At 36.1% G+C, this 55,714-nt stretch carries 47 protein-coding genes and 1 pseudogene; 24 read left to right on the top strand and 24 right to left on the bottom strand.

The features are described 5' to 3' along the window. The 3 genes and pseudogenes from A3EE_RS0110495 to purB form a co-directional block, all read right to left on the bottom strand. A pseudogene (locus A3EE_RS0110495) lies at window positions 1-227 on the bottom strand (transposase); the annotation flags it as partial. Between the two features lie 165 nt (window positions 228-392). Further along, a complete protein-coding gene (locus A3EE_RS0110490) occupies window positions 393-1,163 on the bottom strand; it encodes a class I SAM-dependent methyltransferase (RefSeq protein ID WP_018343400.1) in 771 nt (256 codons plus the stop codon). 13 nt (window positions 1,164-1,176) lie between these two features. After that, the gene (gene purB, locus A3EE_RS0110485; RefSeq protein WP_026209726.1) at window positions 1,177-2,526 is read right to left on the bottom strand and encodes an adenylosuccinate lyase; all 1,350 of its coding nucleotides are present in this window, start codon (window positions 2,524-2,526) and stop codon (window positions 1,177-1,179) included. A gap of 140 nt (window positions 2,527-2,666) precedes the next feature. On the opposite strand from purB, the gene A3EE_RS0110480 reads away from it, so the two are divergent. Both A3EE_RS0110480 and A3EE_RS0110475 read left to right on the top strand, forming a co-directional pair. Then, entirely contained in the window at window positions 2,667-3,713 is a 1,047-nt protein-coding gene (locus A3EE_RS0110480) for a ferredoxin--NADP reductase (protein WP_026209725.1), read from the top strand. A gap of 12 nt (window positions 3,714-3,725) precedes the next feature. Further along, window positions 3,726-5,426, top strand: a complete 1,701-nt coding sequence (locus tag A3EE_RS0110475) for a M3 family oligoendopeptidase (RefSeq protein WP_018343397.1) — start codon at window positions 3,726-3,728, stop codon at window positions 5,424-5,426. Here the strand turns inward: A3EE_RS0110475 and A3EE_RS0110470 are convergent. Then, complete coding sequence (locus A3EE_RS0110470) at window positions 5,423-6,004, bottom strand: hypothetical protein (RefSeq protein ID WP_018343396.1); 582 nt, start codon at window positions 6,002-6,004, stop codon at window positions 5,423-5,425. The two genes, A3EE_RS0110475 and A3EE_RS0110470, sit on opposite strands and share 4 nt — an antisense overlap. A gap of 113 nt (window positions 6,005-6,117) precedes the next feature. Here A3EE_RS0110470 and A3EE_RS0110465 point away from each other — a divergent pair, with 113 nt between their 5' ends. The 3 genes from A3EE_RS0110465 to A3EE_RS0110455 all read left to right on the top strand — a co-directional run bounded on the left by A3EE_RS0110465 (window position 6,118) and on the right by A3EE_RS0110455 (window position 12,761). Continuing rightward, on the top strand, window positions 6,118-7,218 hold the full coding sequence (locus tag A3EE_RS0110465) for a putative type IX sorting system protein PorV2 (protein ID WP_018343395.1): 1,101 nt from the start codon (window positions 6,118-6,120) through the stop codon (window positions 7,216-7,218). A gap of 3 nt (window positions 7,219-7,221) precedes the next feature. After that, on the top strand, window positions 7,222-12,270 hold the full coding sequence (gene porU2 / locus A3EE_RS0110460) for a putative type IX secretion system sortase PorU2 (protein WP_018343394.1): 5,049 nt from the start codon (window positions 7,222-7,224) through the stop codon (window positions 12,268-12,270). Window positions 12,271-12,374: 104 nt separating this feature from the next. Beyond that, window positions 12,375-12,761 carry a hypothetical protein gene (locus A3EE_RS0110455; protein ID WP_018343393.1) on the top strand — a complete coding sequence of 129 codons (387 nt, stop codon included), beginning with the start codon at window positions 12,375-12,377 and terminating at the stop codon, window positions 12,759-12,761. Between the two features lie 76 nt (window positions 12,762-12,837). Here A3EE_RS0110455 and A3EE_RS0110450 read toward each other — a convergent pair whose 3' ends face one another. The 3 genes from A3EE_RS0110450 to A3EE_RS0110440 all read right to left on the bottom strand — a co-directional run bounded on the left by A3EE_RS0110450 (window position 12,838) and on the right by A3EE_RS0110440 (window position 15,555). Continuing rightward, a complete protein-coding gene (locus tag A3EE_RS0110450; RefSeq protein WP_018343392.1) occupies window positions 12,838-13,323 on the bottom strand; it encodes a dihydrofolate reductase in 486 nt (161 codons plus the stop codon). Then, on the bottom strand, window positions 13,320-14,228 hold the full coding sequence (gene fmt, locus A3EE_RS0110445; RefSeq protein WP_026209724.1) for a methionyl-tRNA formyltransferase: 909 nt from the start codon (window positions 14,226-14,228) through the stop codon (window positions 13,320-13,322). Before fmt ends, A3EE_RS0110450 begins: the two co-directional genes overlap by 4 nt. An 82-nt stretch (window positions 14,229-14,310) precedes the next feature. Continuing rightward, the gene (locus A3EE_RS0110440) at window positions 14,311-15,555 is read right to left on the bottom strand and encodes an exo-beta-N-acetylmuramidase NamZ family protein (protein WP_245553829.1); all 1,245 of its coding nucleotides are present in this window, start codon (window positions 15,553-15,555) and stop codon (window positions 14,311-14,313) included. 130 nt (window positions 15,556-15,685) lie between these two features. On the opposite strand from A3EE_RS0110440, the gene A3EE_RS0110435 reads away from it, so the two are divergent. Further along, window positions 15,686-16,822 carry an ABC transporter permease gene (locus tag A3EE_RS0110435; protein WP_018343389.1) on the top strand — a complete coding sequence of 379 codons (1,137 nt, stop codon included), beginning with the start codon at window positions 15,686-15,688 and terminating at the stop codon, window positions 16,820-16,822. 199 nt (window positions 16,823-17,021) lie between these two features. Here the strand turns inward: A3EE_RS0110435 and A3EE_RS0110430 are convergent, their stop codons facing one another. The 3 genes from A3EE_RS0110430 to hemG all read right to left on the bottom strand — a co-directional run bounded on the left by A3EE_RS0110430 (window position 17,022) and on the right by hemG (window position 19,646). Continuing rightward, a complete protein-coding gene (locus A3EE_RS0110430; protein ID WP_018343388.1) occupies window positions 17,022-17,507 on the bottom strand; it encodes a GyrI-like domain-containing protein in 486 nt (161 codons plus the stop codon). A 12-nt stretch (window positions 17,508-17,519) separates the two neighbouring features. Beyond that, window positions 17,520-18,254 (bottom strand): polyprenol monophosphomannose synthase, encoded by a 735-nt coding sequence (locus A3EE_RS0110425; protein ID WP_018343387.1) that lies wholly within the window; start codon window positions 18,252-18,254, stop codon window positions 17,520-17,522. Between the two features lie 81 nt (window positions 18,255-18,335). Continuing rightward, window positions 18,336-19,646 (bottom strand): protoporphyrinogen oxidase, encoded by a 1,311-nt coding sequence (hemG, locus tag A3EE_RS0110420; protein WP_018343386.1) that lies wholly within the window; start codon window positions 19,644-19,646, stop codon window positions 18,336-18,338. A gap of 63 nt (window positions 19,647-19,709) precedes the next feature. On the opposite strand from hemG, the gene A3EE_RS0110415 reads away from it, so the two are divergent. Beyond that, window positions 19,710-20,231 carry a D-glycero-alpha-D-manno-heptose-1,7-bisphosphate 7-phosphatase gene (locus A3EE_RS0110415; protein WP_018343385.1) on the top strand — a complete coding sequence of 174 codons (522 nt, stop codon included), beginning with the start codon at window positions 19,710-19,712 and terminating at the stop codon, window positions 20,229-20,231. A gap of 120 nt (window positions 20,232-20,351) precedes the next feature. Here A3EE_RS0110415 and A3EE_RS0110410 read toward each other — a convergent pair whose 3' ends face one another. Continuing rightward, complete coding sequence (locus A3EE_RS0110410) at window positions 20,352-21,740, bottom strand: type III PLP-dependent enzyme domain-containing protein (RefSeq protein ID WP_018343384.1); 1,389 nt, start codon at window positions 21,738-21,740, stop codon at window positions 20,352-20,354. Between the two features lie 234 nt (window positions 21,741-21,974). Here A3EE_RS0110410 and argS point away from each other — a divergent pair, with 234 nt between their 5' ends. The 5 genes from argS to A3EE_RS0110385 all read left to right on the top strand — a co-directional run bounded on the left by argS (window position 21,975) and on the right by A3EE_RS0110385 (window position 27,861). Further along, the gene (argS, locus tag A3EE_RS0110405; RefSeq protein WP_018343383.1) at window positions 21,975-23,771 is read left to right on the top strand and encodes an arginine--tRNA ligase; all 1,797 of its coding nucleotides are present in this window, start codon (window positions 21,975-21,977) and stop codon (window positions 23,769-23,771) included. Window positions 23,772-23,808: 37 nt separating this feature from the next. Next, window positions 23,809-24,384: a glutathione peroxidase gene (locus A3EE_RS0110400; protein ID WP_033417833.1), complete on the top strand. Its 576-nt coding sequence runs from the start codon at window positions 23,809-23,811 to the stop codon at window positions 24,382-24,384. Window positions 24,385-24,497: 113 nt separating this feature from the next. Next, window positions 24,498-25,181, top strand: a complete 684-nt coding sequence (locus A3EE_RS0110395) for a metallophosphoesterase family protein (protein WP_018343381.1) — start codon at window positions 24,498-24,500, stop codon at window positions 25,179-25,181. Window positions 25,182-25,194: 13 nt separating this feature from the next. Then, the gene (locus tag A3EE_RS0110390; RefSeq protein WP_018343380.1) at window positions 25,195-27,003 is read left to right on the top strand and encodes a glycosyltransferase; all 1,809 of its coding nucleotides are present in this window, start codon (window positions 25,195-25,197) and stop codon (window positions 27,001-27,003) included. Window positions 27,004-27,210: 207 nt separating this feature from the next. Continuing rightward, window positions 27,211-27,861: a hypothetical protein gene (locus tag A3EE_RS0110385; protein WP_018343379.1), complete on the top strand. Its 651-nt coding sequence runs from the start codon at window positions 27,211-27,213 to the stop codon at window positions 27,859-27,861. A 111-nt stretch (window positions 27,862-27,972) separates the two neighbouring features. Here the strand turns inward: A3EE_RS0110385 and A3EE_RS0110380 are convergent, their stop codons facing one another. From A3EE_RS0110380 to fabF, 5 genes are all read right to left on the bottom strand, one after another. Continuing rightward, window positions 27,973-28,323: a DsrE family protein gene (locus A3EE_RS0110380; protein ID WP_018343378.1), complete on the bottom strand. Its 351-nt coding sequence runs from the start codon at window positions 28,321-28,323 to the stop codon at window positions 27,973-27,975. A gap of 9 nt (window positions 28,324-28,332) precedes the next feature. Beyond that, on the bottom strand, window positions 28,333-28,533 hold the full coding sequence (locus A3EE_RS0110375) for a tautomerase family protein (protein WP_018343377.1): 201 nt from the start codon (window positions 28,531-28,533) through the stop codon (window positions 28,333-28,335). Window positions 28,534-28,576: 43 nt separating this feature from the next. Continuing rightward, window positions 28,577-28,912 carry a hypothetical protein gene (locus A3EE_RS0110370; protein ID WP_018343376.1) on the bottom strand — a complete coding sequence of 112 codons (336 nt, stop codon included), beginning with the start codon at window positions 28,910-28,912 and terminating at the stop codon, window positions 28,577-28,579. 29 nt (window positions 28,913-28,941) lie between these two features. Beyond that, complete coding sequence (locus tag A3EE_RS0110365) at window positions 28,942-30,495, bottom strand: OmpA family protein (RefSeq protein ID WP_018343375.1); 1,554 nt, start codon at window positions 30,493-30,495, stop codon at window positions 28,942-28,944. A 76-nt stretch (window positions 30,496-30,571) separates the two neighbouring features. After that, the gene (fabF, locus tag A3EE_RS0110360; RefSeq protein WP_018343374.1) at window positions 30,572-31,813 is read right to left on the bottom strand and encodes a beta-ketoacyl-ACP synthase II; all 1,242 of its coding nucleotides are present in this window, start codon (window positions 31,811-31,813) and stop codon (window positions 30,572-30,574) included. Window positions 31,814-31,974: 161 nt separating this feature from the next. On the opposite strand from fabF, the gene hslV reads away from it, so the two are divergent. From hslV to A3EE_RS0110335, 5 genes are all read left to right on the top strand, one after another. Then, window positions 31,975-32,517: an ATP-dependent protease subunit HslV gene (hslV, locus tag A3EE_RS0110355; RefSeq protein WP_018343373.1), complete on the top strand. Its 543-nt coding sequence runs from the start codon at window positions 31,975-31,977 to the stop codon at window positions 32,515-32,517. Continuing rightward, a complete protein-coding gene (arsC, locus tag A3EE_RS0110350; protein WP_018343372.1) occupies window positions 32,514-32,855 on the top strand; it encodes an arsenate reductase (glutaredoxin) in 342 nt (113 codons plus the stop codon). Before hslV ends, arsC begins: the two co-directional genes overlap by 4 nt. 15 nt (window positions 32,856-32,870) lie before the next feature. Then, a complete protein-coding gene (locus A3EE_RS0110345; protein ID WP_018343371.1) occupies window positions 32,871-33,404 on the top strand; it encodes a hypothetical protein in 534 nt (177 codons plus the stop codon). Continuing rightward, window positions 33,405-33,983, top strand: coding sequence for an acyl carrier protein phosphodiesterase (locus A3EE_RS0110340; RefSeq protein WP_018343370.1), 579 nt, complete (start codon window positions 33,405-33,407; stop codon window positions 33,981-33,983). 183 nt (window positions 33,984-34,166) lie between these two features. Then, the gene (locus tag A3EE_RS0110335; RefSeq protein ID WP_018343369.1) at window positions 34,167-34,667 is read left to right on the top strand and encodes a hypothetical protein; all 501 of its coding nucleotides are present in this window, start codon (window positions 34,167-34,169) and stop codon (window positions 34,665-34,667) included. A 1,011-nt stretch (window positions 34,668-35,678) separates the two neighbouring features. Here A3EE_RS0110335 and smc read toward each other — a convergent pair. After that, window positions 35,679-39,215, bottom strand: a complete 3,537-nt coding sequence (smc, locus tag A3EE_RS0110325) for a chromosome segregation protein SMC (protein WP_018343367.1) — start codon at window positions 39,213-39,215, stop codon at window positions 35,679-35,681. Between the two features lie 158 nt (window positions 39,216-39,373). Between smc and A3EE_RS0110320 the strand changes: the two genes are divergently transcribed. Continuing rightward, window positions 39,374-39,895, top strand: a complete 522-nt coding sequence (locus A3EE_RS0110320) for a hypothetical protein (protein WP_018343366.1) — start codon at window positions 39,374-39,376, stop codon at window positions 39,893-39,895. A gap of 268 nt (window positions 39,896-40,163) precedes the next feature. On the opposite strand, the gene A3EE_RS0110315 is transcribed toward A3EE_RS0110320, so the two are convergent. From A3EE_RS0110315 to A3EE_RS0110285, 7 genes are all read right to left on the bottom strand, one after another. Next, window positions 40,164-40,925 (bottom strand): acyl-CoA desaturase, encoded by a 762-nt coding sequence (locus tag A3EE_RS0110315; RefSeq protein ID WP_018343365.1) that lies wholly within the window; start codon window positions 40,923-40,925, stop codon window positions 40,164-40,166. A 98-nt stretch (window positions 40,926-41,023) separates the two neighbouring features. Continuing rightward, window positions 41,024-41,680, bottom strand: coding sequence for a DUF4159 domain-containing protein (locus A3EE_RS0110310; RefSeq protein ID WP_018343364.1), 657 nt, complete (start codon window positions 41,678-41,680; stop codon window positions 41,024-41,026). Continuing rightward, a complete protein-coding gene (locus A3EE_RS0110305; RefSeq protein ID WP_018343363.1) occupies window positions 41,677-42,384 on the bottom strand; it encodes a 16S rRNA (uracil(1498)-N(3))-methyltransferase in 708 nt (235 codons plus the stop codon). The genes A3EE_RS0110310 and A3EE_RS0110305 overlap by 4 nt, the downstream gene beginning before the upstream one ends. Before the next feature lie 3 nt (window positions 42,385-42,387). Next, window positions 42,388-44,151, bottom strand: coding sequence for a DEAD/DEAH box helicase (locus tag A3EE_RS0110300; RefSeq protein ID WP_018343362.1), 1,764 nt, complete (start codon window positions 44,149-44,151; stop codon window positions 42,388-42,390). A 300-nt stretch (window positions 44,152-44,451) separates the two neighbouring features. Continuing rightward, on the bottom strand, window positions 44,452-46,056 hold the full coding sequence (locus A3EE_RS20360) for a POT family MFS transporter (protein WP_026209721.1): 1,605 nt from the start codon (window positions 46,054-46,056) through the stop codon (window positions 44,452-44,454). Window positions 46,057-46,086: 30 nt separating this feature from the next. Then, on the bottom strand, window positions 46,087-47,022 hold the full coding sequence (locus A3EE_RS0110290; protein WP_018343360.1) for a 1-phosphofructokinase family hexose kinase: 936 nt from the start codon (window positions 47,020-47,022) through the stop codon (window positions 46,087-46,089). A 5-nt stretch (window positions 47,023-47,027) separates the two neighbouring features. Then, window positions 47,028-47,645 carry a beta/alpha barrel domain-containing protein gene (locus A3EE_RS0110285; RefSeq protein ID WP_018343359.1) on the bottom strand — a complete coding sequence of 206 codons (618 nt, stop codon included), beginning with the start codon at window positions 47,643-47,645 and terminating at the stop codon, window positions 47,028-47,030. Between the two features lie 125 nt (window positions 47,646-47,770). On the opposite strand from A3EE_RS0110285, the gene mnmA reads away from it, so the two are divergent. From mnmA to A3EE_RS0110255, 6 genes are all read left to right on the top strand, one after another. Next, window positions 47,771-48,880, top strand: coding sequence for a tRNA 2-thiouridine(34) synthase MnmA (mnmA, locus tag A3EE_RS0110280; protein ID WP_018343358.1), 1,110 nt, complete (start codon window positions 47,771-47,773; stop codon window positions 48,878-48,880). Continuing rightward, the gene (locus A3EE_RS0110275; RefSeq protein WP_018343357.1) at window positions 48,877-49,560 is read left to right on the top strand and encodes a hypothetical protein; all 684 of its coding nucleotides are present in this window, start codon (window positions 48,877-48,879) and stop codon (window positions 49,558-49,560) included. Before mnmA ends, A3EE_RS0110275 begins: the two co-directional genes overlap by 4 nt. After that, window positions 49,547-51,145, top strand: a complete 1,599-nt coding sequence (locus A3EE_RS0110270; RefSeq protein WP_018343356.1) for a S8 family peptidase — start codon at window positions 49,547-49,549, stop codon at window positions 51,143-51,145. The genes A3EE_RS0110275 and A3EE_RS0110270 overlap by 14 nt, the downstream gene beginning before the upstream one ends. A gap of 26 nt (window positions 51,146-51,171) precedes the next feature. Next, complete coding sequence (rpe, locus tag A3EE_RS0110265; RefSeq protein ID WP_018343355.1) at window positions 51,172-51,825, top strand: ribulose-phosphate 3-epimerase; 654 nt, start codon at window positions 51,172-51,174, stop codon at window positions 51,823-51,825. 26 nt (window positions 51,826-51,851) lie between these two features. Continuing rightward, on the top strand, window positions 51,852-54,263 hold the full coding sequence (locus A3EE_RS0110260; RefSeq protein ID WP_018343354.1) for a TonB-dependent receptor: 2,412 nt from the start codon (window positions 51,852-51,854) through the stop codon (window positions 54,261-54,263). A gap of 78 nt (window positions 54,264-54,341) precedes the next feature. Further along, entirely contained in the window at window positions 54,342-55,301 is a 960-nt protein-coding gene (locus A3EE_RS0110255; RefSeq protein ID WP_018343353.1) for a hypothetical protein, read from the top strand. Window positions 55,302-55,714: the final 413 nt, after the last annotated feature.

Below are 55,714 nucleotides of genomic sequence, written 5' to 3'. Positions count from 1 at the left end.
TCATTAGATTTAGGCATAACTGAGTCGCTTTTATTGGACATGTCAAAGTTACCATATTTTTTCAACCATGTTGCAACCGTGTGGCTACCTTGAATTCCATACTTGTCGTGGGCTTCTTTTACACTTATTAAACCCTGCTCAATTTCCTGAATTACAGCTAATTTAAAGCTATAGCTGTAGTCTTTTGAACTTCTTCTAACATACTGTTTCTCTGATTCTTCTTTCATAACGTTACTTTTTATGTATCGCTATTTCAGGACGAGACATAGAACATAAAAAAAAGAAGCCTCTTAATATTAAAAGGCTTCTTTTTTTTATGTTCTATATGAATTAGTATACTCTACACTCAGTACTTTCTTTCGTCTCGAAACTGGTAGCTAGAAACTAGCAACTTACTTTGCTTTTTCGCAATAGTAAATAATTTCTTCTCCCGGTAAACAATATCTTTTTACTATATCAACAGGAAGTTCTTTTACATATAGACTTTCTGTTACGATGAAGCCAGATGTTCTGATTCTGTCTCCGTAATCCAGTCCATATGTCCGCATATGATCATCTTGTCCATGTACACGTTCTCTTTCAGCCGGATCTGTAATGCTCGGATCTTCAAAAGTTACTGTGCGTGTAGGATCAATAGGGCTTTGTAATATGGCCCAACCTCCGGGTTTTAATACACGAAGCATTTCCTGCATGGCTTTAATGTCGTTGTCGACATGCTCCAATACGTGGTTGCAGAAAACAACATCAAATGTATTAGCTTCGAATGGAATAGCATGTACATCCATTTTAACTTTTGCCAACGGCGATTCAATATCTGCTGTAATGTAATCCAGGTTTGGTAATGCTTCAAATCTGTCGATGAAACAGTGTTCGGGAGCAATGTGAAGTAACTTAATGTCGGCTGTAAAGAAATTTGTTTTGTTTTTTAAAAACAACCACATCAGTCTGTGTCGTTCTAAAGACAAGCATTCCGGACATAATGCATTTTCTCTGCTAACAATTCTTCCATAGGGAAGCATTTTAGAGAATGTGCTTTTACAAACCGGACATTCAACTGCGTTGCCTTTGTATAGCAACTTCATTACTTTCATTGCAGCCGGACTTACGATCTGCAGATATTTGCGTGGTACTTTTCGTATTGCAAAACGAATCAATTCTTTCATGAGACGCTACGGATTAAAATTTTATACCTGTGTATGATTGAGGAGAAAGCTTACGCAATTCAACTTTGATTTCTTCAGAAACTGTGAGTCCGTTGATGAAAACCTGAAGCGTATCTTTCGTGATCTTACCTCCGTTTCTTGTTAAGTCTTTTAATGCTTCGTATGGATTCGGGTAATTTTCTCTGCGGAGAATAGTTTGGATTGCTTCAGCAATAACTGCCCAGTTATCTTCCAGGTCAGCATTGATAGCAGACTCATTCAATTCAAGTTTAGATAAACCTTTTTGTAATGATTTTAATGCAATCAGGAAGTGGCCTAATGGTACACCAATGTTGCGAAGCACAGTTGAATCCGTTAAATCTCTTTGTAATCTTGAGATCGGCAACTTTGTAGAGAAGTGTTCGAACAAAGCAATAGCAACCCCTAAATTTCCTTCGCTGTTTTCAAAATCGATCGGATTAACTTTGTGCGGCATTGCAGAAGAGCCAACTTCATCTTTCTTAACTTTTTGCTTGAAGTAATTCATCGATACATATTGCCATACATCACGATCAAAATCAATAAGAATTGTTGAGATACGTTTTAATGCATCAAACAATGCAGCAAGGTTATCGTAGTGTTCAATCTGAGTTGTGTATTGATTGCGTGACAAGCCCAATGTTGAGTTCACAAAATCATTTCCAAATTCGATCCAGTTTATTTCCGGATAGGCAACATGGTGTGCGTTGAAATTACCTGTTGCTCCGCCAAACTTAGCGCTATAAGGGATTTGGTGCAGCAGATTGATCTGATTGATCAAACGTTCAACAAATACCATAAACTCTTTTCCCAAACGGGTAGGAGATGCCGGCTGTCCGTGCGTTTTAGCAAGCATCGGAATTGCTTCCCAGCTTTTTGCCAATATTTCAATTTGTTTGATGGATGCTGAAAGTTCCGGATAGATACATGTGTTCAATACATCTTTCAATAACAATGGAATAGACGTATTGTTTATATCCTGAGAAGTTAAACCAAAGTGAATAAACTCTAAATAATCACCAAGCTCATACTTCTTTAATTTTTCTTTAATGAAATACTCAACCGCTTTAACATCGTGATTGGTTACTTTTTCAATATCTTTTATGCGTTGTGCATCTTCCAAGCTGAATTCCAGATAGATTGCACGTAATGCATTGTAGTATTTTTTGTCAAAGTTCTTAAGTTGAGGAACAGGTTTTTCGCATAAAGCAATGAAATATTCGATTTCAATACGTACACGATAGTGGATCAATCCGAATTCCGATAAAAAAGGAGCTAAAGAAGCTACCTGATTTCTATATCTTCCATCAATAGGACTGATTGCTGTTAATGCTTGTAATTCCATTTTACATACTTTTGAGAACATCAAAGATACCAAAATAAGTGTAATTTCTGGCTAAAAAATCGTGTTCTAAGCCCCAAACTTTATACACATTAGTGTCTGAAAAAAATGAAAGTGGTATATTCGTGAAATTATTACCCGTTATGAGCTCGAATAATCAAGTACGCATAGAAGAAAAAATCAAAGAAACAGCAGATGCTACGACATTTGTATTGGCACAAAATGATTTGATAAAACAGTATAAATCAGGACAGTTTATTACGCTTTTGCTAACAATCGGCGGAGAAAAAATCAGACGTTCCTATTCGTTTTCATCGTCACCGACATTAGATTCTAAGCCTAGTATTACTGTAAAGAAAATTCAGGATGGTAAGGTTTCTAGCTATCTGATTGATACAGTAAAGCCCGGCGAGTCCCTTGAATTTATTCAGCCTGCTGGAATTTTTACGTTAGATAAGGCATCAACTGATAGCCTAGTATTTATCGGAGCGGGCAGCGGTATAACGCCATTGATGAGTATGATCAAAACTGCTTTATCAGATAAATCCTATAAAAAAGTATGTCTGATCTATTCAAACAGAAATGAAGATTCCGTTATATTTAAAAAACAATTAGATCAGCTTCAAGCAACTAATTCTAATTTTTCGGTTGTTTATACCTATAGCCAGCCACATGATCATGCCTTGCCTACAGGCCGTTTAAATCAAAGTAAATTCATAAAGATCATAGAAAGCCTTTCGGATTTGGCTGTAGCAAAATCGGATTATTTCTTATGCGGTCCGGATGGGATGCTTGAAGAAGTGAAACATGGTTTAGAAATTCTTAAGGTTGCTGCTTCAAACATTCATAAAGAAAGTTTTGTTACGGCGAATGAAAATGACTCCGTGTTTGTAAGTGTTCCGGAACATTCAGGAGATGCGAACGAAGTTACGGTAATGTATCAGGGCAGTGAATATAAGTTCTCTGTTAAGCCTGGTAAAACAATTTTGCAGAGTGCTTTGGATGAAGGTATCGATCTGCCATACTCATGTATGAGCGGCTTGTGTACAGCTTGCATGGGTAAATGTTTATCCGGTAAAGTTGAGATGGGTGATCAGGATGGGTTATCTGAAAAAGAAGTTAAAAATGGTTATGTATTAACCTGTGTAGGTCGTCCGGCTGCTGCTGGAACAGTAATTGAAATTGACTAAGAAAAAGAATCTATGAAAAGAACATATTTGCCAGGTGATTTTACTGTAACAACGTGGGATACGCTTAAACCTTATTACGAAGAATTACTTTCAAGAAAGATTTCTTCTTCTTTAGAATTATATACATGGTACTTGGATCGAAGTGAATTCGAATCGGCGATTTCAGAAGACTTAGGTTGGAGATATATCAAAATGACCTGCGATACAACCAACGAAGAAATTAAAAATAATTTCAACTATTTCGTATCTGAATTGCAGCCGGCAATGGCTCCGTATTCAAATCAATTAGATACGAAAGCGCTGGAGGACCCTTTTTTAAAGGACTTGAAAGATAAAGAAGGATTTGATATTGTTATAAAATTATTAGAAAAGGATAAGTCGATCTATAGAGACGAAAACATTTCGATCTTTTCTGAAATCGAACAAACTGCTCACCAATTTGGTACAATATCCGGTGCTATGACTGTTACAGTAGATGACAAAGAAATTACAATGCAGCAGGCATCTGATTATTTGCTTCAGACAGATCGTTCGAAAAGAGAAGAGGTTTGGAAGAAGATAAATGAGCGCAGATATCAGGATAAAGCAACGTTGGATAGCTTATATACAACATTGATCGGTCTGCGCCACAAAGCGGCTCTGAATGCAGGTTTCAAGAATTTTAGAGATTATATGTTTACAGCAATGGGAAGGTTTGATTATACACCTGCCGATTGTTATGCATTTCACGAAGCAATTAAATCAGAAGTTGTTCCGATTTTAAATACGCTTGCGGAAGAAAGAAAAAAAGCACTTAAGTTAGATGCATTAAAGCCATGGGATTTATCTGTAAACTATTTTGGTGATACTCCATTAAAGCCATTTAAAGACGCAGATGATCTGACAGAAAAAACAATTGAATGTTTCGCTAAGCTGGATGCCTATACAGCACAATGTATAGCTACTATGAAAAAGATGGGACACCTGGATTTGATGTCGCGCAAAGGTAAAGCACCAGGCGGTTACAACTATCCGCTGGATGAAACCGGAGTACCATTCATTTTTATGAATGCTACTCAATCCTTGCGTGATCTTGTAACGATGGTGCACGAAGGCGGACATGCACTACATTCTTTCCTTGATGCGGATCTTGAACTGAATGTATTCAAACATCCGACTTCAGAAGTTGCAGAATTAGCTTCTATGTCAATGGAATTAATGTCTATGGAATATTGGGATATTTTCTTCCCCAATCCAAAAGATCTGGCACGTGCAAAAAGAGAACATTTAGAAAGTGTATTGCAAACCATGCCATGGGTTGCAACGATTGATCTGTTCCAACATACGATTTATCAAAAACCTGAGCATACTTTAGCTGAAAGAGAAGAGATGTGGAAAGCATCGTTCTACCCATTCTCTAACAATACGACTGATTGGTCTGGATTGGAACAGTATCGTATAAATGCATGGCAAAAGCAATTACATTTATTTGAAGTTCCGTTCTATTATATTGAATATGGAATGGCACAATTGGGTGCTATTGCAGTTTGGCGTAATTATAAAAAAGATCCTGCGAAAGGATATGAATTATATAAGCAGGCGTTAGCACTGGGTTATAAAAAATCAATCCCGGAAGTTTATAAAGCTGCCGGGATCAAGTTTGATTTCAGTAAAGAATACATCAAGGAATTGATGGATTTTGTAAAAGCTGAATTGGCTGCTCTAAGCCTTTAAGCAGGTACAGAAAATAATCGTTTCTTTGTTCCAATAGCTTCTTTGTTTGCATCAAGGAAGCTATTGTATTCATTTGCCAGCACGTCGTATCTACTTCTATAGTTCACTAACTGGTTATCGGCTTCCATAATTTCATTATCCAATTGATCCGCCAAAGGGTGTTGTGAAATCTCTTTTGTATTACCTTTTAAATTACGTACAAAGCGGATCAATTCATCTGTTTTGGTATCATATAGGGTAATGATTGAATCGGATAAATTATCCTGAGTATATTGGAACGTACGTATTTCAGTTATTAGTTTTAAGGCTTTAGCTACACCTTTTTCATCGTATTTTTTGCAATAAGAAATCTCTTCAACCAATCGTTTGATATTTGCAAATTTTTGGCTGTCTACCTGAATAACTGCATGCCAGGCGGAGTCAACAGAAGCGTTTAATGCTGAGGTCTGTTCAGAAATAGTCGGTGCTTTTACGACCTCAACAGTAGGTTGTGTGTTTTCCGGTTTTTTGCTGTCTGAACAGGCAACCGAAAGTACTGAAATTGTTGCTGCTAGAGCAATAAATTGAATTGCTTTCATGGTTTAGTAAATTGTTAGTATAAAGTAGTATATAAATGTAAAAATATATTTACTTTTTTCGTAATATCGTATAAATAAACAAAATATACGACGTAAATAAGCGTTAAAGTAGCATGTTAACTAAAAATACGACTGTAGTCTTTCTTTTTGTATTCCTTTTTCAAGTATCTGCTTCTTTTTCGCAAATATATACTCCTAAATACAGCAATGAATTTCTTGCGATTGGTATAGGTGCACGTGCATTTGGTATGTCCAATGTGCAATCTGCAGCTGTAAACGATGTCACTTCTGCCTATTGGAATCCGGCAGGTTTACAACGCATTACAACGAAGTATGATATTGGCTTAATGCATGCCGAATATTTTGCAGGCATTGCTAAATACGATTATGTAGGTTTTGCAACACGTCTGGATTCCCAAAGTGTTATTGCAGCATCCATTATCCGATTTGGTATTGATGATATCCCGGATACAAGATATTTATTTGATGGAAGTGGAAATGCTAACGGACAGATCAACTACAACAACATTCGATTTTTCTCTGCTGCCGATTATGCTTTTTTAGTTTCGTATGCACGCAAAAGTAAACTGATTGAAGGTTTGAACTTAGGTGTGAATCTGAAGATCATTAACAGAACAGTAGGTTCGTTTGCTACAGCCTGGGGATTTGGTTTCGATGCAGGTGCACAATACAAAGCCGGTAAATGGGATCTTGGTCTTGTTGCAAGAGATATCACAGGAACATTTAATGCATGGTCGTACAATACAGCTTTGTTGAAAGATGTTTATGCACAAACGAACAATGAATTACCTAAAAATTCCATTGAAGTTACACTACCTCGTTTGATTCCGGGTGTGGCACGTAATTTCAAACTCACAAAAAAAATCGGATTATTGGCAGCTACTGATCTGATAATTACGTTTGATGGTAAAAGAAATACAGCTGTAAGAACGGGTGTATTTTCAATAGATCCTGCCGTTGGTCTTGAATTCGATTATATGAAGATAGTATTTCTACGATTTGGTATGGGAAATATACAACGCATAAAAACATTTGAAGGTAATTATAGTACCAATATTCAACCCAATTTTGGAGTAGGTATTAAGATCAGCAAGTTCACAATTGATTACGCGTTAACAGATCTTGGTAATTTTTCTGAATCTCTATATTCGAATGTATTCTCTTTAAAATTCTCATTTGATAAAATCAAATAGTTTATGACTTTAAGTAAAGCCATAAAACAACTGGTTTTCGTAAGTGTATTTTTTATACAGATACTGAATGCATATTCGCAGAATGGATCTGAATGGATAGTTCCCAATCAATCGTATTTTAAAGTAAAGACCTTTCAGGACGGCATATACGCAATACCTTATACGCAGCTTCAATCATCAGGCATCAATACAAGCGATCTCACAAATCTACAAATGTGGTTCCGCGGAAAAGAACAAGCTGTGTATCTGAATAACGATAGCTTGTTTTTTTATGGAAAGAAAAATGACGGAACATTGGATTCATTATTGTATGCTGCAAATTTTCAGGCGCACACCTATTTCAATTTACTGTCCGATACCTGCGCATATTTTTTTACAATTGGTGCGCAAGCAGGAAAACGGATTTCAATTGGTACTTCTCCAATTACAAGCAATACCGATGATTGGTATTATGAAGAATCACTAACTGTATTTACGGAACAATATCTTAGAGGTAAAGTCTATTCAACAGAAACCCATAAAAGTGATTATGATATGGGTGAAGGTTGGTTTGGCTATAGGATGGGCTTAAATGGGGTAAGAAGGGTAGATGTACCCATTACAAATGCATTCATATCTGCTTCAGCAAACATTCAGCTGGAAGCCCAGGCTGTAGGCATGTACGACAATTCCATACATCAGATTGTGTTGCTGGTTGGCGCGGACCCAAATGCACCTGATTACACATTTGCGTTCCCAACTTTTTCAAATCTTGAATTTAAAACTGTTACAGCCTCAATTCCCAGTTCATATTTAAATAGTAAATCTACACTGAGCTGCTTTATTAAAGTAACGGGAACCACTGCAGATTTTATAGCACCTGCATATGTAAAAGTAAAATACCCTCGTACCTATATAACTTCTGCTTCACAAAATAAAATATTAAACATTGCTGATAATGGCAATCAGGATCGTTCAATTGTATTGAATAATTCTTCGCGTCCTAAAATGTTGCTGGATATTTCAGATCTATACAATCAAACTTTAATTGATTATTCCTATAGCAATCCGAATTGCACATTTACAATTGCATCGGTTGTTAATAAGATACTTATCTACAATCAGGCATACAAAACCATTTCATCTATTCAGTCTGTAAACCTGAGCTTACCTTCGTTAACTGAAAATTATTACATCGTTTATCCGGATGTATTTGAACTGTCAGCAGAAAATTATAAACAATACAGAGCTTCAGCGCCGGGTGGATCGTATGCTGCAGATAAATATTCCTTTGAAAAACTTTGCAACATTTATTGTTACGGAGAATTTTCACCTGTTTCTATAAAACGTTTTTGTACAGAGCTTGTGAATGCAAGTGCCTCAGAAAAATATCTGTTGATATTGGGTAAAGGAGTTACTGCTTCTATGGGGAATTATTTTAGTGGGATAGGGTCTGTTTATTACCGTTTTAATCCTGGACAATTCTGGAACAATACAGATTACAAAAATCATTTAACAAATCTGGTACCTACGTTTGGTGAGCCAGGTTCTGATCTGATGTACAGTATTGATGCTAATTTTGTTGCACAGATATATACTGGAAGAGTACCGGCAAGAACAAATGATGAAGTGAATGCATATCTGGATAAAGTACGAATTCATGAATCATTAGATTCAACAACGATCTGGCGTAAACATTTGATTCATTTAAGTGGTGGTAAAACTGCTTCAGAAATTTCACTTTATAAAAGATATGTTGATACATACAAGGCATATGCTGAAAGTCCTCATTTTGGAGGGAAGGTTGTAAATACATATGTAAAAAATCTTCAAAACGGTTCTGTAGATAATCAACTTATAACAAATGTAGCGCTTGATGTAAATGCTGGTATTTCACTGATGACATTTTTTGGACACTCTTCTGCTGAAATAAATGATGTGGATATTGGCTTTGTGTCGAATCCAATATATGGGTACAAAAATACCGGTAAGTATCCAATGCTTCTGGTGAATGGCTGTACGTCTGCTAACATTTATACAAATTATTCTTTTGCTGAAGATTGGGTAAATACACCAAACCTGGGTGCCATAAATGTTTTGGGACATACAGATATTGGATATGCCAATAATTTAAATCAATACTCAACTTATTTTTATGAATTTCAATTTAATGATGAACGTTATAGAAATCGATCTATAGGGTTTGTTATGAGAAAAGTGATTGATTCTATTGTATCCGTAAATGCATCGATAGATGTGGTTTCTCAGGCACAATGCACTCAAATGAATTTATCTGGTGACCCTGCCATGAGATTATATAGTCCAAGTAAACCGGATTATGCAGTGTATGGGGACAATCAAACAGCTGAACGCAAGTGCGCATTAGCTTCATTGAATGGATTAAATGTAACGGCTAAAGATCCATTTAAAATTATCATTCCGGTAGACAATTACGGTAGTACTCCGAATAAGACAGTTGATATTATCATCAGTCGATATGTAAATAATGTTTTTGTTAAGAATTATCAGATCTCACTTTCCCCAATCTATTATCGAGATACAGCTTCAATTGAAATCATTAACAGCGATGGGAATTACGCAGGTGAGAATAAGTTTATTATTTCTATAGATCCGCTGGATTCGTTACAGGAAATTCAAAAAACGAATAACGTTGCATATTTGAATTATTACATGCCATTGAGTTCTGTTAAATGCATCTATCCATTAAATTATAGTGTAGTCTCCAGTCAGCCTGTTACGTTGGTTGCTCAGCCAACAAATTTATTGATCAATGCAACGGAATATTATTTTGAAATTGATACATCAAAATTCTTTAATAGTCCATTTAAACAAACAGCTGTTGTAACCAGTGGTTCTTTACCAAGCTGGGTTCCTCAGTTGGTATCGAATGTGTCACCTTCAGATAGCATCGTTTATTTTTGGCGTACACGCTTCAAAACAATTCAAGCGCTTGAAGATACCATATGGGATAACAGTTCATTTATTTATATAAAGAATAGTAATCCGGGATGGTCTCAAACAAATGTGGATCAGATATTGGAAAACAATTTGATTGGTTTGAAATATATCCATGCAACGAAAACCTGGTTATATCCAACCACATCCGCTGAATTAAGAGTTCAGGCGTCAGGTGGTGTGGGTTTTGGAGGAGATAGAGATAATACATTATTGAGCATTAATAACCTTCCAATTTTGCAGAACTCTGCATATTATAATTGTGCAGGGGCGGGAGGTTTTGTGCTTTTCATATTAAACCGTTCGTCATTGACACCTATTATTTATACGCCAAATAATTATGGGTGGTCTTACTGTGGTCAAAATTTTGACACAAAACTTGTTCTTGAGATTCTTTATCCAAGCAATACAAATACTCCACCAAGTATCAACTATATATATGGTAGAGATGCTGATGGATTTATTAATGCAGTACAACATACAAATAAAAATGACATTCTGGTTGTATTTAATGCAGGAAGCAGCAGCAAAGAAACATGGCCTGCTAATCTTCAAACGTATTTCAGAGACTCATTACATGCTGGTCAAATTGCAAATTTGACAGATCATAGACAAGCATTTTTATTGGTCACAAAACGTAGTGCATTAACTCCACTAAGTGAAAAGGTAAATACAAGTATTGATGCAGGTACTGTTGTTACAATTGATACTACACTCAATAGCTATTACGACAGAGGAACCATTACGACAAATTTGATAGGTCCATCCAGCAAATGGGGTAAAATGTATTTTGCTATAGATACGTTTGCAAACGACATTGCCACACTAAAATTAATCCGATACAACATCTCCGGTGTTGCTATGGATACGATAACACTTCCAAAGAAAGATTCTTTAGAGATGAATGGTACATATTTGATTGATGGCGTACATACGTATTGCAAATTGTACCTGGATATTGAAGACAATGCTACATTAACTCCGTCGGTGCTTAAGAAATGGCAGATCATATATAACGGAGTACCTGAAGGTTCTCTAAATCCATATGCAGTTGGCTTAGATAAATACAATCCACAAACCCGTGCAGAAGGAGATACGATTCGCTATACGTATCGTTTTGATAATATTTCAGATATAGATTTTAGTCAGCCAATTAAAGTTGTTTATTCAATACGAAATGAATCCGGATATTTAAGACTGGATACGGTTACCTACACCGCATTGACAGCAAAACAAAATATGTCTTTTGAATATAAATTCTCTACAAAAGGTTTAGTAGGTAAGAATTACATTCAGGTATATGTGAATCCTCAATTCCAGGCAGAACAATATTATTCAAACAATATTATTGAAACATCTTTTGTTGTTGAAGCAGATAAAACACAGCCAGTATTGGAAGTTGCATTTGATGGCATTCGGATTTTTGATGGAGATTTGGTTTCTGCAAGTCCGTTAATTAATATTTCATTGCGCGATAACAATCGATATTTATTAATGTCAGATCCGAATAGCATTGAGTTGTTTTTACAATATCCCGGACAATCAACGCCTATACAAATAACATCTACAAGCTCCATGGTGAAAAGCTGGAGTCTGGAGAATGCACGTACCAATACCTTTGTTGCTGAAATACAACCAACAGGTTTGGTTGATGGCACCTATACAATCATTGTACAAGGGATAGATGCTTCAGGAAATAAATCAGCAAACAATCAATACCGCATTACATTTAAAGTAGAGAACAAACCATCTATTTCATATTTCTATCCATATCCAAATCCGTTCTCAACAAATTGTAGATTTGTATTTACCTTAAGCGGAACAAGCGTGCCGGATAAAATGAAAATTCAGATCATGACTGTTTCAGGAAAAATTGTAAAGGAAATATTTAAAGAAGAACTGGGGCCATTGCATATTGGTAATAATATTACAGAATATGCCTGGGATGGAACAGATGAGTTTGGTGATCGGTTAGCGAACGGTGTGTACTTATACCGAGTAATTATAAAGGATGAAAGTCAGTTTTTTGAACACCGTGAAAACGCAGGTGATAAGGCTTTCAAACACGATTGGGGCAAGTTATATATATTAAGATAGATTGGTATTTGTTGGTTTAGAGGATTAATTGGATTGGCATTAGAAATTTATATCTCTTTTAAATAAATAAGTTACGTCACATATTTAAACTTCAATTGTCAATTATGAAAAAAATAATTTTAATAAGTAGCCTAGTGCTCGCTTCAGCTTTTTTATTAGCAGGATTCATCACAAATTCAAATCAAAAAAGTGCTGTTAATACACGTACAGAAGAGTACGCCATTGTGGATGTACTTGAACAAGGTAAGAAAAAAATAATCCGCGTAACTATTGGTGAAGAACCTGCCATTGAAAGAGAATGGGAAAAACAAAAAACAGATCTTTATGGCGATTATACTCCAGTAATGAAAGAACTACATGCATTAAACGAAAAAGGATTTGAAATAGTAAACTCTTCGCTAGCGTTTACTCCGGCCCCGGTCTCTAATGGAAATAGCTTTGGAAGTGGGTATCCAAGAAGTACTTTTCTACTTAGAAAAAAAATACAATAAAAATAATCTTCTAATCTCTTAACTAAACCTATAAGGTTTTTAAAAACCTTATAGGTTTGACCATAAAAATCACATATTATTTCTCATACGTCACAAACGAATACGAGTACACATTTTTTTCATCTGGTTCGTGTGCAATGTTTTCAATTTCTTTCCAGCTTGAAGACAAGGGGTCTAAAAAAGTATCACCTTTAAAATCCTGATGAATGTTAGTTAGATAAAGTTTGTCGCAGACATCAATCGCTTGCTTGATCAGGTCTGCACCGCCAATCACAAATGCTTCTTCGTCGTTATTTTTCTGCGCAATGTCAAAAGCTTCAGTCAATGAGTGAGCCATTACACAGCCTTCAAATACTAAATCCTTATTGCGCGTGATTACGATGCTTGTGCGGCCGGGTAAAGGTTTGCCTATAGATTCGTAGGTCTTTCTTCCCATAATCATGTGATGACCCATGGTAATAGCTTTAAAACGCTTTAGGTCGGCAGGTAAATACCACGGCAATGTATTATCAATACCAATAACTCTGTTTTGAGATTGTGCTACAATGATAGAACGGATCATATTTTATTTCCTTTTAAAAAGTCCTGTACAGACATGCGTTTTTTTCCTTCCGCCTGAATTTCAAGTAACAATAACCAACCATCAGCACAGGCAACTTTGATAAATGTTTTGTTGTCGGATTGAATAGTGCCGACAGCAACATTTGTTTGACTGAGCTCAGGAATAGCTTTAAATACTTTATATGTTTTCTCTGCATGTACAAACCAGGCAGAAGGAAATGGATTTAATCCACGTATAAGATTATTGATTGCAACACACGAATTATTCCAGTCAATGGCTCCAGTTTCTTTATAAATCTTAGGTGCATGAATCGGAGTGCCTTGCTGCGGTGTAGACGTATATTTTTCAGATTCGATCAAACGTACGGTTTTCAATACAAGATCAGCTCCTGATATTTTTAGTTTATTGTAAACGGTTTCGAATGTATCTTCTGCTTCAATAGGAGTTTTATCCTGTAAAAGAATATCACCGGTATCGATCTGATGTTTCAAAAAGAAAGTAGTACATCCTGTTTCTTTTTCGCCATTAATGATTGCCCAATTGATTGGAGCTGCGCCTTGATATTTTGGTAGGAGAGAACCATGTAAATTGAAGGTGCCTATCGAAGGCATTTGCCAGATTACTTCCGGCAGCATTCGGAATGCTACAACAATGAACAGATTGGCGTTATAAGATTTAAGCTCTGCAATAAACGCTTCATCTTTCAACTTCTCCGGTTGCAAAACGGGAATGTTGTATTTTAACGCAGCTTCCTTTACAGCCGAATACTGTATCTTCAAACCTCTTCCGGAAGGCTTGTCCGGAGCAGTAACAACAGCCGCAACATCAAATCCGTTTTCGATTAATATTTCCAAACTGGGTACAGCAAAGTCGGGTGTACCCATATATATAATTCTTAATTTCATACTCTAGTTGTCAGTAGACAGTGGTCAGTTGTCAGTGGAATACATTATACTGTCCACTCGCAACTGATCACTGACCACTAGTTTATTCAAAGTCTGTATACAGTAAATATTTTTTTCTCATAGCCTTATAGATCACCAAATCTTTCTGCCATGTTTGTTTTATCTCAGTAGCAGATTTTTTTTCAATCAGCTGTTGCTTTAATGTTGTTGTTCCTGCGAGTTTATCAAAGAAATTATTTTTTCCGAAGTAACCTGCTTTATCACTAGTGAGTTCATACATTTTAATTACATAGCTTAGATCTACTTCCTTTTTATAAACTACATTTCGCAGATCAAAACCATAGCATTTTTTATTCATGTGCATCGGATCCTTAGACATACCGTCAATACTAACCGGTGTAAATGAAAAGGTAGTATCGGTTGTGAAAGGAGAACCAAGTACCTGGAATGGAAAATACGTACCACGACCAACACTCACATTTGTTCCTTCAAAAATACCTAAAGACGGATACAAGCGAATGGCCTGATTGTTCGGCATATTGGGAGATGGTTTGATCGGTAAAATATACTCGGTATTATGTGTGTAATTTAATACAGCTATAACCGTAAAGTTACATTTTAAACTATCCTTTAACCATTTTTCACCTTGGATCATTTGCGCAAGTTCGCCTACGGTTAAGCCATGCACAATTGGCAAGGGCAGCATCCCAATAAATGATTTCAGTTTCATATCTAAAACAGGTCCGTCTACATAATCGCCATTTGGATTTGGTCTGTCTAATATCAACAATGGTTTGTTGTTTTCAGCACAGCTTTCCATTACCAGATACATCGTTGATATATACGTAAAAAAACGTGCGCCCACATCCTGAATATCATAAATGATAATGTCTACATCAGCTAACTGTTCCGGTGAAGGTTTTTTATTACTGCCATATAATGATACCACAGCAATGCCTGTTTTTTTATCGGTATACGATGCAACATGTTCCCCAGCATCCGCTGTTCCTCTAAAGCCATGTTCCGGAGCATAAATTTTATGAACATTAATACCTAAAGAGATAAGTGTATCTACCAAATGTGTTTTACCAACCATGGCAGTGTGATTTACAACCATGCCTACTTTTTTATTCTTTAATAAGGCCAGGTACTGATCCAGACGTTCTGCACCGACCTTCAATGGCTGAACAATAGCAACAGAATCCGTTGATGCAGTTGAACGTGTAATTGCTTTGGTATCGTTTGCAGGCGGAGTAGAAGAACAGGAAAAAATAAGGTAAATCGGCAAAGCGATAATTATCCCCGCAAAGAATCCTTTTATACGCATAGAAATCTGTATATTTGAATGTATGAACATAGTTCAAAATTAGTAAAATTTGAATCTTTATTACTTTATATCGTCAAGAATACAAAAAAATGATCGGCAGTCATTTTCATCCCTGGTGCATAGGATTGCTGTGGTTATTATTTTTCTGGGTTTTTTATTGTCGATAACTTCTTTATGTATCCTTGATGGCTTCAAAACGAGCATCAGAGAGAAGATCTTCAGTTTTGGCGCACATATTCATTTGACCAAATACGATATTGATAAGTCGTATGAAGAATCTCCTTTTATCATTCAGCCGAACACCCTTGATTCTATAAAAGCGATACCTACAATAGAACATGTACAAGGTGTATCGCATAAGCCTTGTTTGCTAAAATCTTCCACAGAAATTCAAGGAGTAATTTTGAAAGGAGTAGGCCGCGACTTCGATATAAATCGTTTCAAAGGAAATATTATTGATGGCTCATTCATCAAATTTAACGACAGTACCTATTCCAAACAGATCGTTATCAGTGATAAAATTGCAAGTAAATTAACACTGAAGACAGGAGATAGTCTACTGTTATATTTTGTACAAAACCCACCGCGTTACCGTAAAGTAGTTGTTTCCGGAATTTATCAGACTGGCTTAGAAGAACTGGATGAATTATTTATCATTGGCGACATTCAATTGAACAGAGTGTTGAGTGGTTGGTCTCCCAAACAGATCGGTGGATTGGAAATATATGTATCCGATTTTAATCAATTGGATTCTACTGCAAGTGAGGTGTATCATCAAATGGATTATGATATGCAGATACAACTTATTACAGATAAGTATCTGCAGATATTTGATTGGCTCAATTTATTGAATCGGAATGTGTCTATATTTCTGGCCTTGATTATGGGCGTTTCATCTTTTGTGATCATTGCTACCATTATTGTAATGGTTATGGAACGTACACCTATGATCGGCTTACTGAAAGCTTTCGGAACAACAAATAAGGAAGTAAGTAGGATTTTTCTCTGGAATGGTTTCCGAATTATTCTGATTGGTATGGCTACCGGAAATGCTGTAGCACTGGGCTTGTGTGCGATTCAATATTATACAGGCATTATTCCGTTGGATGCGGAAAATTATTTCATGAGCTCTGTACCAATTGAATTTCCGTGGCTGGCAATTGCGTTGGTAAACATAGGAGCACTGTTAGCTTTTACTGTTATTCTTGGAGCTCCAGTTAGATTTATTTCCAGAGTAACTCCAGTAAAGGCAATAAAATTCAATTAAGATTTTATTGCGTTGAGTTGAAATTTCATTTAGTTAATCATTAAGCAAAGCGGATAAATATCTAAAACCGTTAGCTAAAGCACAACGGCAATGAAGCGCGGCAGAACATTTAATAATGTTCTGCCGCGCTTCATTGCCGTCACATTTATGTGACGGATTAAATTGATTTAGATAAGAATAGTTGAGTCAGCATTAAAAACTAAATGCGCTCCTTTACAGGTATCCAGATCTCTTCTTCTGAATCGGGATCGTTGTTTTTATATTTCTCGCCCATCAACGCAAAGTGCGGTCGATCATCCAATACATAATCTGATTGCGGCAACCAGTTCTTAAAAATAAACTCATAGGTTTTATAGCCCTCTACAGCCGGACCTTTATGAATAAATACTGCATATAAACCCGTTGGAATTATTAGTGTTTGTAGATCGCTTGATGGATAGCTTAATTTATCTGCTTCAACGGCAGCCCACTTTACAAAAGATTTAGCAGGATTGAAGTTGCTAAAAAAAGTAATGTCACTATAAAGTTCAACTGAATATAAATTAGCATTTGCAGGCAGATTCAATTGCTTTACTTTGGGCATGAAATTCTTCCAGAGTTCTGTAGTCTTGTTCTCTGCAAAAGACATTTGAATGCTGTTTCCCAGCATTTTTTTTTCAGTGAAGAGTTCTATTCTGGAAAACATACGTCAATCGTATTAAACCTTTGGATGATATGTTTGAAAAAGGCTTTTAAACTTCATAAGTAGCACACCAAAAATTGCTTCTCTGAAAATATTCATAGACATTTTGGATGTACCACGTGTTCTATCCATAAAAATAATAGGAACTTCTTTTAATTTGAAGCCGTATTTCCAGCATAAAAATTTCATTTGTATCTGAAATGCATAACCTACAAATTTTACTCTCTTATATGGAATTGTTTCAAGAACTTTTCTGCTATAACATTTGAATCCTGCTGTTGCATCTTCTACCGGCATACCAGTGATTAATTGTACATATTTTGTCGCGAAGTACGACATCAATACTCGACCAATGGGCCAGTTTATTACCGTAACACCATGTACATAACGGCTGCCGATAGCCACATCTGCACCTTCTTCACAGGCAGCATGCAAACGGATTAAATCATCGGGATTGTGTGAAAAATCAGCATCCATTTCAAACATGTAATCATATTTGTGTTCGATGCCGTAAGTAAATCCTGCAATGTATGCCGTACCCAAACCAAGCTTACCTTGACGCTGTATCATGAAGATACGTTCTGGAAATTTTAATGCATAGGTTTTTACCAGTTCTGCTGTACCATCCGGCGAGTTATCTTCAATAACCAGCATATCAAACGGTACAGACAGCGTCATGACTTTGTCAATCAGCAAACCAATGTTTTCTATTTCGTTGTAGGTTGGAACAATTACGAGATTTTTACTCATGTTCAAAGTTAAGGATTGTTTTATGAAAGGAGAATAGATGACACTATATTTTCACCGAAGGATAGTGTGAATTTCTGCTCCTTATAAGCTTAACGCTAAATTACGGGCACTTTGTATACATTCACCCAAAGAGATGGAATTTGTCCAGTTGGAAGTGAAATAAATAGTACTTTCCTCTAATGTATTTAACTCTTTTCGAGCCACTTTTAAATGTATATCGTATTGAGGAATAGCTTTTTCCCAACCGGCAATGTAAACAAAAGTCGGATCACCCGTTATACTCAGATCTTTTTTTAGCTGAGCTACAGCTCGCTCTTTGATCTCTTCTTCATTCAAGTTGCTGTATTCCGGATGATACATTCCGCCTATAAAAGAAGTGGTAAGTATTTCATCCTCCGGACAACGCTCTTTGAAAATACTGCTGTTCCATATCGTACCTGCAAGAAATGAAGACTCAACAGAAGGATATAAGCAACCAAATCCACGCATGGCATGACCTACATCTTTGCTTTTGAATGCTGCATATACAGCTTTAATAGGAGCATACCGAACCTTGTTTAACTGAGCTGCGCTATCGGAAAAATGTTCTTGCAATAATTCAGCTGCGTTAAATGCGGTGCCGCAAAAAACAACTTTATCAGCTATCATGTTTTCAATGCTCGCTCCATTTTTTTGAATCGCAATGCTTAATCCAGCTTCATGTTTTGAAACGGAAACGACTTTTGTTTGCAATGAAAGATTTGAAATCCGACTTGCAAGTGTATTGGTTAATGTTTGAAGGCCACCTTTAAGCGAGGCTGTACGTCGTCGCGAACCAAAACCTTTTTTGAAAACACCTTTAATGATGCTGCCATATTCTTTTTCCAATGCAACCAACGACGGAAATGTTTCTTCGATCAATAATTGTTTAATATCACCAGCATAGACGCCAGTTGCAAAAGGATCTATGGTGTATTGAGTAAACTCTTTTGAAAAACGACGGGTGAAAAAATCATATACCGATTCATTTTCAACAGTCTTGGAGGTGTTAAAGATTTCTTTGAAAATTGTTCTTTTAGTTTGAAAAGAAAAGAAAGAAGAGAATAAAAATGAAAGCGGTCCGGATGGGACCTGCTGTACACGACCATTTTTATAAATGAATCTGTTCTTATTAACCAAAGCTGCATCTTCAATAGAAGAACTAAGATTGAGTTCATTTAAAAAAACATCAAAAGCTGCATCAATCAAAATAGAATTTGGACCGACTTCCAATAAGTACTCATTTACTTTAACTGAATTTATATAACCACCTGTTCGAGAAGAAGATTCAAGAAGTATATAAGGCTTCTTTGCTTTCTCCAATTCGTAGGCGAGTGTCAACCCAGATATACCTGCTCCGATTATAACGATCATATTCTCTTTGATAACTCTAAATTATTAGTAAATCTTCAGTATTTTTGTAAAAATCTCATAAAAATGAAAAATAAATGTGTGTTTTTGGATCGCGATGGAGTAATCAACGTGGACAATGTCAATTATACCTATAAAGTTGAAGAATTCAAGATCATAGATGGTGTTATACCAGCATTAAAAATGTTAAAAGATGCGGGATATTTATTGATCATCATTACAAACCAATCTGGCATTGCAAAAGGTATTTACCAGCACGATGATGTATACAAATGTCACGGTTATTTTGATAAAGAATCAGGCAATTTAATAGATGAATATTTTTATTCTCCATACCACCAATCAACTTCTGAATCCTTATCCCGTAAGCCAGGTTCATTAATGTTTGAAAAAGCAATTGCAAAATACGATATCGATCTTGCACACTCGTGGATGGTGGGAGACAGAGAGCGCGATATCATTCCAGCAAACAATCTTAATATTCCAACGATCTTAATTGAAGAATTTCCGAATACAGAAACAAGCGCTAAGTATAAAGTGGATTCGTTGTTTGAAGCAGCGGAGCTAATTTTGAAAAGTAATAGGTAATAAGTTTTACGTTTTAAGAATCGTTTCATTATAAGAAAAGCCTCTCGCTAATTAAGCAAGAGGCTTTTCTTATAATATGATTTAAAATATTCGTTTACTATATGTACATCTTAAAATCTATTACTTATAACCTAGAACTTTCAACATGCTTTCTTTCGTCTGCTCAGGTGCAAATAAATCGTAGGTAAAAGTACCGTCTGCATTTTTATTTATCAGGATGTGTTTCGGTGCAGGTACCAAACAATGCTGTATGCCACCATATCCGCCGAGCGATTCCTGGTATGCACCTGTATGGAAGAAGCCTATGTATTGAGGCTCTTTGTTATCCAGTTCAGGCATAAACAATAAGTTTTGATGGGCTTCTGAATTGTAGTAATCCATACTGTCGCAGGTAATACCACCAAGCTTTACCTTTTTATATGGCTTGTCCCAGCCGTTTACTGCAAGCAATAAATATTTTTGATTCAAGCCCCAAACATCCGGAAGGGTAGTGATGAAGGAACTATCGATCATATACCATTCTTCTTTATCATTCTGCAATTTACTGCCCAATACAGAATATACAGCAGCTCCGCTTTCGCCAACCGTAAAGCTTCCAAACTCTGTAAAGATATTTGGTGTTGGTACACCTTCGTCTTCACATACACGTTTGATTGTTTTAACGATCTGGTCGGCCATGTATTTATAATCGTATTCAAAATGAACAGAAGTCTTTATTGGCCAGCCACCGCCAATATCAATGCTATCCAGATCCGGATTTATTTTTTTCAATGTACAGTACATATGTACAAAGCGGCTTAATTCACTCCAGTAATACGTAGTATCTTTAATACCTGTATTGATAAAGAAGTGCAGCATTTTTAGTTTGAACTTCGGATTTGATTCGATCTTCTCTTTGTAAAACTGAACTACGTCATTGTATCTGACACCCAGGCGTGAAGTATAAAATTCAAACTTCGGTTCTTCATCTGTAGATAAACGAATTCCTAAATTACAGGTTGTGTTGACGCCTTTTTCGTATGCCTCAATTTCCTCAAAATTATCTAAGATCGGAGTACAGTTAAAGCCTTCATTCACTAACCCACAGATATAGTCCGTATACTCAATACGTTTAAATCCATTGCAAATGATGTTCGTGTCTTTCGTTATTTTATTTTTTTCAAACAGAATACGAACAATCGGAATGTCATAGGCAGATGAAGTTTCAATATGTATATCATTCTTCAATGCCTCTTCCAATACAAAACTGAAATGAGAAGATTTGGTGCAATAGCAATAGGTATAGGTACCGTTGTAATTATTATCAATAATGGCCTGATTGAATAAGTGTTTCGCCTTTTGTATCTGAGAACTTATTTTTGGTAAATAGCTTAACTTTAAAGGTGTTCCAAATTTTTTGATCACATCCATTAAAGGAAATCCATTAAAATGTAATTCATTGTTGACCAACTTAAACTCTTCGGTAGGAAAGTAAAAGGTTTGGTCAATAAGGTCAAAATATTTATCCATGTATGGGCTTTTGTAAATACGAATTGTCTGCAATAATCACATAAAAAAAAATACTATGCAATTGAAACGTATGAAAGTCATTAAGAAATAATATTGAAAATGATGCATTTTATCTGACTGCCTGATTTATAGCCTGTTTAAAATGAATAAGGGCGTTAGAGGAATTGAATTTTCTGCTGATAAATAGGCAAAAATGATGCATCTTTGTAGTTCAATACAATTTATGAATCGTTTATGAATCCTGAGTTCTTATTAAAAGAATCAATAGCTAAAGGCTTACTGCAAGAATTTTCTATAACTGTTGCACCTGAAACCATTTTACTTGAACCAACACGCAAAGATTTTGAAGGTTCTTTAACGTTTGTTGTTTTTCCTTTTATCAAACAGGCAAAGGTTGCTCCAGAGCAGCTTGGTTCACGCATCGGTGCTTTTTGTCAGACAGATATTCCAACAGTTATTTCTTCGTTTAATGTAGTTAAAGGCTTTTTGAATATCGTTTTCAACGACGCACTTTGGGTAGAACAATTATATACCAACTTTCTTCGAGAAGATTATGCGCAGTTATCTGATGGCAAAGGCGAAAAAGTAATGGTGGAATACTCTTCACCGAACACAAACAAACCTTTGCACTTAGGGCATTTGCGAAACAACTTTTTAGGATACTCGATCAGTCAGATCTTAAAGGCCAATGGCTTTGATGTGATCAAAGCAAACCTTGTAAACGATCGAGGAATTCATATTTGTAAGTCAATGATTGCATATCAGAAATCCGGTTCGGGGGAAACTCCCGTAAGTACAGGTATGAAAGGTGATCATTTGGTTGGTAAGTATTACGTAGCATTTGATAAACAATTAAAGAAAGAAGTTGAAGCGCTTGTTGAAACGGGTATTTCAGAAGAGCAAGCTAAAAAAGAAGCACCTATTCTAAAAGAAGCGCAGTCGATGTTATTGAAATGGGAGCAAGGCGACAAAGAAGTATACGATCTTTGGAAAACCATGAATGGCTGGGTGTACGAAGGTTTTAATGCTACTTATAAAAAGATTGGTGTCGACTTCGATCATTTCTATTACGAATCAAATACCTATTTATTAGGAAAAGATATTGTTGAAGAAGGCTTAGCTAAAGGCGTATTCAACAAACGAGCAGACGGTTCGGTTTGGATCGATCTTACAGCAGAAGGTCTGGATGAAAAGCTTGTGTTACGTTCAGATGGAACATCGGTATACATCACACAGGATTTAGGTACTGCAGAATTGAAGTACAATGATTTTGGCTGCAAACGTTCAGTATATGTAGTTGGCAACGAGCAGGACTATCATTTTGTAGTCTTGATTCATATATTGAAAAAATTAGGTAAGCCATATGCAAATGGTGTATATCACATGTCATATGGAATGGTTGATTTACCTAGCGGTAAAATGAAATCACGTGAAGGCACTGTAGTAGATGCAGACGACCTTGTTAACGAAATGATTGAAACAGCCAAAGAGCGTACCTTAGAGCAAGGTAAAACGGATGGTTTTACAGAAGCAGAGGCTACACATTTATATGAAATCGTTGGTTTAGGTGCCTTAAAGTATTTCCTGTTAAAGGTAGATCCTAAAAAACGTATGATGTTTAATCCGGAAGAATCCATCGAATTTCAAGGGCATACCGGTCCATCTATTCAATACACATACGCACGTATTTCAGCAATCCTTCGCAAGGCCGAAGAATTAAATATCAAAGAAGCGTTACCGGCAGGATATAAACTGGAAAAGCTGCACCCGTATGAAGTATCTGTATTGGAATTGTTAAGCAGATTTCCGGAAAAAATTCGCGAAGCCGGTGTAGAGTATAGTCCTTCTACCATTGCAAATTATATATTCGACGTTGCCAAAGAATACAATCGTTTTTATGCAGAAGTTTCGATCTTCCATGAAGAAGACGAACTAATCAAATCTTTTAGAATTGCCTTTTGCAGAGCAGTTGCTAAAACAATTAAGGATGGTATGTTGTTACTAGGTATAGAAGTACCTGAAAAAATGTAAATCTATGAATGTTTCAAAAATTAAAACTCTTTTATTTATGGCATTTCCATACTCAATCCTTATGTTTTTCTCATCTTGTTTGGGAATTAACAGCGACGTTAAAAACAGACCTATGACCGAAAATGTATCAAAACCAACAACAAGTATTTATGATATTGAAGTTGTTACAATAGATGGAAAGGCATTTGATCTCCATACGTTAAAAGGGAAAAAGATTCTTATTGTTAATACAGCTTCAAAATGCGGGTATACTCCTCAATACGAAGAGCTGCAGCAGCTTCATACACTGCATGGAGATTCTCTTACAATCCTTGGGTTTCCGTGTAATGATTTTGGCGGCCAGGAGTCCGGTACTGAAACTGAAATTGCTACTTTTTGTACTAAAAACTATGGTGTAACATTTCAAATGTTTGAAAAGCTTCATGTTAAAGGAGATGAACAACATCCTTTATATAAATGGCTTACAACACCAACATTAAATGGATGGAACAAAGATGCTCCAAGCTGGAATTTCTGTAAATACTTAATAAGCGAAAATGGAGAGCTGTTAAATTACTTCGGTTCAGGTGTAAAGCCCATGAATCAGGTAGTGCTGGACGCAATCAAAAAATAAAGCAGAACGTTGTTTTATATAAAAAATGCCATCCCGACGGATGGCATTTTTTATTAAGTCAAATTGAGGTATATTTAGCAACGAACTGATTCTTCCACATATTTCCTTCAATATTGAAACGTACGTTTGTTATAGCAGATATTCATGGTTGTATTAAAAGTTTAAAAGCTTTAATCGAAAACCAGCTGCAGCCGACAAGTGAGGATCAATTCATTTTTCTGGGAGACTATATAGACCGGGGACCTGACAGCAGAGCTGTTATTAATTATCTGATAGACATAAAAAACAGCTATAGAAATTGTGTCTTTTTAAGAGGCAATCACGAGCAGATGTTTATCGATGCTCAAAATTCAATGCAAGCTCACAATCGGTGGATTCTTAGTGGAGGAGAACAGGTGATGATTTCCCATGGGTTGAAAAATCATGACCATGTTCCATTTCATTTTCAGGAGTTTATAATAAATACAAGTTATTACTTTCAAGATGAGCGATATATCTTTGTGCATGCAGGCTTAAACCATTTAGCAGAATTGCCGTTGAAAGATTATAATGCAATGATGTGGATCCGTGAATTTCATGTCACAAAACAGTTAACTGGTGGACGGATCCTGATTCACGGACATACACCAACAACTCTGGATATTATCAAACTACAGGTTGCAACTGCTGATACACAACTTGAAATATGCCTGGACAATGGTTGTGTATTCAAAGGACAACGAGAAGGAATGGGCAATTTGCTTGCATTAGAATTGAAAACAAATACATTATTTATACAAAACAATATTGACTTTTAATTCCAACACATTAATGAACACAAATTATTCTGACTGTCTATTAACCGAAGTTGCCTGGGAAGTATGTAATCAGGTTGGTGGTATTTACACTGTTATCCGTTCCAAAGTGCCTACTATGACAGAGGTTTGGGGCGATCGGTATTGTTTGGTAGGCCCATACTTTGCAAACAAAGCTATAGCTGAGTTTGAACCAATCGATAATTATGACGATGTCTTTGGTCAGGCAGTCTTGAAAATGCGCGACTTAGGTTATGAAGTACATTATGGATATTGGTTGGTATCAGGCAGACCTAAAGTAGTATTGATAAATCATTTCTCTGCATTTTACAGATTAGGTGAAATCAAATACAGTCTTTGGGAAAATCACGGTATATCAAGTCCTGAAGGAGATGATCTGTTAAACCAGGTTATAGCTTTTGGTTTCTTAGCTAAAGTATTTCATCAGCAATTAGATCATGCAAAAGGCGACTTACAATGTGTTGCTCATTTTCATGAATGGATGACAGGTACTGCAATCCCTGAAATGCGCAGAGAAAATGTAAAGGCTTCTATTGTATTTACTACGCACGCAACCATGTTAGGGCGCTACTTAGCGATGAATGATCCTAATTTTTATGACAATTTACCTAACTATGATTGGAATAAAGAAGCAGTAAATTTCAATATAGAAGCTGCTGTAAAAATTGAACGTGCAGCAGCACATGGAGCAAACGTATTTACAACTGTGAGTGAAGTTACCGCTCGTGAATGCGAATCGTTATTAGGAAGAAAGCCGGACTTGTTATTGCCCAATGGTTTAAACATCGAACGCTTTACTGCTCTTCACGAATTTCAAAACTTACACAAAGAATACAAAGATCAGATCCATGAATTTGTGATCGGACATTTCTTCCAGAGTTATACATTCGATTTAGATAAAACCTTGTATTTCTTCACATCAGGTAGATATGAATATAAGAACAAAGGTTTTGATATTACTCTAGAGGCTTTAGCCCGCCTTAACTGGAGATTAAAAGAAGAAAATACAGATACAACGGTTGTAATGTTCTTTATAACAAAACAGCCGTTCCATACCATCAACCCTCAGGTACTTCAATCCAGAGCAGTGATGGAAGAGGTTAGAAGCAACTGCGATGCGATTGTACAACAATTAGGTGATAAGTTATTTGAAGCTGCAGCATCAAGCAGTGATTTAAAATTACCTGACTTAAATAAATTTGTCGATGAATACTGGAAGCTGCGTTTGAGAAGAACATTGCTTTCATGGAAGTCACACGAATTACCCAAAGTTGTTACACACAACTTAGTCTACGATAATCAGGATGAAATTTTGAATTCAATCCGCAATTCAAATATGATCAACAACCAACACGATAAAGTGAAGATTGTATATCACCCGGATTTTATTGCAAGTACCAACCCATTGTTTGGTATGGAATACGGACAGTTTGTACGTGGTTGTCACTTAGGTGTGTTCCCGAGTTATTACGAACCTTGGGGTTATACTCCGCTTGAATGTATGGCTTCAGGTGTACCTGCTACAACATCGGATTTGGCTGGATTTGGAGATTATGTATTGAAAAACATTCCGAATAACGAAAACAAAGGTATCTATGTAACAAATCGTTTCCATAAGAGCTACCACGACGCTGCACAGCAACTCGCAGATCAAATGTATCACTTTGTACACTTGTCGCGCAGAGACCGTATTACGCAACGTAACAGAGTGGAGAGCGCTTCCGAACATTTTGACTGGCAGAACTTAGGTAGCTACTACGATAAAGCACATCGCCAGGCTTTTTCAATAGCGGTAAATAACTGAGAGTGGTCAGTAAATATTAGTCAGTTTTCAGTAAGGAATTGACAAAATTATATCAGAGTGGTCAGTCGGCTTTTTTGCCCGTCCGACCACTCTGTTTTTTTTAGAAAATATATAAAACAATAATTGCAGCAACGTTACAAACAGAAATTTATTATAGGCAATAAATATTCAAAAAGTCGTTTTTAGAAAAAATAACATTCTAAAAACATGAATCAGAAAATGCTTTTTTTATTAGCGGCTTTAATGCCGGCGATGATTTTTTCTTGTAAAAGAAATAACGAACCAACACCGAGTGTAACCTATCCCAATTTTTCGCAATTAAAAGTAGGTAACTATTGGATCTACGAACAGTTCGATATTAGTTCTACTGGAGATGCCACATCAAGAAATATATTCGACAGTTGTTATGTCGAAAAGGATACCATTATAAAAGGAAATACATATTTTAAAATTGTAAAGCCACTGTGGTATGATAGAACTAAAAAGGAAGTTTTATTTCAGAGAGATTCTTTACATTATATAGTAAATTCAAATGGGGAGATATTATTTTCTTCTCAGGATTTTACAAATGCATTAGAAGCCTGGTACATTATCAGTCCAGTATATGATACCATTAGTAGAATTACAAGAAAAATGACAGATAAAGGAATTGCTGTAAGTACATTTGCAGGAACATTTAAAACATTGAATGCGCAAGAAACACATGCAATGTATCCTATGTGGACATCTGCTGGCAACCCGAGATACAGAGATGCAAGATATGCAAAGAATGTTGGAATTGTAATTGAAACACTTCTCTTTTTCGTATCAAGTCCGGATTATGCAGAAAGGCGATTGGTGCGTTATCATTTAAATTGATGTTGTAATATATTCATATTGCAACATCAATTAGTATCAGTCAAGAATAAAAAATGCCGGTCTATATAGCCGGCATTTTTTATTTATTTAATCATTAGCCCCTAAGTAAAATTAAAACCCTGCCTTGATATAACTCCAGCCTTCGTGCTGTCTTACGATCAGATGTGCAATAGCAGAAGGTACAACCGAACAAAACGATAGGATAGAGGTACTGCTTAAATTCTTTTGATTGAGTGAATTCTTACAGACTAAAAATTGAATTCCTCTTTCATGTAACTGCTCTAAGGTATTTGTCAATGGTGCATTCTGTAAAATTAAATCAATACCCGGTCCGTTCATTACAAGTTCAATCGAAACAGATGGCAGTGCATTTAAAATATTATTGAGCTGACTGATCGTAGCTTTCTGAACCAATATATCATTGCTTGAAAGTTGAATGACTACTTTATATGCAACTGACATCTATTCAGATTATTTTTTATTTCGCTTTACAGTTACCGTTTCACCACCGATGCCCCAGTTGTCTGTTGAAACTTCGTCAATTACAACAACCGTGGTTTGCGGATTTTTATCCAGCACTTTAACAAGCAGATCTGTAACGCCTTTGATCAATTCAGCCTTTTGTTCAGCGGTTACGCCTTCATCTGTAATTTTAATATTTACGTACGGCATGGTTCGAATATATGCGTTTATAGAAAACTAGTTATTGATAAGGCTATGCATTTTGTTGCGGTTGTGCTGCATTGATTGAGCTCAATACTTCATTTGTTACATCTTTACCGCCAGTCAAATTAGTATACAACGCACCAATTGAATAGATCGGTCCCCATGGAATACCCCACCAACCAAATACCAATGTAGATAGTGTATGAAAGATACTGTGTCTGGTAGTAGATTCGCCAGCCTTAATAAAGTACACATCACTGCTGTGCTTAAAAGTCATTACAATAATGGAAAAACAATATTGAAATACTACAAATTTAGCACCTCGAGCTAATTCTCTGTTGATGTCATTGTTTGTTAATCCTTCTACATTTTTAATTGCTGCCATGGGGGATGGGTTTTTATGGTTTATAAAAATTACAGTTTTAAAATAGTAAACTCAACTCGACGATTTAGTTTTTTTGTTTCCTCAGTATCGTTACTGGCAATCGGTTTCGTTCCGCCAAAGCCTTTGGTAGTGATCCGTGTATGTACGATGCCTTTATTTATTAAATAATCCCTCACAGTGTTTGAACGGTCCTGAGACAATTTTAAATTCAACTCGGGGTTACCGACATTATCCGTATGGCCATCTATTTCAATAGACATGTTGGGATTGTTTTGAAGAATAATAAATAATTTATCAAGTTCCACATAAGACTCCGGACGCAGTGTTGCTTTGCTCATATCAAAAAAGATATTATTCAATTGTACTGTTTGGCCAATCTCAATGGGTACTAAAAATAGATCCTGGTTGATCTCTTTGTATTCAGCAACTGTTGTCAGATCAATATTGTTTGAAACAGGAATAAAATTGCCGCCATTAGCATTGAAGCTGTATTGAACACCATAAGGCAATGTTATTCTATAATTACCTGTAACCGGATCTGAGATTGCCTGTCCGATCTCTTTTCCTGTAAGTAAGGAATGATAGGTAATGCGGGCAGATACAGGTTGATTCGTTTTTGCATTGATCACTTTACCGCTGATCAAAACTGTTGGATTGGGTCTTTCTGTATGGGTTAATTTTATGCGTACAATGTCGTAGCTAAAACCATATCCTGTCTTATCTGAAACCATATAGGCGTATTCACCTCTAGCATCTAAGGTATAATATCCATCCCAGCCGGAACTATTCACATTACTATCTAAGTTTATAGGAGCAGACCAGTTTTTCCAGGTATCATCTAAACGTTTGGTCATCCAGATATCTCTGCCTCCTTTACCTCCCGGTCTGTCAGATGAAAAATACAATGTGCTATTATCAGACGCCATAAAAGGAGTAGACTCTGTAAATTTTTTTGTATTGATCGATTTTATATAAACAGGTTTTGCCCATTGATTGGGACCGGTTTTAAAAGATACGTAAAGATCATTAATTGACTCATCGTTGTAATTCAATTTGCTAGATTTAGAAAAAGCAAGTATCAATGTTTTTCCATCCGGACACATCCACATAGCCGTTGCATAGCCTCGGCTCATGAAATCGTAATCCTTGATGTTCATTGCTTCGGGTTCACTCCAGCCGGTTGTTGTTTTCATCACATACGAAAATCCGCTTCCTGTATATTCTCCATCGTGATATGCGCCACGGATGTATATAATATTGCCATCGGCACTTATGCTGGAGATGCTGTTATACCTGCGCATATTAAATGGCTTCGACATACGTTTACCTCTTGTCCATGCACCATTCACATCTTTTTCTGAATACCAGATATCTTCTGTGTCTGAATAATAATTGGATTTTGTATTGGCCGGATGTCCTTCAATCACATAATATAAGATCTTACCATCCGGAGAGATAATAGGGGAAACATCATTGAATTCAGTATTAATGTTAGGGCCCAGATTACGGCGAATAGAATCCTGCGCATGAATAACAGGGGTGACACATATTGTAAATAAAATCAACAAAAAGAATTGCTTCATAGTAAAAAGAAATGAGTATTGATTTATAATCGGATGATAACGTAATCTAATTATAAATCAATACAAAGCCTATCATTTAATTCTTGAATTTCTTTACCATCAAGGCTGCTATATGTCCTCCAAATCCAAACGTATTACTGATCGCTATATTTACTTCTTTAGAAACTGCTTCATTCAATACGATGTTCAATTTGTCGTATCCATCTGCAATAGCAGTTGTATTGATCGTTGGCGGGATCATATCTTTCTGGACAGCCTGGATACAAATGATTGCTTCGATCGCACCGGCAGCACCAAGCAAATGCCCGGTCATAGATTTGGAAGCACTGATCGATGCATTCGATGCATCACCAAATAAGCGCTGAATTGCTTTCAATTCACTTTGATCACCGATGGGAGTAGAGGTCGCATGTGGATTGATGTAGTCTACATCAGCAGCCGAAATACCTGCGTCTTCTAATGTTAATTTCATACCCATATATGCACCATCACCTTCCGGATGTGAGCCTGTTAAATGGTATGCGTCTGCACACATACCACCGCCAATCACCTCACACAGTATGGTAGCACCACGCTTAACAGCATGCTCATAATCTTCGAGTATAATTGCGCCGGCACCTTCGCCCATAACAAATCCGTCTCTGTTCGGATCAAATGGTCGTGAAGCTGCTGCAGGATTTTCATTTTGCGTAGACAAAGCCTTTAATGCTCCAAAGCCACCGATAAGACTTTCATTTATCGGAGCATCCGAACCACCTGTTATGATCATGTCTGCCTTATTCCAGCGAATGTAATTAAAGGCATCGATTACAGATGTTGTAGAAGATGCGCAAGCGGACACAGTAGTGTAATTAATACCGCGCAAACCATATTTAATGGAGATCACTCCGGATGCAATATCGACAAGTATTTTAGGGACAAAATAGGGATTGAATCGGGGAGTACCATCACCTTTTGCATACTCCATAATTTGTTCCTGCGTTGTAAGAATACCGCCGTTGCCAGATCCCCAGATTACGCCGATACGATCACGGTTCAATGCATCAAAATTTATATTTGCTTGTTCAATGGCTTCCTTCACAGATACCAATGCATATTGTGTAAACAGATCGTATTTGCGCGCTTCACCTTTTTCAAAATGATCTAATGGATTGTATCCTTTAATTTCGCAGGCAAACTTTGTTTTGAATTTTTCTGTATTGAAATAGGTAATGGGTGCAGATCCGCTTTTACCGGCAATTAAATTATTCCAAAACTCTTCTGATGTATTTCCAATGGGTGTAAGTGCTCCTATACCCGTAACAACTACTCTTCTCATGTAACTATTCAATATATTCGATTGGTAAAAATAACGGAATCTTGGCAAATAGTAATCCACAAAACCCAATTAATGAGGTTGAAGGGTAATTTTTAATCAGACTGAATAGTGATTTTTTATATCAATTGAAAAGTGTATTTTGAGTTCAAATTAAGAGTTAAATGGAAAAAATACATGCAACCACCGTTGTTGCAATCAGACATAACGGACAGTTATCAATAGGGGCAGACGGACAAGCAACCTTAGGAAATACAGTAGTCAAAGGGCATGTCAAAAAAGTCCGGAAGCTAATGGATGGCAAAGTATTGTGTGGCTTTGCTGGTTCCACAGCCGACGCTTTTACGCTACTGGAACGGTTTGATGAAAAGCTGACTACCTACAACGGCAATATGAAACGTGCTGCTATTGAACTTGCCAAAGACTGGAGAACTGATCGCTATTTGCGTAAGCTGGAAGCCATGATGATCGTGGTTAATAAAGATGAACTGCTTCTTATTTCAGGTACAGGCGATGTGATTGAACCTGATAATGATATCTTATCCATCGGTTCAGGCAGCATGTATGCACAATCTGCAGCAGCTGCTTTGAAAAAACACGCAACACATTTATCCGCACCGGAAATGGTTAAAGAAAGTTTAACAATTGCAGCAGATATTTGTATCTATACAAATCACAATTTTATTATTGAAACAGTTTCAATATGATTACCATTTACCATAACCCACGATGTCAGAAAAGCAGAACGGCATTGCAGCACATTCAAACAGTAGATAAAGATATTAAGGTTGTTGAGTATTTAAAGAATCCTCCTTCAGCGAAAGAACTCAAGGAAGTATTAGAACTTTTACAACTTAAACCATTGGATATCGTTAGAAAAAAAGAGCAGTTGTTTATTGATGAATATAAGGATGGTTCCTATACAGATACACAATGGTTAAAAATCTTGGTTGAAAATCCGATATTGATTGAACGTCCGATTATAATAAAAGGCGACAAAGCAATCATAGCACGTGATGAAACAAGTTTAAAGAAAATTAAATAATCAGCATTACTTTTTATGATAAAGAGAAACATATTTACACTGATCTTATTATTTTTAACATTGGTTTCCTTTGGTCAATCAGATACTCCATCAAGAAAAATAGTTAATATAGGAACCTTTATTGGTATCGGTGGTGCATCCATATCGCCAATACCCACGCTTGATCTGCGTTATAGAGGTACAACACTTCGCATCGCTCCCGGGTATAAGTATAATGGGCTAGGTATTACGCAGGAGTTATTTCCTTTGTCTAAATCTTTTTATAATGTGTATTGGCTGGCTTCAGCCTATTATGTTCAGGGTACGCAAGAAAATGTACATCCCAATGTTACTACAGATTATACATCGATCTCTGGATTAGTAGGACTTAAATACTACATGGGTACACGCTTTTTTTCTGAACTTCAATTAGGAATTGAAAACAGAAAAAAAACAACTCCCGGTTATGATGCAACAACTAAAACATCTCCGTATTTTGAATTCGGAATTGGAATTAATCTCTTTAGAAATTATCCTAAGAAAACAGTTGTAATCAATGCCGACGAATAGATGAACTTTTTAGCACACATATTTCTTTCGGGTAATGATAACGAGTCTATGATAGGTAACTTTATAGCAGATTCAGTTAAAGGAAAAGAAATATTGGCATATAGTACAGAGATTCAACAAGGCATTCAATTCCATCGTTTCATTGATCATTACACAGATACACATGCAATAATCAGCGAAGGAAAAAAAATCCTCTCTCCTTATTTTGGTAAATACAATTCAGTAGTGATGGATATTTACATGGATCATTTTTTAGCTAAAGATTGGAATACGTATTCAAACGTTCCGCTCGTTGCATATTCAGATTCTGTTTATAAAATTCTTACTACGCATAAAACGATCCTTCCTGAGCGTCTTCAGGAGATGCTTCCTTACATGATAAAGCAAGACTGGCTAACAAATTATGCTTATTTTCATGGTATGGAACAGGTCTTTAAAGGCATGTCAAGACGGGCATCCTTTGTTTCACATATGGAAGATGCAACGTCTATATTAAAACTTCATTATCAGGAAATGCAGGATTGTTTCGATCATTTTTTTCCGGATCTGATGCAGGCATCTAAAGAATACAATAAATAATCAAATATATCTTATTGATTTAAAGATATTTAAAAACGTGGCACATATTTTGAACAGAATTAATTCAGAATTGTTTCTCTAATTCAACAATTCATATTTCTGATTGTTACTATTCAAACTTTAAATTGTAACTTTATCTTAAGACTTATCAAATCAACGTATAATATAAAATAAACTACTATTATGAAAATCATAATTTCAAAATTATCATTCATTGTATTTCTTGTTTCAATGTTTGCAGCTGCAAATACATTCGCACAGAAAGAAAAAGGAGGAGCACCAACCGTGACATATGTTAATGCTGATGCAGTTTTGAAAAAAGTTTATACGAAAGAAGAATTGGAATTGTTGGGTAAACTTGAGCTTACAACCATCTACCAGGAACGTATTGCAATCATTACTGAAGTATTACCTTATTTAGCTTTACATAGCAAACCAGGTGCGACGTTAACAGATATGAGCATTCCTCAAACGCCAGCTAATTTATCTCACCTTGAAAAAGAAGTTAAAAACAAACAGGTATATGTAGCTTCTGTAAATGAAACGCTGGTTGATATTATTCCTTACGCTGATAAACAAAACATCATCTGGTCTATCTTGTTTTTCCAGGACATCATCTTACGTTCTTCTAATTACAATGTAAATACTTCACCTGTTACAGTTGCACCAACTACAGGTCAGTAATATATCACACTCATAAATACAAAGCCTCCGTTAAAAATTTAACGGAGGCTTTTTTATATCTTTATTCGAAGTAAAGGATATATAATGGTGTTGGTTGCATTTGTTTTAGGCCTTGAAAGTGCTAAGATAACCTAAGCACTAAACCCGGACAACCCATTAAATTTAATCATTTCGTGCGGACTTGAAAGCACCGCCATTAATATTATCAAAGAAGCCTACAATAAATGCTACCTATTGTTAGGCCTTGTTCTTCATCTCGAAAATACCGGAAATCTTTTTTGATTCCATTTAGTAACTAAACTCAATCGGGAATCTAAAAATTCCATCTGTTTATGAGAACTTTTTGACTTTAATATATTTTTGAAATCATTTATCCATAAACGATCATCAAATCCATCCAAGCGATAGTGTATAATTTCGATTCTTTATTTTTAGCATTCCATAATAAATATTGATTCGTAAATCCAGATTTGGAGATTATTTGAATTATATAATTTCCATTCTTTAGCATATACTTTTCAGAATAACAATAAGCTTTTTCATTGAATAGAGGTTGATTAATATTAGCAATAATAATATCTAATGAATCATTATTAGAATATTTCAATTGGGTTGACAATAAAAAATTATCATTAATTATCAAAGTATCCGAGTTCTCAATAAAAAATAATACAGAATCCATATTAATACAACTACACGGATCGTCCGAAATTGTGATTATATTACTTGCTTTAGAAATCGATTTATTGATATCGAAAATTGAAATCAATAATAAAAATGATCGTATAAATGCTGCACTAAAAATATTCATATTAAAACTATTTACAGATCGGATATATCCCGTATTAGGCCTAACTAGTATATATACGCACCAAGGTGCATTTAGATTTCATTTATCCAGATAAGATAAAGAGAGTTTTATAACATCCATAAAAAAAGTCTCTCACTAACAAACAGCGGGAGACTTTTTTTGATTATTCTAGAAACTTATATCTAGTAACTATACACTATTTACGCTTCATTCAGTGAACGTAAATCAACAGGTACCAATCTGGATACACCTTGCTCTACCATCGTAATACCGTAGATAATATCTGTACTAGACATTGTACGCTTGTTGTGCGTTACAATGATGAATTGAGATTCACCAGAGAACTCACGAATGATGTTGTTGAACTTATCAATGTTAGCATCATCTAACGGAGCATCAACCTCATCAAAGATACAGAACGGTGCAGGTTTGATTAAGTAAATCGCAAATAGGAGAGAGATCGCAGTAAGCGTTTTTTCTCCACCCGACAATTGATTGATCGTCAACGGACGTTTACCCTTCGGTTTGGCCATAATATCAATTGCTGAATCCAATGGATTTTCCGGATCTACTAATTTTAAATCACAGCTATCTTCATCTGTAAACAACGAACGGAATACACGAATAAAGTTGTCTCTGATTTTTTCAAATGCATCTAAGAACGTTTCTTTAGCAACCGCATCAATCTCACTAATGGTTTGCATCAATGACTCTTTTGATTTTGCAAGATCTTCTTTCTGCGTTGTAATAAATACGTGACGTTCCTTGATCTCTTGGTATGCTTCCATCGCCATTGGGTTTATAGGTCCCAAACGATCTAAGCTGTTTTTGATCTTAATTACTTTTTCTTTTAGCTCTTCTTCAGAAGGTAAATTTTCTTCCGGATCTTGATTTGCAAGAATGTCATCCAAGTTCAAATTGAATTCAACATTCAATCGTTCTTTGATTGAGCTTAATCCAAGCTTCGTTTCCGTAACTCTATTTTGTAATGCAACAAGGGCTTCATCGCATTCTTCACGTAATCTACGTACTTCTTTAACTTCTTTCTCTACTTCATCAATACGTACACGCGTGCTGTAGTAGTCCTTCTCTGCTTCGTGAACTCCGAGTTCAATATTTTCTTTTTCTTTATAGAACGAGATCAATTCATCTTCACTCACATCCGCACTATCAACCATTTGACGGATCTCGCCATTTGTATTTTCAAGTTCTTCGTGATTTTTTGTTATACGTTCTTTGCTTTGATCAAAAGTGGTTTGCTTATATCCAATTTCCTGTTCTAAACTATTCACTCGGTTTTGCTGCTGATGGAAAACAATGTTCTCTTGATTGTATACAGCAGATTTATTACTTAACTGAGTAGTTTGTAATGTAAATTCCTCGTTTAATAATTCTAAGCGTTCTTCAAAACCTTCTAAATCTTCTTTACCAGCTTTTGCTAAAGGTGTATTGATTTCAATATCTTCTTCAATTTTGGCAATCTTCTCTAATACATCTTCTCTGCGCAAACTGTTGTCAGATAGCATGGACGCCAGCTGCTCTTGTTTTGTTTTCAGTGTAATGTATTCGTTGTTGATCAAATTGATCTCTCTGCGAAGTTCTTCAACTTCAACTTTCTTTGTGTTTTCTTTTAACTGATAGAATTGCTTTAACTTTGAATCAAGTATCAAACGGATATCTTCGATATCATCTGTGATCTGCTTGATATCCGTTTCAAGCTTCTCCATGTTCTTAGCACGTCCGATACGCTTACCTTCAAACAAACCTACAGAACCACCGGAAATGCTATACTTACGTTTCGCAAGTTTACCATTTTGGGTAATGAAAACAGCTTGCGCATCATCCGGAATGATTTCCTGATTTCCAGTAATAATATATACACCATCAAGGATGTATTGGATCAAGCCTTTGTATTTATTGTCATACTCCACAATATCCAATGCGGATACACAGTTATCGTATGTTTTTTTCTGAGATGATTGGAAATTACTAAAACGTGTTTGTACAAAGAAGTTTGCTTTTCCTTTTGCCGCGTCACTTAATAAGTTCACTGCCTGAACCGCCTGTGCTTCATTCTCTACCACATAGTAGTTCATGAACGATTCCAGGTAGTTCTCTATACACAGTCTATAAGATTCGTCACACGTTAAAATGTCTGAAAGGAGCGGAGTGTCTTTACCCCATGAAGCATTCTTCTTCAAGAATTTAATTGCTTCAGGAAAACCTTCCAGATTCTCAACCATTGATTTTGTTAAATTAAATTCATTTTGTTTTGAATCTAATTTTCTATTAGCCTGTGTTAATTGCTCACGAATTTGCTCAATATCTTTTTCAAGTGTGAGAACTTCTTGCTGAACGCGTTCATCTTCCGATTGAATGGTTTCTAATTCAGCCGTTTTAATATCAAGGTTTCTTTTTACTTCTGCAGCTTTTGTTTCAAAGTCTGAAAGGTTTGCAGAATGTGCAGATGTATCGCTTGTTGTTTTATCTAATTCCTGTTTTAAAGCAGATAATTGGATCGCATAAATTTCAAGCTGTTTATTTAATTGGTATACTTCTTCTTGCTTGTGTTTATAAGCATTCGAAGCATTACCAACTTCTTCCTGAAGGATCTTATTTTTCTCTTTTTGCTCTTCGTATTCTGCTTTTAGTTTTTCAACTTTTAAAGAAATTTCTTCGAAAATCTTTTCAGCTGATTCTTTTTCATTTGTTAAACTCTCCAAACTGAAAGCAGCTCTATCGTTGCTTTGTTTGTCAAGTTCAATCTGATCTGTTAACGATTTGCTTTTATCGTTCAAGAAACGAAGGCGTTCGTTCTTGATTTTTTTATCACTTTCAAATGAACGGATCAAGTTCACATGTTCGTTCAATGTTTTCTGACGATCGGCTAATAATTTTTCTTTATTAACCATCTCAAGCTTCACACGTTCAACATCGCTTTCTTTCTCGTTGATCTGAGAGTTGTATTGCGTGCGCAAATCTGTTTGTTCATCCAGCTTTTTGTTCGTGCCAAGAATCTCATCGCGCTGAGATTGTACACTTACTTTTGCCAGATCAATGCTCGCATTTTTATAATCTTCTTTGATCTCGTGATATTTCTCTGTCTGCTTCGCTTGCTTCTCTAAAGACTTTAAGTTCTTGTTGATTTCAAAAAGTAAATCTTCAACACGCTCTAAATCTTTATCTGTTTCTTCTAATTTCTTAAGCGTTTGTTTTTTACGCATTTTGAATTTAGAGATACCTGCAGCTTCTTCAAACAACTCGCGACGAGAACCATCTTTATCGTTCAGGATATCATCAACCATTTTCAATTCAATGATCGCATACGAATCCGAACCGATACCGGTATCTAAAAACAGGTCATTGATATCTTTCAAACGGCACGTAACGCCATTCAACAAATATTCACTATCGCCGGTACGGTAGTAACGACGGGTGATGGTAACCTGAGAATATTCTGTCGGTAAAAGGTTTTTTGTATTGTTAAACGACAACGAAACCTCTGCCATTTGTTGTGGCTTACGGTTTTTAGTACCGTTGAAAATAACGTTTTCCATTTTGTCGGAACGCAGGGCACGTGTACGCTGCTCACCCAATACCCAACGGATAGCATCAACTACATTTGACTTTCCACAACCATTCGGACCTACAATACCGGTAATACCTTCATCAAAATTAATGACTACTTTATCACCAAAACTCTTAAATCCTTTAATTTCTAACTTACTTAATTGCATAGAACTCGCCTCTCTTGTCAATTTTAATCTTTTAAAAGTAAGATAATTAGAAGGGAGATACTGCCCCCATTATACCCGTTTATCAACAGTTTTATACACAAAAACACAAGTGAATATTTTTTTATGTATCTTGTATCCAGCAAATTAGTTAGACGCGTATGGATTTCGATTTTAAGATAATATTCTGGGTGTTGGCAATCGGGTTTTATATTTATACCCAGATAAAAGACTCCTTAAAAAAAGACAATCGTACGGATTCGATACCGACTCCGATTCCAAAACTACCATCCATTCCAGGTATGAATCAAAATCGCACGGAATCCAAACCAATTGCTATTCCTACGATTACGTATTCGACTCCCGTATCCAAAAGATACCAGAGTAAATACAATAGAGCAGAAGAGATAAGACGTAAGATTGAAGGGCCTGAAAAAGAAAATACTGACATCGTATCACGCGAAGCATTCTATAAGCAAGAAGTACAAAAGCCTATAGTTGTTAATTACGAAGAGCCACAAAATAATCCGTTAGATAGTCCTTCAATATTTGGTGTGGATCAGCACTTGAAGCCTTACGAAATGCAAGCAAAACAAAAGCATCCATTGATAACGTTTCTTTCTAATAAAAATAATTTGAAAAATGCGTTTATTACGGGTGAGGTGTTGAGGAAACGCGACTAGGACACGATTCAGACAAGATTAAAGGATTGCAGGATGGACAGGATTACCAGTGGTACTTCATGTTAAGATCATTAGTTAGTTATAAGCGACTATAATCCAATTTTTCTTTTAATCCAATGAATCCTATTTTAGACAAAAAAACTAAAGAGCAGCTGGTAATCCTGTCCATCCTGCAATCCTTTAATCGTGTCAAGATACTGACAAAAAAAAATATCCCGTCTCGATAGTTATCGGGACGGGATATTTTTTAATATTTTTTCAATCCAAATTATGCTTTCGCGTCAGGATTAACCAAACGTATAATATGCATATAGTGTAATACTTTTATAACAGGGTAGGTAGGATCAAATTCAAACCACTTCATCGCGAAGTTTGGTCTGCTGCCATACATATGGTGATTGTTCTGGAATAACTCACCACCTAATAACACGTCCAATGCAAGTGTATTTCTTGACGCATCTTTGTTATCATAGTTTTGGTAGCCTAATTTATGTCCGAACCAGTTAACAATAGCACCGTGTACAGGTCCCATTAAGAAATGGATTGGTAGTAATAAATATAAATACCACATTGTAGGCGGTACAAAGTAAATGTAGAATAATACATACAGTGTTCCCCAAACAATACGAGAGATCCACATATCACCAAGTTTGTCGATTAACGTCCACTCAGGTAAATTTTTATTGAATTTATCTTCAACTTGAGCTTCTCTTCTCAATACTGCATTGTAGATATCTTTTGTCTTCCACATCATTACAAATGCATTTCTTGAATATAACGGAGAGTGCGGATCTTTTTCAGTATCACTATATGCATGATGCATTCTGTGAAGTGCCCCATATGCTCTTGGTACTAAATAAGAAGACCCTTGAGTCAGATATAAGAAAATAAAGAAGAATTTCTCCCAGAATTGATTCATCTTAAACATTGCGTGCGCAGAATATCTGTGCAGAAAGAATGTTTGGCTGAACAAAGATAAATACCAGTGTGCAACAAAGAAGATAATAATGGGCCAGGCTGTACCGTACATTGTTTTTGGTTAGTTTGGTTTGTATTACAACATCAAATTTAGTGAATTTGTTGCTGAAAAACAGGATTTATTTTAAGATGTATGTTTTTTGTTGGGAATTAATAAGTTGTAAGCGCATAACATACAATATTTGCACCCATTTGCAGCGCTTTTGTACGCACTTCATCCGAATCGTTATATACTTGCTTATCTTCCCATCCGTTGCCAAGGTCGCACTCATAGCTGTAGAAAACAACTAAACGCCCTTTATATAGGATACCATACCCCTTTGGCGTTTTTCCATCATGCTCGTGCACCTTTGGAAGTCCATTGTTAAAATTATATTTCTGATGATAAATATCGTGTGAAAATGGAAGTTCAATTAAGTCACATTCAGGGAATATTTTTTTCAATTCAGGACGAATAAATTTATCCATCCCGTAATTATCATCAATGTGCAGAAAGCCTCCGCCAATTAAATAATTGCGTAAATTTTGTACTTCCGTAGAAGAAAACACCACGTTGCCATGCCCTGTCATATGTACAAGCGGATACTGAAATAAATCAACACTACCAGCCTCAACAACACTTTCTTCGGGAGCTAAATTAAGTCCGACATTCTTGTTGCAGAACGCAATCAGATTGGGCAGAGACGTTTTATTCGCATACCAATCACCGCCACCTTGATACTTCAGTTTTGCAATTTTAAATGAAGGTTGAAAAGTGGAAGAACAGAATAAAAGCAATACTGCAGATACTATAAATAATCTTTTCATTTCTCCTGAATCAAATTCAAAATATGGCAAGACGCAATGGCTGCCGTTTCAGTACGTAAGATAGAATTTCCTAACGATATTTTTACAAATCCTTTTTCAACAGCCTGCTGTACTTCTGATCCAGTAAAATCACCTTCCGGACCGATCAATACGATACACGATTTATTGGCAGGTACCAATTGCATGATTGTCGGTTTTATATCCTCGTCCAGACAAGCTATTAATTTGTATTCGTATGCAGAAAAATCCTGCTTTAAAAAATTATTAAATGCAATCAATTCACTGAAGACTGGAAGAAAGGGTTGACCGCTCTGCTTAATCGCTGCAAAAGATGTTTTCTCTAACTTAGTAACCGCTAAATTTTTGCGCTCAGAATGTTCTGTTAAAACAAAACTGAATGCATCAATACCAAACTCAGTGCATTTTTCAACAAGCCATTCCATACGCTCGATATTTTTAGTAGGAGAGATGGCTATATGTATTCGTGCAGCAGATCGTTTATCAATCTTTTGTTCTTCGATTATTTTATATCCGCACTTGCGATGATCTGCTTTTGTGATCTGTGCAGAAACAATAATGCCATTACCGTTTGTAACAGTAATGGCATCACCTTCTTTTAATCTAAGTACTTTCACAACATGAACAGATTCCTGTTCATCAAGTATGCATGAATAAACGTCTTTGTTTAAAAACAAATGGCTCATTACTTATTGCTTACCGTTCGAGATCTCGATGTTGATTGATTTACCTTTAATTTTATTGTTTCTCATTCCGTCCATAACCTGATCAACAAGATCATGAGGAAGTTCAACAAATGAATATTTATCGAAGATATCAATTTGTCCGATCTGAGAACCTTTGATGTTCGCTTCGCCAGCAAATGCACCAACGATATCGCCAGGAGAGATGCGATCAATACGACCAACGTTTACGAATAAACGTGCCATGCTAGCATCGCTTGTTCTTGGACGAGGTGTTCTTTCACGTCTTTCACCACCATCGCGGTCTCTTGAAGCTGCAGGTCTATCACCAAAACGCTCTGAAGAACGGCCATCTCTGCGAGGTCCGTCTCTTCTGTCGCCACGATCACCACCTCTTTCGAAACGACCACCACGATCACCACCTCTTTCAAAGCGGCCACCACGATCACCACGATCTTCAAACGTACGTTCTCTGCGTTCAGGTTCAGCTAAGTCTTTCATTTCTTTAGAAAGTAAAGCAATAGCAATCTGTTCAGCAGTGATACCTTTTTCCTTGTACTCTTCTAATAGATCAGCCCAGATTTTAATATTTGGTTTCTCTAATTCAGTAGTAATACGAGTAGCTAATTTATCTTTTTTATATGCTACTAATTCCTGACGGGTAGGAGTTTCAGCTTTTTCGATTGTTGCTTTTGTGTAACGCTCGATGTCTCTCAATTTGTATTTCTCATCATTGGTAACCAATGTGAATGATTTACCTAATTGACCTGCTCTACCTGTTCTACCGATACGGTGAACATAATTTTCGATATCCAACGGAACATCGTAGTTGATTACAGCATCAACACCAGTAACGTCAATACCACGTGCCGCAACGTCTGTAGCAACAAGAATGTTTGCCTGACCTTTACGGAACTTATTCATTACTTCTGTTCTGTCACGTTGTGTTTTATCACCGTGTAAGCTGATCGGATTGTGTCCGTATGCTTTCAATTCGTCTGTAACTTCTTCAACTTTTCTTTTTGTGTTACAGAAAATCAACATCAACTGAAGGTTATTCAAATCAATGATCTGCGTAACGATTTCTGTTTTCTGAGCATTTCTAACTAAGTAGTAGAATTGTTCAACAGTAGAAATTGTTAATTCTTTTCTTTCGATTTTGATAATTTCAGGATTGTTCTGGAAACGTTTAGCAAGCGCTAAGATAGGCGGTGCAAGTGTTGCAGAGAACAATACAGTCTGACGTTGTTCAGGTAAACGAGTTAAGATTAATTCGATATCTTCTCTGAAACCCATGTTCAACATTTCATCAGCTTCATCTAAAATGATCTGAGAAAGGTGAGAAGCATTAAGTGTACGTCTGTCTAAGTGATCAATAATACGACCCGGAGTACCAACAACAATGTGTGCACCGAATTTCAAATCTTTGATTTGTCTTTCGATTGACTCACCACCGTATACTGCAAGTACACGTAAGCCTTTTTTGAATTTAGCTAATTTTTTTAATTCAGTTGAAACCTGTAAAGCAAGTTCACGTGTAGGACAAAGAATTAATGATTGTGTTTGGTTGATAGAAATATCAACATGTTCAATAGCAGGGATACCAAAGGCAGCAGTCTTACCTGTACCTGTTTGTGCCTGACCTGTAAGGTCTTTGCCTGTCATTAAAATTGGAATTGTTTTTTCCTGGATAGGAGTAGCTTCAGAATAGCCAATAGATTCGATAGCCTCCACAACTTCAGGAGACAATCCAAGGTCTTTAAATAACATAGGATGTTTTTAATTTGTTAAATGAATTATTTCGTCGTCTTTTCTAGATTACATAATATATCCGAAAGGTGTAATGAAAAAATACCTTGGGACATCAAAATCTATTAATCCTAGAAACAGATTGACAAGTAGTATAGTCTACCTCGAGACTATAGGAGTGGTATTTTTTCAGCGGTGCGTCACACGCACATTCCTTGTGAATTAAGTCAGCCATTTGCCAACGCATTACTCAAAAGACATGCAAATATAAACTAATTAATTGATATAAAGAAATTTATTTTAAAAATATTCAGGAAAAGGCTAATTAGGCTCTCCCTGAATGTAAGTTTTTCCTTTATATTTAATAGCCACACCGATGAATAAAACAGCTGTTACGAACATAAGAATGGCATACATATAGAAGTAGGTTTCATGCTTAAAACGATGAAATGCCACTTTATAACCAGCTGGCAAATCTGATTTTTTAATCGTTTCAATAGCACTCCAACCATTATCTTCCAGTGTAAATTGTTTGGAAGTTGCATCTATAGTACCCACCAAATAGGTTCCGCCTAAAGGAATCGTATCTACAACATTTTTAGCTCCCTTTTGAAGAATGAATAGACCGGTTCCTTCTTCAAATTCTATTTTTTCACCCTTAACCGGAGTGTAATCTTTTATTGTTATATAAGTTTTTGCGCCGGTATCAATAGATGCAACTTCATAGTGTAAGTTGTTATAATTTGAAACCACAGCAACCAATATGTTTCCAAGAGAAATTGAAAACATGAAAATTCCCATTACCGTTGATTTCATTTGATTGGGTGCTTGTGTATAAGAAAACTCAAGCGCTGTAATCGAAACCATTACTTCAGCCATGGTTAAAACAAAGTAGGCGAGGAACTGCCACCATACACTTGTTTCAATGCCCGTAGAAATTCTCTTTTCAATATAAGCAGCTATTATAAAGGCTGCAGCACAAAGAAACATTCCAATCAGGATTTTTATTAGCGGTTTTAACGGAATGATTTTATTCAGAGCAGGGTAAATAACAAATGCCGATAATGGAATTAATATAAGTACAAAAAGAGGGTTCGCAACTTGTATCTGTGAAGGAAGGAGCGTAAACTCTACCCATCCAAAAAGATTAATATCCTTATTTAGAAAAGCACTTTTAGATTGGTAAACCCATGTACTTGAATGTTGGTCATACAGTGCCCAAAAGATGGCAATGAAAGCATATATAAATAACAGTCTACCAATAGCAGCCAAGCCTTCTTTTCCGAAAATTGTTTTGAAATAGGCTTTGCCAAAAGGAGGTACGTGAACGAATTTTTTTCTCCCCAACCAAAAAATGTATGTAGCAATGAACATGAGTATACCTGGTAATCCGAATGCATAAGCAGGTCCATAATGTTCCAATAAATAAGGTGTTAGTAAGGTACTGAATAGTGAACCGAAGTTAACGGCGAAGTAAAAAATAGAAAATACTTTTTCGATCAGGTGTTTGTTTTTTGTTCCGAACTGATCTCCTACATGCGCAGAAACACAGGGCTTGATACCACCTGCACCGATAGAGATCAACGTTAATCCCCAAAATAATCCATCCTTGGTTTCATTTAATGCGAGAACCAAGTGGCCAAAACAATATAGAATGGAAAGAAGCAGAATGGTACGATATTTACCAATAAAGATATCCGCTAAGAATGCTCCTAAAATCGGTGTAAAATAAACTGCTGAATTAAATGTATGACCCCATTCTGTTGCAGAACTTTCAGTCATATATAAATAATTGGTCATAAAAATGGCAAGGATTGCTCGCATGCCATAGAAGCTGAAACGTTCAGCAGCTTCGTTACCAACAATAAACGGAACACCTGAAGGCATTCCGTTCGTTGTTGAAGTTTCTATTCGTTGGTTACTCATATATGTGAACCTTGATTCTAATGCGATTTCTTATTTTCCTCCAAGCTGAGCATATAAGCGCTCAACATCTTCTTTCTTACAAAGCTCTGTACCAAAATTCATGGTTGCTGCGGTACCGCAGGCAACACCAAATTTGATTACATCTTCGTAGGAGCTACCTCTGGAAAGGCTTAATACCATACCGGCAACCATGCTATCTCCGGCACCTACGGTACTTTTCTTTTCTACCGGTGGTGCAGTTACGTGATAGATCCCTTGTTTTGAAGCTAAGAAAGCTCCGGCACCGCCAAGCGATACAACTAAGATCTCTACTTTACCGGAATTGATAATTTCCATGGCTGCAGATTCTTGTTGTTCGGTTGTAGTAAGTTCTTTGCCTACAATCTCGCTAAGCTCAGTAATGTTTGGCTTGCAAAGAAAAATGCCTTCTTTTAATGAATGCTTTAATGCATCTCCTGAAGTATCAAGGATTAAACGTGCTTTCTTTTGTAAAACAATTTGAGAAAGGCGTGTATAAAATTCATCGGGAACACCTTTAGGTGTACTTCCGCTTACTACAAAATATTCAAAATCATTTGCCGGATCCTGAATCACTGCAAGCATCTGTTCCCATTCTTCTTTATAGATCTCAGAACCAGGCATGCCAAAACGGAATTGATTGTTTGTAGAACGTTCTACAACAATGAAGTTTTCACGTGTCCAGTTTTTTATCTGAAAGGTAATCTGTTCAATTCCTTCCTCCGTTAATAATGTCTTAAAATGATTTCCTGTATCTCCGCCAATAGGGTATAGGGCTACAGAGCTTCCTCCTAATTTTTTAATTGCTCTTGAAACATTGATTCCGCCGCCGCCCGGTTGGTAAATAGGGTTGTCACAACGTAATTTATGCTCGGGTTGTACACGATCAACTGAAGTACTTTTGTCAAATGCAGGACTCAGCGTAAGTGTAAAAATAGAACTCTTCATAGGGATTAATTTTCTTCTAATGCTTCTAATATATCAATTAATTCGTCAAGATCTTTCCAACCCGGACGTTGTTCATCACCACCTTTTAAAGCAATGCCTTTTAATTCCAAAGACTGTATCAATGCTACGTCTTCTTTTTCAATTGGTAGTGCCCATAAAATGGTGTGATGTGTATTAACTTCTGATATAATTTCTTTGTGATTTTTCCAGTCTGCCCACTCAGATAACTCAAGCAAAACAAAGTTTGCTTCATCATACATCTGTTGTTTTATATCTTTCAAAACGGCCAGTTCATTGCCCGATGATATAGCAATTTTTTGAATACAGGTAATCTCAGACAGATCACTTTGAGAAATGCCTTCAACAGATTCAAATTGAATAAAATCGGGTTGGTAATGTTCGTTTATGAAAGATATTCTTTCAGGATTCAGAACGGAGGTGGAGGCAACTGTTTGAACACCTGATAACCAAGCAGTAATTGCCTTAAATAAGTCTGGAGTAACATATCTCTCTGCACCTTCTTCAACTTCAAAACCCATTAAATCTACCCCCATACCAGCTGCATAACGTGCATCAGAGAGGTTATTTACCGAGTTTAGTATTACCGGAATCGTTAATCCCATTCTTGTTTTCTTCTTGTAATTAAATCTAAATATGGGATAATTTATTCATAAATTTGTCAATTATAAAAGAAACTAAGTAAGCATTTAAATGGTTACTTAGTTTCTTAATAACGAATTCATTGAAAATGAGTAAAAAAGGTAGAGTATTGGTTGCCATGAGTGGTGGAATAGACAGTTCCGTTGCAGCAGTAATGTTGCACGAACAGGGCTATGAAGTGATTGGTATGACCATGAAAACGTGGGACTATGCAAACTTGGGCGGTAGCAAAAAAGAGACGGGCTGTTGCAGTTTGGACTCTATTAACGATGCCCGTAATATTGCAGTTAATCTGGGCTTTCCCCACTACATTGTTGACATACGTGAAGAGTTTGGTGATTATGTGATCAACCATTTTAATAAAGAATATTTAGACGGACGTACACCAAATCCGTGTGTATTATGCAATACCCATATCAAATGGGATTCGTTATTGCGCAGAGCAGATAAAATGGATTGTGATTTTATTGCAACCGGACATTATGCAAAAGTTCGTGAAGAGAATAAACGTTTCGTGATCTCTAAAGGCCTCGATGAAAACAAAGACCAATCATACGCTTTATGGGGCATCTCTCAGGAAAGCTTAAGCAGAACGATGTTCCCGCTAGGGCATCTTCATAAAACCGATATTAAAGCCATGGCTGCTGAGAGAGGTTTTATGGATCTGGTAAATAAAAGTGAATCCTATGAGATCTGCTTTGTGCCCGATAACGATTACCGTGGATTCCTTAAGCGCAGAAATCCTGGCTTGGAAGAAGAAGTAAGAGGAGGAGAATTTGTATTGGAAGATGGCTCTGTTGTTGGTAAGCACGAAGGATATCCGTTCTATACAATCGGACAACGTAAAGGCTTAGGTATTACATTGGGATATCCAGTATTTGTAACTGAAATACAAAAAGATACAAACAGAGTAATATTAGGTAGAGAAGAAGGCTTGAATCGTGATGGAATGTGGGTAGATCAACTTACCTTATCCAAATACGAAAATATTAAAGGCGGCGTTAAAGAAGCAATCACGAAAGTTCGCTACAACGACGATGGAACTTCGTCTTCTATAGAACAGGTTGGCGATGAAATTCGTGTGCTGTTCCATGAGCCTGTAAAAGCAATCGCGCCGGGACAAGCTGCAGTTTTCTATGAAGGAGAAGATGTAATTGGCGGAGGTTGGATCAAATCAAGTTTTAAACAAAACGGATGAAAAAACAGTTATTTTTTTTAGTATTGATTATACTATGTTTCTCATGTAATCACAAAAATGATTCAGTACCTGAGCTGACAGGAAAAGACTACTTTCCTACAGATTCTGGTAGATACTGGATTTACAATGTGCATGAAATAAAATACAATGCCGATACAACAGATACAATCTATCAGCGAAAGGATCTTATTTATAATTCATTCGAATTTCAAAATACAACCATATACGAACTCTATAGGTTTTATAAAACCAACGATGCAGTTGACTGGCCTCTGCAGCCTGATTCGGTCTGGTCATTTACAACGGATCACAATCAAATTACTTTAAAAGAATCGAATGTTGAATTTATTCGTTTGGTTTTTCCTTTATCGAATGGAGAAACATGGAATGCGAATTCAAAAAACATGGCGTTGCGCGACGACTATTCGGTAAGTAATTTTGGGAAACCGTATGGAGTTAATACATTTTATTTTCCGCAAACAGTTGACATTATTGAAGAGCATAGCCTGAATCTGGTTTACAAAGATTATCGAAATAGAATCTATGCGAAGAATGTTGGCTTGATTTATAAGAATTACGAACAATTAAATTTTAATACGGATCCTGGTAATATTGGTCTCGGTAAAATTGAATTTGGAAGCATCATTGAAGAATCCTTAATAGAATATGGTACTCCGTAGTCGTATAGTATGCATACTCTTTTTTTATTTTTTTGCTGCAACACTTTTGTTTGCTCAAACCAATTCATACATTTTATACTTAGCAGATAAACAAGGTACACAAGGCACACTTGATAATCCTTCCGATTTTCTCTCTGTACGTTCGATTGATAAAAGAATAGCGGAAAATATTGAATTGGATTCAACAGATCTACCGGTCTCACAAAATTATATTGATCTCTTAACAAATGCAGGTGCAGAAATTATCTACACTTCAAAGTGGCTGAACGCCGTTTGCATTAAAGCTATTCCGGCTGTTTACACAACGGTTTCTGCATTACCATTTGTAAAAAACAGTTCGGAAATGTATAGAACCTCCGGAGCACCAAATACACAGAGCATCACCGGAACGTTACAGCATACCAATTATGCAACGAACTATTCCGATTTTATGGGCATCACTCAAATGCATGAAAAAGGATTGAAGGGCGAGGGAATTATGATTGCCATAACCGACGCAGGATTTCCAGGTGTGGATACACTAACTGCATTCCGACATTTATGGAATAACAATCAGATTGTATATTATTTTGATGTTGCAGAAAACGAATCAAATGTCTTTAACGACGACAGTCACGGAACATTTATGTTGTCCGTTCTTGGAGCCGATACAAATAATTATAAAGGAATCGTTCCGGATGCAGATTATGTGTTATTACGAACAGAAGTTGGGGCAACGGAATCTAAACTTGAAGAATACAACTGGCTTCGGGCCGCTGAAATTGCAGATAGTTGTGGAGTAGACATTATATCTGTTTCATTGAGCTATACTACATACGACAGTGCTTCGGATAGCTACACATACGCTGATATGAATGGCAATACCAGCATTATAGCAAGAGCTGCTGATATGGCGTATGCGAAGGGAATGATCGTTGTATGCAGTGCGGGTAATGAAGGCACAAACGCATGGAAATACATTGGTACACCAGCAGATGCAAGAAATGTATTGGCCGTTGGTTCCGTTGAAGCGAACAACAGCAAATCAGGTTTCAGTTCCTTTGGCCCAAGTGCAGATGGAAGAATCAAACCGGATCTGTGTGCGTTGGGGTCTAATATTTATTGTATTAAACCCGACGGAAGTATTTTCAGCACAGGCGGAACATCCTTAGCTACACCTATGATTGCAGGTATACTTGCAGGTTTGAAACAACAGTATCCAAACTTATCCAATGACGTCTTAAAAAGTCTGTTGCTTCAATCCTGTGATAACTTTACACATCCTACTAATCAAAAAGGACATGGCGTACCTTATTTTCCGAATACGGTTGCTTACACTTCTGTTTATTCACAGAATTCAAAAATATTGATCGCACCGAATCCATATCAGTCCGGACAACTCATTCTTAAAGTTCCTGAAACAGATGTTTTATACACCATAGAAATATTTGATAATCAAGGTAAACTAGTATTAAATCAATCTCTTATCGCTTTTAATAATATGATTGAATTAAGTGCGTTTGTTCGTTCTTATTCTCAGGGTATTTATTTTATTTCGATAGAATCTATAAATGCACGAGAAACCTTAAAGTGGATCAAAATTTAGCGTCAACATTTCATATATTTGCACCTATGGCAAACGTAATTATAGCACCTAGTGTATTATCCGCAGACTTCGCGAATCTGGAGCGCGATGTAAAAATGATCAACTCCAGTAAAGCGGATTGGTTTCACATTGATATCATGGATGGCGTATTTGTTCCAAATATCTCGTTTGGTTTTCCGGTAATGCAGGCAATAAACAAGCATGCAACTAAACCGCTGGATGTACACTTGATGATTGTAAATCCTGAAAAATATATTGAATCGTTTAAAGATGCAGGAGCAGCAAATATTTCTGTTCATTACGAAGCATGTACACATTTGCATAGAACAATATATCAGATAAAAGATGTTGGCTGCAAAGCTGGTATTGCAATCAATCCGCATACTCCTATACATTTGTTGAAAGACATCATTAAAGACATTGATCTGGTATGTATGATGTCTGTAAATCCAGGTTTCGGCGGACAGAAGTTCATTGAGCATACGTATCAAAAAGTGCGCGACCTGAAACAATTGATTCAGGAGAATAATGCAAATGTATTGATCGAGATTGATGGCGGGGTAAATGATGTAACTGGGCCTAAGCTTGTAGCAGCTGGTGCGGATGCATTGGTAGCAGGCAATTATGTATTTTCAGCAAAAGATCCGATTGCTACTATAGAGCAACTCAAAAAAATATAAACGATTCATTCGTTAACCCTGTCAGAATGTATATTTCCAAATTCTTATATACGTTATTTTTTTTACTATTTCTGACAGGGTTATCCTATTCACAACAAGCTACATTAAAAGGATATGTAATCACGCCGGAAAATGATACCATTTCCGGTGCATACATTGTATTAAATGATTCAAGCATAATAGCCTCTACAAATGATAAAGGATATTACACCGCTACGATCCCTTGCTGTAAACAAATTACAATCTCTGTAAGAAGCATTGGCTTAAGTAAAACACCAACACTTGTATATGCCAAAGCTGATGAAACACGTGTATTGAACATACGTGCAGAAGAAGACTCTATACATTCCAGGACAATAGAAATTAAAGATTATGCGATACAGGATAACATCGTATACAATGCTGTTGAAATAAATACCATATCTGCGAAATATGTGCCTTCAGCATTTGGAGATTTTTCAAAGGTATTGCCTTCCATGGCATTGGGTGTATCAAGCAACAATGAATTGTCTACACAATATACTGTACGTGGCGGTAACTACGATGAAAACCTGATCTACATAAACGACATACAGATCTACACGCCGCAGCTTGCCAAAGCCGGACAACAACAGGGATTGAGTACCGTAAATCCGGATCTTATCAAACGCGTAAGTTTCAGTTCCGGAGGATGGGAAGCAAAATACGGCGACAAATTATCTTCTGTATTAAATGCGGATTATAAAACACCGAATCGTTACGCCGGATCCATAACGGCCAGTCTACTGGGCGGAGCGGCACACATTGAAGGTATAAATCAGAATAAAAGAATTTCATTTGTATCAGGAGCAAGATTGAAATCTGCTTCGTATCTTTTAAACACGCTGGATACAAAAGGAGAGTACAAACCTCTGTTCTGGGATTGGCAGACGTTAGTAACGTTTGATGTAACAAAAGCATCCAGATATAAATCAACTCCGGGGATATCAAAAGTTGATGTGCTCTTTATTGTTTCTAAAAATAAATATCAGGTTATTCCAACAACCAGACAAACCACCTTCGGAACACTTGATCAGTTGATACAGTTCGATGTTGCCTTTGATGGAAGAGATATCTTAACATACCAAACAACACAAGGAGGGATTCGTTACTCTCATAAGTTTTCCAATCGATTTAAATCAACGTTTGGGTTGAATGGGTACTTAGCTAACGAACGTGAATATTACGATATAGAGGCTGGTTATAGAATCAGTGAAGTGGATGCGGACCCAACATCGCCAACCTATAATCAGAATGCTGTAACAAAAGGCATCGGTTCTTATTTTGATCACGGTAGAAATTTATTCAAAGCTGGTTCTTTTATTTTGAGTGAAAGCAACACTTATCATCTCAATAAAAATAACGCATTTGAATTCGGAGCATCGTTTACCAGAGAATACATTAAAGATCATTACGAAGAATATAATTTTACAGATTCTGCCGCATATGTTAATCTTACACGTTCAGTATATCAAAATACAACATTGGCCTCCTCAAGAATACAAGGCTATCTACAGCACATACACACAATAGACTCTACACATACCTTTGTTACCGGACTTCGGCTGAATTACTGGTCGCTAAATCAGCAGGTACTTTTTTCTCCAAGAGTCCAATATACTTATCAGCCAAGAAAGAATAAATCTGTTAAGTTACGCATCGGAACGGGTCTGTATCAGCAACCGGCTTTCTTCCGCGAAATGCGGGCTTTAGATGGTACTATCAATAAAGATATAAAAGCGCAACGTTCGTTTCATTTCATTACCGGTATTGATAAAAAATTTATCCGCTGGGGACGAACATTTACATTGATCACAGAAGCCTATGTAAAATACATTGATCGTATTGTTCCGTATGATCTGTATGATGTACGTATTCGTTATTATGGAATTAATGACGGTACGGCCTATGCAGCAGGTATGGACATGCGATTGAATGGAGAGTTTGTGAAAGGAGTAGAGAGTTGGTTTAATCTGGGGATTCTTACAACGAAAGAAAATATTTCAAACGACGATAGAGGATACATCCGTAGACCAACAGACCAAAGGGTAACAGCTGCAATCTTTTTTCAGGATCACATACCAAACAATCCTACGTTAAAAGTATATCTGAGTTTGATGTATGGTTCGGGTTTGCCATTCGGTCCTCCGGGCAATCCTGAATACCGTTCTGCACTAACCGCGCCGGCATATGAAAGAGTAGATATAGGATTTTCTAAATTAATTACTTTCAACGATAAAGAAATTGTTAAGAAGAGTTTAATAGAATCTCTTTGGATCAGTCTGGAAGTACTGAATTTATTCGGCAATGTAAATGTCATCTCGTATCTATGGGTACCGGATTACAGCGGGAATAATTATGCAATCCCCAACACTCTTACTGCACGTGTTGTTAATTTGAAAACGATTGTGAGGTTTTAGTTGCTAGATACTAGTTTCGATTTAATTCTTTAGTTTAAACTTGTAAATCATTTTAATTAAATAAAATTATTTTATAATATGAAAATTTCAATTCCAATAAAACAGCATATGCTGATCTTATTTTTAGTAGTATTTTACATATTTAATTCATTTACATTAAAAGCACAAAAAAGAAATAATTTTGAAGGTTTAATTAATTACTCATCTGACGTAAATTTAGATGCAATCATTCCATCTAAATGGGATATATCAATAGATAGTTTAAAGAATGAAATTTCAGAAAATACAGACCTCATCTCTGATTATAGTACACTATTTATTTCTGGAAATTTGATTAAATTTAAAATATCTGATAATGATTCTTATTTTAATATTCTTAAAAAACAATTTCATTGTTATGATTCTACATGTGGATTATCAGGTCAATTAAGTAATAGAGATTTTAAAATAGTTGAAGATACCACAGTATATTCGATTAGAGGTATTGCATGTAAAAAGGTAGAGATAATACACCCTCTACAAAGAGATATTTATTACTATAGTCCTTTATTTTTAAAAGTAGACACTACGAATTATTCAAATTATAAAATAGGAGACCCATTCTTTCAATTTATTTGTAAAACCGGTCATCTACCAATAAAAATGGAGATAGGTAGGATGTACACATTTATAATGGATAATTTTCAAGATATAAAAGTTGATTCGAATGAATTTAAAATGCCCGACAAATATTGTCAGGCATTAATTGAATCGCAAACGAATTTAGAAAAGCCAAATAAAAACTATAAAACAGGACAAGAAAAAGAATTTCTGAAAGCTTTTTTAAATGCTTGTACATCTGCAAAAAATTTATCTTCTTTTATTTGTAATGAAGATATTCAAAACAACAATTATTTACTTCTTATCGATAATATTGGATACAATCATTTATTGAGTATTAATAAATTATCATCAAATACTTTTTTGGTAAAAATCAATATCAAAAACAGTTTATTGTTGGATGAAATGAATACATACATATTTACACTTACCAAGTAAAGATGGGTATTTATCATTAAAATTATTCAAACAACATATAGATGCTCCTGCATCTGATATTTATTTAGGCAATGAAATGAATGTAGCTTTCTGGGGCCAATTAAAATAAAAAATATACTAAACTGAAGTAATTACCTGTCATTCTACCAGCAGTAAATGCTTGGCCGAAAAGGCACAACCTTTAGATTTACGCCGTAGTAAAATTCCAAGAAATAAGAATTCATATTTATCAAAGCGAAAGACGGTATCAACCGTCCTTCTGCAGTGATACGATTCTGTTTGGGTATATTTTTATTCTAAAGAATTCTAAATAAATTAATTAAAATAACCACCGGCAAAGGTGAACTATGGCGCAACTAGGTTAGACCTATCCGTGGATTTAGTCCTTTGCCGGCTTATTTGAACAGGCATCA

It is taken from the genome of Cytophaga aurantiaca DSM 3654 (assembly GCF_000379725.1).
GTDB lineage: Bacteria > Bacteroidota > Bacteroidia > Cytophagales > Cytophagaceae > Cytophaga > Cytophaga aurantiaca.
This window is presented reverse-complemented; position numbering and strand designations above follow the sequence as displayed.

Bases quoted from the DNA above. Each gene is read 5' to 3' on its own strand.
- A3EE_RS0110490 (WP_018343400.1), bottom strand. From the start codon at position 1,163: ATGAAAGAATTGATTCGTTTTGCAATACGAAAAGTACCACGCAAATAT.
- purB (WP_026209726.1), bottom strand. From the start codon at position 2,526: ATGGAATTACAAGCATTAACAGCAATCAGTCCTATTGATGGAAGATAT.
- A3EE_RS0110480 (WP_026209725.1), top strand. From the start codon at position 2,667: ATGAGCTCGAATAATCAAGTACGCATAGAAGAAAAAATCAAAGAAACA.
- A3EE_RS0110475 (WP_018343397.1), top strand. From the start codon at position 3,726: ATGAAAAGAACATATTTGCCAGGTGATTTTACTGTAACAACGTGGGAT.
- A3EE_RS0110470 (WP_018343396.1), bottom strand. From the start codon at position 6,004: ATGAAAGCAATTCAATTTATTGCTCTAGCAGCAACAATTTCAGTACTT.
- A3EE_RS0110465 (WP_018343395.1), top strand. From the start codon at position 6,118: ATGTTAACTAAAAATACGACTGTAGTCTTTCTTTTTGTATTCCTTTTT.
- porU2 (WP_018343394.1), top strand. From the start codon at position 7,222: ATGACTTTAAGTAAAGCCATAAAACAACTGGTTTTCGTAAGTGTATTT.
- A3EE_RS0110455 (WP_018343393.1), top strand. From the start codon at position 12,375: ATGAAAAAAATAATTTTAATAAGTAGCCTAGTGCTCGCTTCAGCTTTT.
- A3EE_RS0110450 (WP_018343392.1), bottom strand. From the start codon at position 13,323: ATGATCCGTTCTATCATTGTAGCACAATCTCAAAACAGAGTTATTGGT.
- fmt (WP_026209724.1), bottom strand. From the start codon at position 14,228: ATGAAATTAAGAATTATATATATGGGTACACCCGACTTTGCTGTACCC.
- A3EE_RS0110440 (WP_245553829.1), bottom strand. From the start codon at position 15,555: ATGCGTATAAAAGGATTCTTTGCGGGGATAATTATCGCTTTGCCGATT.
- A3EE_RS0110430 (WP_018343388.1), bottom strand. From the start codon at position 17,507: ATGTTTTCCAGAATAGAACTCTTCACTGAAAAAAAAATGCTGGGAAAC.
- A3EE_RS0110425 (WP_018343387.1), bottom strand. From the start codon at position 18,254: ATGAGTAAAAATCTCGTAATTGTTCCAACCTACAACGAAATAGAAAAC.
- hemG (WP_018343386.1), bottom strand. From the start codon at position 19,646: ATGATCGTTATAATCGGAGCAGGTATATCTGGGTTGACACTCGCCTAC.
- A3EE_RS0110415 (WP_018343385.1), top strand. From the start codon at position 19,710: ATGAAAAATAAATGTGTGTTTTTGGATCGCGATGGAGTAATCAACGTG.
- A3EE_RS0110410 (WP_018343384.1), bottom strand. From the start codon at position 21,740: ATGGATAAATATTTTGACCTTATTGACCAAACCTTTTACTTTCCTACC.
- argS (WP_018343383.1), top strand. From the start codon at position 21,975: ATGAATCCTGAGTTCTTATTAAAAGAATCAATAGCTAAAGGCTTACTG.
- A3EE_RS0110400 (WP_033417833.1), top strand. From the start codon at position 23,809: ATGGCATTTCCATACTCAATCCTTATGTTTTTCTCATCTTGTTTGGGA.
- A3EE_RS0110390 (WP_018343380.1), top strand. From the start codon at position 25,195: ATGAACACAAATTATTCTGACTGTCTATTAACCGAAGTTGCCTGGGAA.
- A3EE_RS0110385 (WP_018343379.1), top strand. From the start codon at position 27,211: ATGAATCAGAAAATGCTTTTTTTATTAGCGGCTTTAATGCCGGCGATG.
- A3EE_RS0110380 (WP_018343378.1), bottom strand. From the start codon at position 28,323: ATGTCAGTTGCATATAAAGTAGTCATTCAACTTTCAAGCAATGATATA.
- A3EE_RS0110375 (WP_018343377.1), bottom strand. From the start codon at position 28,533: ATGCCGTACGTAAATATTAAAATTACAGATGAAGGCGTAACCGCTGAA.
- A3EE_RS0110370 (WP_018343376.1), bottom strand. From the start codon at position 28,912: ATGGCAGCAATTAAAAATGTAGAAGGATTAACAAACAATGACATCAAC.
- A3EE_RS0110365 (WP_018343375.1), bottom strand. From the start codon at position 30,495: ATGAAGCAATTCTTTTTGTTGATTTTATTTACAATATGTGTCACCCCT.
- fabF (WP_018343374.1), bottom strand. From the start codon at position 31,813: ATGAGAAGAGTAGTTGTTACGGGTATAGGAGCACTTACACCCATTGGA.
- hslV (WP_018343373.1), top strand. From the start codon at position 31,975: ATGGAAAAAATACATGCAACCACCGTTGTTGCAATCAGACATAACGGA.
- arsC (WP_018343372.1), top strand. From the start codon at position 32,514: ATGATTACCATTTACCATAACCCACGATGTCAGAAAAGCAGAACGGCA.
- A3EE_RS0110345 (WP_018343371.1), top strand. From the start codon at position 32,871: ATGATAAAGAGAAACATATTTACACTGATCTTATTATTTTTAACATTG.
- A3EE_RS0110340 (WP_018343370.1), top strand. From the start codon at position 33,405: ATGAACTTTTTAGCACACATATTTCTTTCGGGTAATGATAACGAGTCT.
- A3EE_RS0110335 (WP_018343369.1), top strand. From the start codon at position 34,167: ATGAAAATCATAATTTCAAAATTATCATTCATTGTATTTCTTGTTTCA.
- smc (WP_018343367.1), bottom strand. From the start codon at position 39,215: ATGCAATTAAGTAAGTTAGAAATTAAAGGATTTAAGAGTTTTGGTGAT.
- A3EE_RS0110320 (WP_018343366.1), top strand. From the start codon at position 39,374: ATGGATTTCGATTTTAAGATAATATTCTGGGTGTTGGCAATCGGGTTT.
- A3EE_RS0110315 (WP_018343365.1), bottom strand. From the start codon at position 40,925: ATGTACGGTACAGCCTGGCCCATTATTATCTTCTTTGTTGCACACTGG.
- A3EE_RS0110310 (WP_018343364.1), bottom strand. From the start codon at position 41,680: ATGAAAAGATTATTTATAGTATCTGCAGTATTGCTTTTATTCTGTTCT.
- A3EE_RS0110305 (WP_018343363.1), bottom strand. From the start codon at position 42,384: ATGAGCCATTTGTTTTTAAACAAAGACGTTTATTCATGCATACTTGAT.
- A3EE_RS0110300 (WP_018343362.1), bottom strand. From the start codon at position 44,151: ATGTTATTTAAAGACCTTGGATTGTCTCCTGAAGTTGTGGAGGCTATC.
- A3EE_RS20360 (WP_026209721.1), bottom strand. From the start codon at position 46,056: ATGAGTAACCAACGAATAGAAACTTCAACAACGAACGGAATGCCTTCA.
- A3EE_RS0110290 (WP_018343360.1), bottom strand. From the start codon at position 47,022: ATGAAGAGTTCTATTTTTACACTTACGCTGAGTCCTGCATTTGACAAA.
- A3EE_RS0110285 (WP_018343359.1), bottom strand. From the start codon at position 47,645: ATGGGATTAACGATTCCGGTAATACTAAACTCGGTAAATAACCTCTCT.
- mnmA (WP_018343358.1), top strand. From the start codon at position 47,771: ATGAGTAAAAAAGGTAGAGTATTGGTTGCCATGAGTGGTGGAATAGAC.
- A3EE_RS0110275 (WP_018343357.1), top strand. From the start codon at position 48,877: ATGAAAAAACAGTTATTTTTTTTAGTATTGATTATACTATGTTTCTCA.
- A3EE_RS0110270 (WP_018343356.1), top strand. From the start codon at position 49,547: ATGGTACTCCGTAGTCGTATAGTATGCATACTCTTTTTTTATTTTTTT.
- rpe (WP_018343355.1), top strand. From the start codon at position 51,172: ATGGCAAACGTAATTATAGCACCTAGTGTATTATCCGCAGACTTCGCG.
- A3EE_RS0110260 (WP_018343354.1), top strand. From the start codon at position 51,852: ATGTATATTTCCAAATTCTTATATACGTTATTTTTTTTACTATTTCTG.
- A3EE_RS0110255 (WP_018343353.1), top strand. From the start codon at position 54,342: ATGAAAATTTCAATTCCAATAAAACAGCATATGCTGATCTTATTTTTA.